The following is a 57671-nucleotide window of genomic DNA, read 5'->3' as shown; positions in this document are numbered from 1 at the left end:
ACTGGTCGGTGCCGAGCAGGTGCTGTGGCGACGGCACCAGCCACTTCTCGTACGCCGCCAGCTCGATCGGATCCTGGCCACCACCGACGGCCTTCGCGATCAACGGGCTGCACAGCGCCACCAGCACCAGCAGCACGAGGACCACCAGCCCGATGGCCAACCGTCTGCTTCCTCGAATGGTCCGCACAATCGCGGAAAGCGCTCTTCTCATCGCGACCACCTGAGTTGTCGTGGATACGGCCCGGCCTTCCAGAGCGTGGAAGAGACACGAATTCCTCCGCTCAGACAGCAGAACTGTCGGTACCGGGTGATTACATTCCTTCCATGTCCCGTTTCCGGCTGAACCCAACGCCCACACAGACCGCTTCGTTGCTGCAGCAATGCACGCATGCCCGCTACGTGTGGAACCTGGCCCTGGAGCAGTGGTTGGTTGGGAAACGCAAGCGAGTCGTAGCGCCCCGCTTCACCGAGCAATGCCGGCAACTGACTGAAGCGCGAGCTGCTTGCTCCTGGCTGCGGGCAGGATCGCAGACCGTCCAGCAACAAGCGCTGCGGGACTTCGACCAAGCCCTGAGGAACCTTTACGGAGGAACTCACCGGCAGCCGACATGGCGGAAGGCCGGACTGCATGAAGGGTTCCGCATCGTCGGAGCTCAGGCACGCCGCATCGCGAAGCTGAGCCGGAAGTGGGCCGCCGTCAATGTGCCCAAGGTTGGCTGGATCCGGTTTCGAGTCTCCAGGCCAGTCCCCGAGGCGAAGTCGTACCGCATAACTCGCGACCGCTCCGGCCGTTGGCACATCGCTTTCGCCACGATTCCCGAGGCCATCCCCGCACCAGGAACGGGTGGGATCGTCGGCATCGACCGGGGCGTGACCGTCCCGGCGGCGTTGTCCACGGGTGAACTGCTGTCGTTCTCCAAGCCGTCGCCAACTGAACAGAAACGGCTGAAGCAGTTGCAACGTCGTCTTGCCCGCTGCCGTCGTAGCTCCAACCGCCGGCAGCGGGTGAAGACGGCGATCGCGAAGCTGCACGCTCGCACCCGCGACCGACGCAAGGATTGGGTGGAGAAGATCAGCACAGACCTTGCGCGCCGGTTCGACGTCATTCGTGTCGAGCAGTTGCGCATCACCCACTTGACCAGAAGGCCACGGCCAAAGCCAGACCCGGAGCGGCCGGGAGCGTATCTGCCGAACCGAAGACGCGCGAAGGCCGCGCTCAATCGCGGCATCCTGGCCAGTGGCTGGGGTGAGCTGGTACGGCGTCTGAAGCACAAGGCACCGGGGCGGGTCGACGAAGTCAGCCCGAGGCACACGTCGCAGACATGCAGCGTTTGCGGGCACCGCGCGGCGGAGAATCGCAAGAGCCAAGCGATCTTCCGATGCGTAGCCTGCGGATACCAGCGCAACGCAGACGTGAACGCGGCAACCAACATCGCGGCCGGACGGGCCGTCAGCGCACGCCGAGAGACGCACACAACGGTCTCGCCGAAGCGTGAACCTCAACTGACTACCTCCACGTAGTAGTTGGAATCCCCGTCCCGAGCGGACGGGGAGGACGTCAATTCCAGTACTTGACCCGCGGATCGAGCAGCGGGAGCAGGAGGTCGAGGATCAGGACGGCCGTCAGCACCGAGAAGATCGCGATGTTGGTCACCCCAAGGATCGTGTTGAAGTCGAGCTGCTGGATCGCGGTGACCAGCGTCGTCCCGAGACCCGGGTAGTTGAACAGCTGCTCGACCAGCACGTTGCCGTTGAAGATGAAGCCGAGCGAGATGCCGAACGCGGTGATCTGCGGCAGGTAGCAGTTGCGCAGCGCGTACCGGGTCAGGATCCGCGAGCCCTTCAGGCCTTTGGCCTCGGCGTACACCAGGTAGTCCTCGCCGAGAATCGGGATCATCAGCATCCGGGTGGACAGGATCCAGCTGAACGTCCCGATCAGGACGATGGACAACGCCGGCAACAGCCCGTACTTGAGCACGCTGCCGAAGAACTCCGGCGTGAGCCCCGGACTGATGTTGGAGTCGTACGCCGATCTGGCCGGCAGCATTCCGAGTGAGTACGCGAAGATGTACACCAGGATCAGCGCGACGAAGAAGTACGGCACGTGCGACAGCGCGATCGACAGGTTGGTCGCGATCCGCGATCCGAGCTTGCCGCGGCGCCAGCCCGCGACCGCGCCGATCACGACGCCGAAGATCCAGGCCAGCACCGCGGAGATGCCGAGCAGACCGATTGTCCAGGGCAACGATCTGAGGATGACCGTCTGCGCCGAGGTCGGGTAGTTGATCAGCGAGGGCCCCATGTCGCCGTGCAGGACCAGCTTCTGCATGTACTTGAGGTACTGGGAGAACAGATTGCCGTCGAGACCGAACTCGTGCCGGTAGCGGGTGATGATCTCGACACTCGCCTGCTGGTTGTAGATGTAGTTCTGCTGCAGGGTCTGGATCAGTGTCTGGATCGGGTCACCCGGCATCAGCCGGAAGAAGAAGAACGCGATGGTCAGCGCTCCCCACAGCTCGACCAGGTAGAGCCCGAACCGGCGGATCGCGTACGCCGCCAGCGGATGCCGCGACAGCCAGGCCCGCACCCCCGAGGACGGTGCAATGTCCTGACCCTTGTCGACAGTTACCACCGGCGGGGCCTCCGCCGTCACGCCGGCCCTTTCTGCCCGGTGCTCTCGATCCTGCCGAGCACGAAGATGAAGTGCTGCCACCAGTTCAACGGCACCTCGTACAAGTCGTCGTCGGTCGGCCAGCCCTTCCAGAACGTGGTGTTGAAGTACTGCGGGTAGCCGGTCTGGATCACCGGCAGCAACGGCAACTCCTGGAAGTAGATCTCCAGGGCCTTCGCCAGCAGCGGCTTGGCCTCCTCCGACTCCGGGTCGAGCGCGGCGAGCTCGGCCGAGATCTTGTCGAACTCGGGGTTGCGGAACCGCATCTTGTTCTTCTGCGCCGCGTTCTTGCCGACCGGCTGCGCCTTGCTGCTCTCCCAGTCGGTGTAGATCTGCTCGGGATCGATCTCGATGCCTTCCCAGTTCGAGTCGATGTCGTACTCGCCCCGCTGGAACTTCTCGTCGTGCACGCTGCCGGCCAGGCTGCGCAGGGTGGCCGGCACACCGACCTTCGCGAGGTCGGCCTTCAGCACGTTGGCCATCGCGTACTCGGGCCCGTCGACCGGTGAGACCGTGATGATCTCGAGGTTGATCTCCTTGCCCTTGTACGAGCGCTTGCCGGCCGCGTTCTTCGGCGCGATCTCGTCCAGCAGCTGGGTCGCCTTGTCCGGGTTGTACTCGAACTTGTACTTGTTCGCCAGCTCGTCGTTCTTCCACTTGTCGTTGGTCGGATAGTCCGCCCACGGGTACTGCGCCGGCGGCACCGGCACCGGCCAGATCGACTTGCCGATCTTCTCCCGGTCCAGGCAGTAGTTGATCGCCCAGCGCATCTTCGACTCGGCCATCACGCCCCGCGACGGGTCGCAGTTCAGCCACATCACCCGTGGGTTCGGGTCGTGGAACTGCGTCGTGACGAGACTCGGATAGCCGGTGTTGCGCAGCTGCTTGGCGTGCGGCTCGTCGACCGAGCCGACGTCGAACTCGGCCCGCTCGAACGCCAGCGAGGCCTGGTCGAGCTGCTTGGACGTGCTCTGGAAGACGACGTACTGCGGCTTGACGTCGAGCTTGTCCTTGTTCCAGTAGTTCGGGTCCTTCTCCCAGACGAACATCTTCTGGTTCCGGATCGCCTGCTTCAGCTTGTACGGCCCGCTGTGCACCGGCGGGTTGTCCTTGAACTTCGTCGGATCCTGCGACTTCCAGATGTGCTCGGGCATGATCCCGACCGGCGGTCCGGCGATCGCGGAGATGAAGTTGTAGTGGAACCGGGGCGTCGGCTTGAGGAACTTGACCACCGCGGTCTGCGGGTCCGGTACCTCGATCTCCTTGACGAACTCCTTCAGTTCGCCACCACCGCCGAACAGGTCCGGGCGGTCCTTCAGCAGCATCACGGTGAACTTGAAGTCGTTCGCGCCCAGCGGCTTGCCGTCGTTCCAGTGCGCCTTGGGGTCGAACTTGAACGTCAGCTCGGTGTGGTCGTCGTTGTACTTGTACTCGGTGACCAGCCACGGGGTCAGCTTGCCGGTGGCGAAGCTCAGGTAGAACAGCGGCTCGGTGGTGAGCTCGACACCCGCACCGCCCGGCGTACCGTTCGGGATCATCCCGTTGAAGCTGTCGAAGACGGTGTACTCGACCTGACCGACGATCACCGTCTGCTCCCGCGGCACGGGGATGTTGGCCTTGCCGATCTGGACCGACTTGGTCGCGGCGGGCTTGTTGTCGGCGGGCTTGTCGGAGTACGAGCCGCCGCCACCGGAGCAGGCGGCCAGGAAGGCGGCCATCGCCGCCGCGGCACCTCCCCCGACCACGCTTCGCCGACTCAGCTGATAGCGGACGACCTCTTCGACATTTTCGAACTGGGGGCGCGGTGTTTCGTTCATGACGAAAGTCACCTCCGTTTTCATTGCGCGGACAGGGCGATCACCGACCGAGAGGTGTCACGGACTATAAGTAGCGTTGACAACGTTGGCAAGAGTTCATTGCCACGTTGGAACCTGATCATCGAATGCGCAGATCAGTGGATATACCAACCTCTGACAACGATGTTTTGCTCTGCGTGACCGGGCGCACGGTTGGTCTGGTCGTCGTCGTCACACGCCGCGTCACACGGTGACCGAGTTCGATGTCCGGTATCGGCCATCACAGCGGCCGGAAACGATTCCGAAGTGGTAGTGACTTCCAGGGGGAGACATGACGAGTACGACCGTGGACTTCGAGGCGATCAAGGACAAGCAGCGGGCCGGTTGGCAGACCGGCGACTACCCACGCGTGGGCAACACGTTGCAGATCATCGCCGAGCTCCTGGTCGAGGCCGCCGATGTGCGCGCCGGGCAACAGGTGCTCGACGTCGCGTGCGGTCAGGGCAATGTGGCGATGGCGGCAGCACGCCGTTTCGCCGAAGCGACCGGCGTGGACTACGCCGTGAACCTGCTGGAGCAGGGGCGTGAGCGGGCTGCGGCGGAGCACTTGCCGGTGACGTTCACCGAGGGGGACGCGGAGAACCTTCCGCTGCCGGACAAGTCGTTCGACCTCGTGGGCAGCACCGTGGGCGTGATGTTCGCGCCGAACCATCAGCAGGCCGCGGACGAACTGGTCCGGGTCACCAAGCCGGGCGGGAAGATCGCGCTGGCGTCCTGGACGCCGGCCGGGATGATCGGCCAGCTGTTCAAGGTCGTCTCGAAGTGGGCGCCGCCACCCGCCGGTGTCCAGCCCGCCACACTGTGGGGGGCCGAGGAGCACCTGTTCGAGTTGTTCGGCGACCGGGTCGAGTGGACGGCGCTGACCAAGCGCGAGTACGTGTTCCGCTACCACTCGCCGGAGCACTTCGCCGAGTGGTTCATGGACTTCTACGGCCCGATCACGCGCATCGCGGGCAGCCTGGACGGCGAGGACTATCGCCATTTCGCCAGCGACCTCGCCGACGTACCGCGAGCGTTCGACTACGCGGACGACGGAACCGTTGCCGCCCGCGCCGAATACCTCGAGGCGGTCGGAACCCGCCGCTAGGTTGTGCACTCGCCGGATCGGTGGAGGCGGGTGACACTGGAGACCTCACGGAGGGGGTGAGGTCTTTGGCGACGATCCGTCTGCTGGGGCCACCGGAGATCGAGCGCGACGGCGAACCGGGCCGTCAACCTCGGGGGCGCAAGGCCTGGGCGCTGCTCGGCTATCTGCTACTGGCCGAGCGGCCGCCCAGCCGGCGTCGCCTCGCCGAACTGTTCTTCGCCGACGCCGAGGATCCACTGGGTGCCTTGCGCTGGACGTTGGCAGAGCTCCGCCGGGCGATCGGCGTACCGGATCTGCTCACGGGTGATCCGGTGGTGACGGCTCTCGACGATGCCACGACGGTCGACGTACTGCTCGTCGGCGAACCGTCGACGGCACCGGAAGCCCTGCTGTCATTGGGCGGAGAGCTCTTGGAGGGCGTGGAGCTGGAGTCGTGCCCGGAGTTCGAGTCGTGGTTGCTGGTCGAGCGGCGCCGGGTGGCCGGCGCAGTCGAGGCACGGCTGCGTCAGAACGCGGTCGCTCACCTCGCGGCCGGGCAGGCTGACCAGGCGATTCCCTTTGCGGCCAGGGCTGTCGCGATCAATCCGCACGAGCAGGGCAACCATGAACTCCTGATCCGCAGCCTCGCCACGTCGGGTGATCGGGTCGCCGCACTGCGGCAGATCGCGATCTGCGAAGACCTGTTCCGGCGCGAACTAGGCATCGAGGTGTCGACGTCGCTGCAGCAGGCCGCGACGCAGTCACCCGCTCCCCTGAGCGGTCGCGCGGCCGCCGTCAGTCAGCTTCAGGCAGGACGTGCCGCGATCGTTGCCGGTGCGGTCGATGCCGGTCTGCAGTGTCTGCGTCAGGCTGCTGCGCTGGCGGTGCAGTGTCGTGACAAGACGCTGGAAGCGCGTGCGCTCGCGGCTCTCGGCGGTGCGCTTGTGCACGCGATCCGCGGTCATGACGAGGAGGGTGCGATCGTTCTGCACGAGGCACTGCTCGTGGCGGATCAGGCCGGTGAGCGATCCACGGCCGTTCTCGCGTTCCGCGAGCTCGGATTCATCGAGGTCCAGGCCGGTCGCCGGAAGACCGGTGACGAGTGGCTGGCGAAGGCCCAGGCTCTGGCCGAGTCGGATGAGGAGAACGCCGCGATCCTCGGCGTACGCGGGATGAACTCCTCCGACCGATCCGACTACCCGACCGCATTCGAGCAACTGGGCGAATCCGTCGAACTCGCCGGACGCTGCGGGGACCGGCGTCAGCAGGCGTGGTCGCTGTCGCTGGTCGGACGCGCACATTTACTGCGTGGTGAGTACGGCGAGGCCGCGGCGGCGCTGGCGGAATCCCTCGACCTGGTCCACCGGGAGCGCTGGATCGCCTTCCTGCCCTGGCCGCAAGCACTCGCCGCCGAACTCGACCTGCAGGCCGGCAAACTCGACGTCGCGGTCGAAGGGTTCGAACAGGCTTGGGCGTTGGGGTGCCAGCTCGGCGACCCTTGCTGGGAAGGGATGGCGGGTCGAGGCCTCGCAATGCTGAACACCCAGCAAGGCGACCATTCCGCGGCGACCAAGTGGCTCGACCTCGCCCTCACCCGCGCCAGCACCGAACCGGACCGCTACCAGTGGGTCCACGCCCACGTCCTCGACGCCGCGATCACCGCAGCCCTGGACCAGTCCGACCACGACCGCGCCCTCCAACTAGCCGGCCGCCTATCCACCCTGGCCGCCCGCTGCGACCTCCGCGAACTCCTGGTCCACGCCAACCTCCACCTAAGCCACCTAGGCAACCCCCAAGCAGCCCAAACCGCCCAAACCCTCAGCACCACAATCGACAACCCCGCCCTCCACCAACTTATCGCCGACCGTCAGTCGTAGGCGGCGTCGGTGAGGAGTTCGGAGGTTCGGTGGGGTTCGTTGAGTACGGCGCGGATTACGTGGCGCTGGTCCCAGCGGCCGCTGGCCCACGCTAGTGCTTTGGCCAGGCCGTCGAACGTCGCGGCGTGTGGCGCGCCGTCGCCGTCGACCCACCACGACACCTCGACCCCGTCGACGGTGAGTTCCTCGTGTTCCCACCAGGTCTGCGGGACCCCGGGGACCAGCTCACGGACGATCTCAGGCACGTCGGCCGCCGTACCCTCCCCATCGATCTTGCCCTCGGCAACTTCCTGCGCCATCGGTACGTCGAACAGGTCGCTCAAGCCGTCCGCCGCCGCACCGGACGCCACCACAAAACCACCGAGATCCTCGCGCTGCAACCACATCGGTCCGTCGACGACCACCGCCTCACCCGCGTCGATCACCTGGGTGAGCCCGTCGTCGCCAAGCACCCGTACGTGATCCGGCGCATCACCCGGGAAGAGCGACAGCGTGCCCAGCTGACGCCAGAGACGCAGGAGGGCGCTCTCGTCGACCTCGCGCTCAGGATCGGCAATCCGCTCCAGCACCAGACTGATGCCATCGGCATCGAGATCGCCGACCTCGCGAACCAGCCCAATCGCCGTCCGCACCTCAGGATCAAGCCCCGCGGTCCATTCGGGCGCCTCGTCGAGGAACGTCGCCAGCACCGGCTCCGCATCCGGATCGGCCCGCCCGGCCAGCGGCTCTCCATCCTCCAGCACCACGCGCTCGCGAATCCACCAGGCCGAGTACGACGGTACGCCGAGCGGCCGGTCGTCCGGCCCGACAACGCGCACCTGCGTCACCAGTGCTCGACGCAGGTCCGGAGACGATCCGAGCAGCTCGAGAACCCGCGGCCAAGCGTCGTCGGTGATCCAGTCCAGGTCGCGGATCGCACTCAGCTCGCCAACGGTCGCGCCGTACCGAGATCCATCCGGCGCCACGTCGTACGCCCAGTCCTCGATGCCGTCCAAGTCCTTCAATGACTCGGGCAATTGGTCGAGCGCGACGTCCGAGGCAGTCACCAGGCCGAGCGTCGCGAGTACGCCGACCGCCTCCAGCGCCGGCAGACCGTACCGGTCGAGTACGGCGCGATCGATCGGCGCGACCTCCTCGTCGTCGAGCACCTCCGCGGCCTCGGACCCGGGAATCACCAGCGCGTTCGCCGGCACCAACTCCCCGTCGGCCTCACGCAGGACAAGGTCCGAGAGCCACCACAGTCCATCGGCCTGCGACGGATCCGCAGCGACCAGACTCAACACGGCATCCGCGATCGCATCCGGATCATCGGCATCGACGGAGTGCTCGACTGCCGTCCGTACGGCGCTGTCCTCGAGCAACGATCGCGGCGCCGCGGGAAGCGCCCCGAGCCGCTCAAGCGCCGGGTCCACCGCCTCCGGGTGCACAATGCGTACGCCGTACTCCCCAAAGGCAGCGAGGACGCCGGTCGGAATCTCCGGTCCTGGCAAGAGCAGACCGCGGACCCCACGCACGAGCCGACCGTCGGCGAGCGGGACCGGAAGCGTGCCGAGGGATTCACGCAGCAGCGCATCGGTGACCATGCCACTGAGCGACGCGTAGAGAGCGCTCCACCACGCGGGAGATTCGTCGGCGGCCACTCCCCCGAGTTGATCGACAACCTCGGCCAGCTCGAGCCTCCGGACGCCGAGCGTTTCGAGGGCCAGCCTGTCCTGCAGCGTCGACCTGATCAATCCTCGGACAATCGGCGCGAGTACTGCGTTGAACGCGGCATCGGCGCCGTCCACCACGACCGCGTCCCGCGGCCGGAGCAATGTCCCGTCCTCGACGGCACGCACGATCGGGATCCCGGGCAGGACGGCGACGATCTCCCCCCGGAGTGCGCGATCAAGCGCTCCCGCCGCGAGTCCGGTCGGCACGAGGTGGAGTACGTCGTCGCCGTCCTCGACACGCGCCTGCAGCAGACCGGCGTACGCCGTCGCAGCTTCGCGGACCAGTCGATCGGTCAGCGGACCCTTGGCGACGTGCCGCCGGGTCGGGTCCAGCGGGAAGCTCGCCAGCAACAGCGCCGGCAACGACAACGGTTCGTCGGTCGGAGTAGGCGCCTGCACGACCCCAGGCAGCTCCACCTGGTCACGTGGGAGCGCCCAGAGAATCGACCAGGTCGGACGAGCGCGCTCTTCGATCGGGCGATCAGCGAGCAGTTCTTCGCGTTCGCGGTCGTCGAAGACACCGGCGGAGCGACCGACCCACCAGCGGGCCTCGGCGTCTTCCAGGACCCTGTGCCCGTCCACGGTGTCGATGTCGATCCGCTCGAGATCCGGTAGCGCGAGCAGCAGCGCGTCGCCCGCCTCCTCGAGCAGCCGGCGAACCAGCGCGGCCGCGTTCTCGTCCCGCAATGGCAGGATCACGGCGGTGTCGTAGCCCTCCGGCGGCTCACCGTCGGCTTCGAACGGCAGCCGCAACACCGGCACCTGCCCGTCGCGCCGCCGTACTTCGGTATCCAGCCCGGACGACCCGACCGCCACGATCGCCGCCGCCGTGTCCGCCTTCGAGAACCGCACGCCGCCGGTGCGCGACAGGATCACCGGCTCGTCGGTTACCGCGAGGACAGCGGAGAACCCGACCCCGAACCGCCCGACCGCGGCCTCGTCCCGCTTGGCCGAGGCGCGCAGGGTCGCGAGTGACTCGACTCCTTCGGCGGACAACGGCGTACCCGTGTTCGCCACGACCAGCGTGCTGCCACGGAGCTCGTAGAGAACGCGACCCGGCGCACCGGCCCGTGCCGCGGCGTCGGCCGCGTTCTGCGCCAGTTCGATCACCAGGCGGTCGGCGTACCCGCCGAGGACGAGATCCTCTTCGGCGTTGGCGTCCTCGCGGAACCGCACCGGCGCCGCCGACCACCCGGCCAGCACCCGCTCGCGAATCCCCGCCGTACCGAACACGTCGTCGCTCACCGGTGCAGTATGCCGGGTGCCGCTCCGGACGGGGTGGTCGGCTCGTGGTGTCGGGTCGCTATCGTGGGCAGGTGATCGATCCCGGCAGCCGGTACGTCGCCCTTGGCAGTTCCTTCGCGGCGGGACCGGGAATCGACCCGATCGTGCACCGGCCGGCGGGTCGATCGGGGAGCAACTATGCGCACCTGGTCGCCGCGGAGTTCGGCCTGGACCTCGTGGACGTGACGTACTCCGGCGCCACCACTGCGCACGTCCTCGACACACAGCAGGACGACGCGCCACCGCAACTCGACGCCGTCACGCCGGACGCCGCCCTTGTCACGATCACGGTCGGAGGCAACGATCTCGACTACGTCGGGACGTTCATCCGCGGCAGCATGCTCAACACCCTCGCGAAACCGGCCACTCTCCTCGGCCGCCGCGTCGCGAACCGAATCCGCGCCCGGGTCAGCTACCTCAAGGAGGACGCGGACTACCAGGCCATCACCGACTCGCTCACGAACGTCGTCGAGCAGGTCCGCGAGCGAGCTCCGCAGGCCCGCATCGTGCTCGTCGACTACCTGACCCTGGTCGGACCGAGCACCCGGCCGCGTCTCGACGTACCGCTGAACGAAGAGCAGCTGCCGAGCATCGCGATGATGGCCGATGGTCTCGCTGCCGCGTTCGCCAAGGCTGCCGCGGCCGGCGGCGCGGACCTGGTCGCCGTGTCGGCCGCCAGCCGCGACCACGCCATCGGCTCGCCGGAGCCGTGGACCACCGCGTTCACGCTGCGCCCGCCGGGACTGCTCGGCGGCGTCGTCCCGTATCACCCCAACGCGGCCGGCATGCGCGCCGTCGCGGAGCTCGTGATCGGCGCACTGAGGGTCTGACGCGATGGGCAGCCAGAAGGTGCGGCAGGCAACGGTCTCGGACGTCGAGCCCGCGGTCCGGACGCTGGCGCGCGCGTTCGAGGACTATCCGATGACCCGGATGGGCCTCGACCCGGACGACTATCCGGCCAGACTCGCGCAGTACCAGCGCCTGTTCCTGACCGAGATCGGCCTGGCCCAAGGACGTGTCTGGGTCACTGACGATGTCAGCGCCGTCGCGGTCTGGACGACTCCGTCGACGCCGGTCGACGTCTTCGCGCCGCATGCGGACGCGTTCCAGGCGCTCGCCGGTTCGCGGGCGCCGCTCGCCGCGGAGTACGAGCAGGCGATGGGCACCTTCCGTCCGCGGGAGCCGATCTGGTTCCTGGGACTGCTCGGTGTCGAGCCCAACCGTCAGCACCAAGGACTCGGCCGTGCGGTGGTCGCGCCCGGTCTGGCCGCGGCTGATCAGGAGCACTCACCGGCGTTCCTCGAAACCCAGGACCCGGCGAACCTGCCGTTCTACGAGTCCCTGGGCTTCGTCACCGTCGCGGAACTGCAACTCCCCCATGACGGCCCGATCCACTACGCCCTCTACCGGCCGGCGAGGTCAGGTCACTAGGGCGTGTGGACGTACGGCGTCGTCGTGGTGATGGCGAGGAAGCCGAGACGCTGAAGGATCGGGGAACTGTCGTCGGAGGCGTCGACATGGAGGTAGCGGTAGCCGAGCTCGACCGCACGGGCGGCGCGAACCGCAACCAGCGCCTTGTAGATGCCCTGGCCGCGCCAGTCGGCCAGCGTCGAGCCACCCCAGAGACCGGTGAACTCGGTGCCCTTCTTGTAGACCGCCCACGCCGCCGCCACGACTTCCCCGTCGGCTTCGGCTACGTAGATGTCGGTCAGGCCGGTCGCGTGGCGACGTTCCAGGTCGTCAGCCAGCCAGGACCAGTTCTCGTTCCAGACGGTCGACTCCATCGCGGCGATGCGCTCGAAGTCGGCGCGGGCGTTCACCAGGCCGATCGTCACTCCCTCGACGGTCGCACGGCCGCGCAGGCGTTCGGCGATGTCCGCGCTGTCGGCGACGAGAACGGTCTCCTGGTCCTCGGGCTCGAAGCCGGCCGCACGCAGCCGGTCCGGCAGATCCGCCGGGAGGTCATGGCCGCGGAGCTTCCACTCGACCGCCTGACCCTTCGCCGCGAAGAAGTCCCGCTGGCGTGCGATCAGGGCGTCCACCTCGGCGTCGTCCAGGCCCTCGAGAGTGCGGTAACTGACGAACCCCCGGCTCGGGTACTCGACGCGGACGACCGGTCCGTCCCAGCTCGTCGGTACGTCGGCGGTCTCGCTCGTCCCGCGCATCTGCTCGTCGTACACGACCAGCAGGCGCTCTGCCAGGTCAGTCTTCGCTGCATCGGTCACGGCAGGACTCTGGCACGCTTCCGCGTGATCCCGCGTCCCATTTCACCGTGAGTTCAGCGTGTCGCCACTCTCGTCACACCCCGCCACCCGAACCGCACCCAGCGGCGAGCGCTCCGACGACGGCGCTGCGTGCTCGTGCGCTCGACGCGGACGTCACTCTCCGTCGTGATCGGATCGGTCTTCTGCTCGCGTCGGTCCGCGGCGTTGTGACTCAGCGACACCATCAGGTTCAGCGGTTCCATTGTCCCGTCCTCCGGCTCCAGGCACCGCCTCCCGGCGCCTATACCCCTACGTCGGAGCCGATCGAGCGACTTTGACATCACATCCGGATCGGCAGCGCGAAAGTCGCAGGAAGACCGGAACTGTGGAGGAGATGGTCGGGTGGGCGGGTCGGCTCGGCGAGGCCGACGGAGGCAAAGAGACCGCCGATCTCGAACGTCCTGAGAGCGGCGGTGCGGAACGACCAAACCGGATGGTGATTGGGCAGGTACCACGTACGCCGGGCTCGTTGCGTGTGGAGGCCCCAGCGTGCGGTGAGGAAGTCGGTCAGCGGGTCTGAAGGGACAGGCGGGCCGATCTCAACGGTGATCGTCGACGTCGCGTGCGCACCCGGCCACCGGAGGACCGACGTGTACGTATGTTGGTCGGCGACCTTCGTGTGCGTCAGCTGCGCCCAGCGATACGGCAGGCCGAAGATCGTGCGGGCCGCCGCGACCACAGCGAGGCGGTCGGCGTCGAGGCTCAGGAAGACGACACCACGACGCCCGGACTCGTCGACGGAGTACAGCCGGATGTTCGTCTCGAGGAACGAGCCCAGCACAGGTACGGCGGGACCGTGCGGGAACCCGGTGCCGGTCATCCGGAACGGCACCAGCCCGACGTACGTGCGGCCCTCGAAGGTGTCGGGACGTGTACCCGGTGGGAAGAAGTGCGCGACCTCGGCCGGATCCAGCGCCCAGTGCAGGAACGTCAGATCCAGCCACTGCTGCCGCAGGATCCGTGGCCGCTCGAGCTCCGGAGCGTCCGGCCAGGTCGCGTCCACCCGTTCAGTCGATGGTCGGACGGACCTCGCAGGTCGGCAGGCCGTCGTTCAGTTGGCACACCAGGTACGGCGTCGAGGACTCGTCCGGGGACCGCCAGGGCATGACCGCCTCGCCGCTCAGCAACGCGTCGAGCGTCTGCAGCTCCGGGTCGCGCTGCTCGGCGTGATGGCGGTACCCGGCGGCACCGAGAGCCAGCGCGATCGCCATGCCGAGGAGGTTCACCTCGGTCGGCTGATCGGGGGCTGTCGAGTCCTCCGCCGGCTCGAGCTTGATGCCGTGATCCGGCACCTCGACGATGCGCGCGACGTACCTGCCAGCTGTCATGAGTCAGAGCGTAGCCCCACAGTGTCAGCCGCCGTGGGAGGTCCCCGGAAGGACCTCCCAACAGGTCCTACGAGGAGAAGGCGGCGTCGAAGGAGGCGGTGGGTGGGTCGAAGGCGAGGGAGCGGACGAACTGGAGGGCTTCGGCGGCGCCGACGAGGCGATCCATGCCGGCGTCCTCCCATTCGACCGAGATCGGACCGGCGTACCCGATCGTGTTCAGCATCCGGAAGCACGCCTCCCACGGGACATCGCCGTGGCCGGTCGAGACGAAGTCCCAACCGCGCCGCGGGTCGCCCCAGGCCAGGTGCGAACCCATCCGCCCGTTGCGGCCGTTGCCGACCTGGCGCTTCGCGTCCTTGCAGTCGACGTGGTAGATCCGGTCCTTGAAGTCCCAGAGGAAGCCGACCGGGTCGAGGTCCTGCCAGACGAAGTGCGACGGGTCCCAGTTCAGGCCGAACGCTTCCCGGTGGCCGATCGCCTCCAGCGTCGCGGTGGTCGACCAGTAGTCGTACGCGATCTCCGACGGATGGACTTCGTGGGCGAACCGGACGCCGACCTCGTCGAAGACGTCGAGGATCGGATTCCAGCGGTCCGCGAAGTCCGCGTACCCGGCCTCGATCATGGCCGGCGGCACCGGCGGGAACATCGCGATGGTCTTCCAGATCGACGACCCGGTGAAGCCGACGACCACGTCGACCCCGAGCGCCCGGGCCGCGCGGGCGGTCGTCTTCATCTCCTCGGCGGCGCGCTGCCGCACCCCTTCGGGATCACCGTCGCCCCAGATGTGTGCGGGCAGGATCGCCTGGTGCCGCTGGTCGATCGGGTCGTCGCAGACCGCCTGGCCGAGCAGGTGGTTGGAGATCGTCCACACCTTCAGGTTGAGCTTGTCCAGGATGTCGCGGCGATCGCGGACGTACGCCTCGTCCTCGGCAGCACGCCGTACATCGAGGTGGTCACCCCAGCAGGCGATCTCCAGCCCTTCGTAGCCCCAGGAGGACGCCAGCCGGGCGACCTCCTCGAACGGCAGGTCGGCCCACTGGCCGGTGAACAACGTGATCGGTCGAGCCATGTCCCGTGCTCCCTACCGGACACCCAGGAGGTGTTCCATCGCCAGCTGGTCCAGCTTCTCGAACCCGAGACCACGCTCGGCCAGCGTTTCCCGGTCGTACTTGTCGTTGCGGAGGTCGGCCAGGCTCTCACCTTCGGCCAGGGTGGGCTCGGACAACTCCGCCACGCGTGCGGCGGCCAGCGCCTCCACAACCTCGGGGTCGGCGCGGAACGCCTGAACCTTGTCGCGCAGGATCAGGTAGTTGCGCATACAGCCGCGCGCGGTCTCCCAGACGCCTTCCTCGTCCTCGGTCCGCGGCGGCTTGTAGTCGAAGTGGATGTATCCGTCGTAGGCCGGCTGGTTCCCGGATCCCTGCAGTACGTCGACCGTCCAGAAGGCCTCCCGCAGGTTCCCGGCACCGAACCGCAGGTCCTGGTCGAAGCGCGGACCGTGCTGCCCGTTGAGGTCGATGTGGTACAGCTTCCCGTGCCACAGCGCCTGCGCGATGCCGTGCGCGTAGTTCAGGCCGGCCATCTGCTCGTGCCCGACCTCGGGGTTGATGCCGACCAGCTCCGGGTCCGCGAGATCGTTGATGAACGCGATCGCGTGCCCGATCGACGGCAGCAGGATGTCGCCGCGCGGCTCGTTCGGCTTCGGCTCGAGCGCGAACCGGATGTTGTAGCCCTGCTCGCGCACGTACGCGCAGAGCAGGTCCATCGACTCCTTGTAGCGGTCCAGGGCCGCGCGGACGTCCTTCGAGCCGCCCGACTCCGCACCCTCGCGACCGCCCCAGAGCACATAGGTCGTCGCCCCCAGCTCGGCCGCGAGATCGACGTTGCGGAGCACCTTCGCCAGGGCGTACCGCCGGACCTGGCGATCGTTGGCGGTCAGCCCACCGTCCTTGAAGACCGGGTGACTGAACAGGTCGGTGGTCATCATCTCGACGACCATGCCGGTGTCGGCCAGGGCCTTCGTGAAACGCTCGAGGTCCTGTCCGCGGGTGGCGTCGTCGGGTACGACGTCCTGGTCGTGGAACGTGACCGCCGCGGCTCCCAGTTCCGCGAGCTTCTCGACCGCGTGGGCCGGGTCCATCGCCGGGCGGACCGCCGTACCGAACACGTCGACGCCTCGCCAGCCGACGGTCCACAGACCGAAGGAGAACTTGTCGTCCTTGGTCGGGGTGTAGCTGCTCATTCAGAAATCTCCTGCCATTGTCGGGAGGTCGAACTGGCCTCGACCGCGGCCAGCACACGCTGGACCCGCAGCCCGTCGGCGAACGACGGCGTCGGATCGGCTCCTTCGGCGATCACGGTCACCAGGTCGACGGCTTGATGGGTGAACCCGTGCTCGTAGCCGAGCAGGTGGCCGGGCGGCCACCACGCCTCGACGTACGGGTGGGTGGACTCGGTGGCGAGGATGCGGCGGAAGCCGGCGGTCCTCGCGTCCTCGGTCGCGTCGTAGAAGTGCAGGAGGTTCATGTCCTCGAAGTCGAACGCGAGGCTGCCGTCACTGCCGTTGATCTCGATCCGGATCGCGTTCTTCCGGCCGGTCGCGAACCGGGTCGCCTCGAACACGCCGAGCGCACCGGAACCGAACTTCGCCAGGAAGACCGCGGCGTCGTCGACCGTGACCGGTCCGCGCTCGGTGCCCGCCGTACCGGCCAGGCCCGAGTGCTCGGCCGCGACGGGACGCTCCTTGACGAACGTCTCGAGCTGACCGCTCACCTCGGCGATGTTGTCGCCGGTGATGTACTGCGTCAGGTCGATGATGTGCGCTCCGATGTCGCCGAGCGCGCCCGAGCCGGCCTTCTCCTTGTCCAGCCGCCACGACAGCGGCGCCTCCGGATCGGCGATCCAGTCCTGCAGGTACTGCGCCCGGACGTGCCGGATCGTCCCGAGCTTGCCCTCGGCAACGAGCTGGCGGGCCAGCCCGATCGCCGGCACCCGGCGATAGGTGAACCCGACCATCGACCTGATCCCCTTGGCCTTGGCCGCTTCCGCCGCGGCCGTCATCGCCTCGGCCTCCTCGACCGTGTTGGCCAGCGGCTTCTCGCACAGGACGTGCTTGCCGGCCTCCAGAGCGGCGATCGCGATCTCGGCGTGGCTGTCCCCCGGCGTACACACGTCGATCAGCTGGATGTCGTCGCGGCCGAGCAGCTTGCGCCAGTCGGTCTCGGTCTCCTTCCAGCCGAGCTTCGTCGCGGCCGCCTGGACGGCGTCGGGGTTGCGGCCACAGAGCACGTTCATCGCCGGGTCCAGCGGCAGGTCGAAGAAGCGCGGTGCGCTCCGCCAGGCCTGCGAGTGAGCCGCACCCATGAACGCGTAGCCGATCAGGCCGATGCCCAGGTTCGTCATAACTCTCCTCGTCAGCTCTCGAATGCGGTCGGCATGTATTGGTCCACGTTGTCCTTGGTGACGACCGGCGCGTACAGCTGCACGGTGCGCGGCACCTCGACCTCCACCAGGTCGCCGAGGGCCTTCTTCTGCACCAGCAGCCGGGCCAGCCGGACGCCGTCGGCGCCCTGCGTGGACGGGTAGATGACGGTGGCCTTCAGCAACGAGTTGCCGGACTTGATGTCCCGCATCACGTTCGCCGAGCCGGCCCCGCCGACGACGAAGAACTCCTTGCGGCCGGAGTTCTTGATCGCGGCCATCACGCCGACACCCTGGTCGTCGTCGTGGTTCCAGATCGCGTCGATCTTCGGCGCCGCCTGCAGCAGGTTGGCCGCGGCCTTCTCACCGGACTCGACGGTGAACTCGGCGGCGACCCGGTTGCTCACCTTCAGGCCGCAGTCGGCCAGCGCTTCCTTGAAGCCCTTGCTGCGGTCCTGGGTCAGCGGCAGCGAGTCGATGCCGGCGATCTCCGCGACCACGGCGTCCTTCTTGTCCTTCAGCTGCTGGCAGATGTACGTGCCGGCCGAGACACCCATGCCGTGGTTGTCGCCGAGGATCGTGGTCCGGGCCGCGAACGGGCTGTCGAACTCACGGTCCACGTTCACCACCGTGATGCCGGCCTCCATCGCCTTGGTCGCCACCGGGGTGAGCGCCGCGCCGTCGAACGGCAGCAGCACGATCGCGTCGACCTTCTGGTTGATGAAGGTCTCGACCTGGCTGATCTGCAGGTTCACGTCGTTCGTGCCCTCGGCAACGATCAGCTCGACGTCGGAGTACTTCTTCGCCTCCGCCTGGGTCGCCTTGGTGATAGCGCCCATCCAGCCGTGGTCGGCGGCCGGCGCGGAGAACCCGATCCGCACCTTCTGGCCGGGCTCGTCGTTCTTCCCAGCCGCGACCGCCTGGGGTGCCGGCGCGTTGTCGCTCTCCTCGGCCTTCGGGGTGTTGCTCGTACAGGCGGCCAGGGCGAGCACACCCAGGCCCGCGATGGCGGCGGTGGCGAATGTTCGTGTTCGTGCGGACATCGTTGTCCCCTCCTTGTGGCGGTGGTTCATTGGCTGGTTGCCCGGGCGGCGAGTCGCTGCTGGAGGAGGACGGCGATCACGATGATCGCCCCCTTGGCGACCGACTGGGCGGAGATGCTCAGGTTGTTCAGCGTGAAGACGTTGTTGAGGGTGGTGAAGATCAGGACACCGAAGACGGTGCCGACGATCGTGCCGCGGCCGCCGGACAGCAGCGTGCCGCCGATCACCACGGCCGCGATCGCGTCCAGCTCGTACAACTGGCCGTGGGTCGAACTGCCGGTCGTCGTCCGGGCCATCAGCATCACCGCGGCGATCCCGCAGCACAGCCCGGCCAGGACGTAGAGGGCGACGGTATGGCGCTGCACCTTGATGCCGGCCAACCGGGCGGCCTCGGAGTTGCCGCCGACGGCGAAGGTGCGGCGGCCGAACGTGGTCCGGTTCAGCAGCACCCAGCCGGCCGCGGCGACCAGCAGGAAGATCCACACCAGCACCGGTACGCCGAGCAGCGATCCGCCGAAGAAGTCGACGAACGAGTTCACCGTGATGATCTGGGTCTTCCGGTCCGAGATGATCTCGGCCAGACCGCGAGCCGCGGCCAGCATCGCCAGCGTCGCGATGAACGGCACCACCTTGCCGTAGGCAATGAGCAGGCCGTTCACCAGACCACACGCGGCACCGACGACGAGCGCCGTGGTGACCATGAAGATCCAGTGCAGGTCCGACGCCAGTTGCTGAGTGGCCAACGTGGTCGCCCAGACCGAGGCGAGCGCGACCATCGCGCCGACGGACAGGTCGATCCCGCCGCCGGTGATGACGAACGTCATGCCGATGCTGACAACGCCGATCACGGCCGCGAGCCGCAGGATCGTCAACACGTTGGCGCCGGTGGCGAAGGTGTGCCCCGCCGTGATCACGCCGACGATGCAGAGCAGAACCAGCGCCACCACCAGACCGAGGTTGCGTCCCACGCCACTGTGCATCAGCCCGGTCGAGCGTTGCGCGGCAGGCGGTGTGACGGTCGCCTGAGTGGATGCGGTCTGCTCAGGGGGTCGTGCGCCATCCTCAACAGTCATGGGGTGCCTCACTCATCACACGGCACTTCCTTCCATCACCAGGTCCAGGACCTGATGCTCGTCGATGTCTTGCGCAGGCCCGATGTGGACAGCACGCCCCTCCCGCAGTACGACGACCCGGTCGGCCAGACCGAGCACTTCCTCGACCTCGCTGGAGACCAGCACGATCGCGACCCCATTGGCGGACAGATTGCGGATCAACGCGTAGATCTCGGACCGCGCACCGACGTCGACGCCCCGCGTCGGCTCGTCGAGCAGCAGCACGCGGCACTCCCGCAGCAACCAGCGGGCCAGCACGACCTTCTGCTGGTTGCCTCCGGACAGGTTGCGCACGGGATACTCCACCCCGGCCGGACGGACATCCAGCGCTGTGGTGAGCTGCGCAGCGGCCTCCCGCTCGGCCCGGCCGTTCAGGAATCCCCCGCTGGCGAACCGCCCCATGCTCGACACCGTGATGTTCTTGAACACGGCCTCGTCCAGGAGCAGAGCCTGACTCTTGCGTTCCTCCGGCGCCAGCCCGACGCCGGCCTTGACCGCGGCCTGCACCCGACCCGGCCGCAGTGGTACGCCGTCGACCCGCACCGATCCGGTCGCGGCCCGGCGAGCGCCGTACACGGTCTCGAGGACTTCGGACCGGCCCGAACCGACGAGCCCGGCCAGCCCGACGATCTCGCCCGCCCGCACGGTGAACCCGATGCCGGCGAACTCGCCCGGCCGAGTCAGGTCCTCCACCTCCAGCACGACGGGCGCTGTACTGAGAATCTCCCGGCGGGGCGGGAAGACGTACTCGATCGAACGGCCGGTCATCAGCCGGATGAGTTCCTTGGTCGGCGTCGCGCGGGCGTCGAGGCCGGTGGCGACCGTCGCGCCGTCCTTGAGCACGGTGACCCGGTCGCCGATCTGACGGATCTCCTCGAGCCGGTGCGAGATGTAGACGACCGCTACGCCGCGCGCGGTCAGGCCGCGGATGACGCGGAACAGATTGGCGACCTCTTCGGGATCGAGCACCGCGGACGGCTCGTCCATGACGATCAGATGCGCCTCCCGTGACAGTGCGCGGGCCATGCTGACCACCTGCTGGCCGGCGGCGGGCAGCGAACCGACGGATCGGTGCGCCGGGATCTCGCCGTGTCCCAGGCCCTGCAGGATCTCGCGTGCCCGAGCCGTCGCCTCGTGCCGGCGGCTGAAGCCGAAGCGCGACGGCTCGTGGCCGAGGAAGATGTTCTCGGCCACGGACAGCTCGGGAACCAGGTCCAGCTCCTGGTAGATGGCCGCGATACCGCGCTGGATCGCGGCGGTCGGGCTGTTCAGCTGGACCTGCTCACCGTTGATCGAGATCGCCCCGGCGTCGGGCTGATGAGCGCCGGTCAGCACCCGGATCAGCGTGGACTTGCCGGCGCCGTTCTGGCCGAGCAGGCAGTGCACCTCACCGGCCCGGACGTCCAGGTCGACGCCGTCGAGCGCCCGTACGCCGGGGAACTCCTTGACGATTCCGGTCATCATGAGCAGGTCGTTCATTGCGCCACCCCCGAGTCCACGCGGCCGATCACGGTCGGATCGACCAGGACCTGCTCCAGCGAGATCTGCGCCCCGCCGCGGACCGCCGCGGCGAACCCGAGGTCCGACCGGACCACCTGGCAGCCGCCGCCGTCCGGCGCGATCACGCGGTCGCGGATCGCCTTCTCCAGTGGTTCCTTCAGCCACGGCCCGAGGACGGCGAAGTAGCCGCCGAGCACGAGCACGTCCGGGTTCAGGATGTTCACCAGGATCGCTCCCCCAATCCCCAGCCAGGTACCGACTTCGTTCAGCGCGGTCAGTGTCCGCGCGTCTCCCGCTTCGGCCCGCCGGGTGATCCCGGCCAGCCGTTGCTCCACGTCCAGGGACGGATCCCGGACCGGGTCGTCCCTATCCGTTGCCTTGTGCAACAGCGCGCTCAGGCTGACGACCGTCTCCCAGCAGCCGGTCCGGCCGCAGCCGCAGGTCCGGCCGGGCGGCGCGACCGGCATGTGGCCGACCTCGCCGCTATAGCCTCGCCCGCCGCGGAGCAGATGCCCGTTCGACACCATCCCGCCGCCGACACCGACCGCGCCGGTCAGCAGCACGAGATCCTGCACCGGCGTGTTCTTGCGTAGTTCCGAGTACGCCGCCAGCGCCGCCAGGTTCGCTTCGTTGTCGACGTGCAGCGGATACGACGGTTCGCCGAGCCGCGACCGCATCTCCTGGATCACCTGGATCTCGCCCCAGCCCAGGTTCGGCGCGAGCTTGAGGTCTCCAGTGTCGCCCTGGACCAGCCCTGGTACGGCGACCGTCACGCCGGCGAGTTGTCCGGCGCGCGCCTGCACGGCCGTCACTGCTTCGCGGACCAGGTCGGCCACCTTGTCGAGCGTCGTACTGGGGTCGAGGTGGGCGACATCGAGCGGGTCGCGGCGTTCGATGACCGTGTCGCCGGCCAGGTCGAGGGCGGAGATGGCGATGTAGTCGACGTTGATCTCAGCGCCGATGCCGCACACACCGCTGCCGTCCAACTCGACCAGTTGGCCGGGCCGACCGAGGGCACGGGTGGAGTCGGCCGGGCCTTCGCGGAGCAGGCCGCGCTCGACCAGTTCGGCGACCAGGCTGCTGACGGTGGCCTTGTTCAGGCCGGTGTCGGCCGCGATCCGGGCTCGCGACTTCGGGCCGGACTCGCGGACGTGGCGCAGGACCACGGAGAGGTTGTTGCGGCGCAGCGAGACGTGGTCAGCGGCAACGGCCCGGTCGCCCGGGCGGCGGCCATCGGTCAGCGTCATCAGACCACCCCTCCCGCAGACTTTGTCTGTTGAGGCAACAAACTAAGTTTCAGCGGTGGGGCCGTCAAGGCCTTGTCACGATCGCTTTCTTGCAAGAGCCTGTTCGAGATTTCCTCCGCCCCGACAGGAGTCCGCCCCCATGAAGCTCTCCCGCCGTACTTTCCTTGCCTCGACTGCCGCCACCGCTCTGGCTGGGGCAGTCCCTCAGGTCGCATCCGCCGCCAGTCCACCCGGTGACGTCGTCGGCAAGGTGACCGTCGGCTACCAGGGCTGGTTCGCCTGCGGTGGCGACGGCGCACCGATCAACGGGTGGTGGCACTGGAGCAGCAACTGGGGCCAACCGCCGTCGCCCACCAACACCGCGATCGTGAGCTGGCCGGACGTCCGCGACTACAGCTCGACGTACCAGACGGCGTACCCGAATCTCGGCAACGGGCAGGGCGCCCGGCTGTTCTCGTCGTACGACCAGCAGACCGTGAACACACACTTCCAGTGGATGCAGCAGAACGGCTGCGACACCGCCGCCCTGCAGCGGTTCAACCCGACCGGTGGCGAAGGACCGACCCGCGACGCGATGGCCGTGAAGGTCCGCCAGGCCGCCGAGCAGTACGGCCGCAAGTTCTACATCATGTACGACGCCACCGGCTGGACGAACATGCAGTCGGAGATGAAGGCGGACTGGACGGCGAAGATGAGTGCGTACACGTCGTCACCGGCGTACGCGCGGCAGAACGGCAAGCCGGTCGTGTGCATCTGGGGCTTCGGTTTCGACGAGGCGAACAAGGCGTGGCCGGCGTCGGTCTGCCTCGACGTCGTCAACTGGTTCAAGGGCCAGGGGTGCTACGTGATCGGCGGCGTACCGACGCACTGGCTGCCCGGCAACGAGGACTCGCGGCCCGGCTATCTCGACGTGTACCACGCGTTCAACATGTTGTCGCCGTGGATGGTCGGGCGGATCAGCGACATCGCCGGCGCGGATCACTACTACAACAACGTGAACCAGCAGGACCAGGCCGACTGCAACGCCCACGGCATCGACTACCAGCCGTGCGTCATCCCGGGCGACCTGCAGTCCGGGCACCGGCGGCACGGTGACCTGATGTGGCGCCAGTTCTACAACCTCACCCGCGTCGGGGTGCAGGGGCTCTACATCTCGATGTTCGACGAGTACAACGAGGGCAACCAGATCGCGAAGACCGCGGAGAGCGGTGCCTGGGTTCCGGCCGGCTCCGGGATCCGCGCCCTCGACGAGGACGGTACGGCGTGTACGTCGGACTACTACCTGCGGTTGACCAACGACGGCGGCCGGATGTTCCAGGGCCAGGCGCCCGTGACGGCAACCCGGCCCACGCAGCCGTGGCCCGCTTAAAACAGCTCCATGCTGTCGGCGGCGGCTGTGATGACGGGGTTGTCGAGGTAGAGCCGGCAGGCGATGGCGTGTCCGGCGCAGGTCAGCAGCGACGGGCCGGCCGCGTCCACGACGCGATAGGCCACTGGGTGCTGGCAGCGCTCGACCGCGCCCTCGTTCTGCCGGTGGCAGCCGAGGATGTGGCAGGTGACGGTGTCGCCGACGTTCATCAACGTCAGGCCGTGCTCGGGGCAGACGCCCCAGCCGACGCCGCAGGCCTGCGCTTCGTTCGCTGCCAGGCGGACGAGGCTGCCGGCGGTCGCCTCGAGCTCGCCCGCGATCGTGCGGAACGTGCTGGCGGCCTGGTCGAGCTCACGCCGGAACCGGCGCAACTCGACGGACTCAGGCATGCCACGGGTGGCGGCCTGCAGGTTCTCGGACAGGGCCATCGCCGCGACCGCGATCTCGTCGACGCGGACCGGAGTGTTGAACTCGCCCAGCGGCGTACCGTTCACGCGCGTGCTCGGCCGCTGGGACCAATGCACCTGCTCGGGACCGTTCTCTGGACCGCCCTCCGGGCCCTTCTGAGGGCCGGCCTGAGGACCAGCCTCGGGTCCGCTCGCGGGCTTGGCTGGTCGAGCACCGGCGTCGCGTGCGGGAGTATTCTCCGCCGCCTTGCCGCGGCCCCGCTTCTTGTGGTCGCGATGCTCCGCGGGAGCTCTGTGCTCGTCGGCCCCTTCGTCCGCCGGCAAGTGGCCGAGTGGAGCCTGCGGCTGCGGGCCGTGACCATTGGTCCCGTTAGCCGCCGCCGTCCCGTTGACCGGTAGCCGGCTGTCCTGTGCTGTCCGCCCGTTCATACAGCCTCACTCTTCAAGTGCCTGGCCATCGCCATGCCCGCCCCCTGATGTGCCTCCGGGGGCCGATCGTGCCATGTCCCCGGCGCTTGATACCAGAGGAAATCACCGAGCGTCACCCACTGCTCCCCCTCCCTTGCACAACGCAACGATCCACCCCAGATTCCGGTATGTTTCCCCACCCGGAGTCCGGATACTCACACGCTGCGTATTCCTCGACACCGCTTTAACATTTCGGCACCGACGGTCATAGCTACCCGGCACGCTGTGACGGACCGCCTGGTTACCGCGGAGTTCAATCGTGCGGTTGAGTTTCGCCTTGCTGCACAAGGCGTTCGCGAAGAAACTCGACCGTCCGGGCCCGCGCCCGGTACGCCGAGTTGGGTGGGTCGGTCCGCACCTCGTGGGTCACGACCGCGTGCGCCGAGGACTTGAAGCCATCCGGATTGCCCGGGCCGGAGTCGAGCTCGATCACCTCGAACGCGTCACCGAGCTCCGCGCGGAGTGTGGCGAAGCGCTCCGGCGGCGCCGCCCGGTCCTTGCTGAACCGCAGACCCAGCACGCAGAGTCCGTCGTTCCGCGTCCGTTCCTTGACGATCTCGAACTCCCGCCGGGACAGGCCCGGATCCTGCCGCATCGTGCGCGTCACCGGGAACGGCACCGACGGCTGACTGAGAACCGGCGCCACCACCGACTCCTCGACGGCCGCGGCCAGGGCGAACCCTCCGGTGAAGCACATCCCGATCACGCCGACCCCACGGCCCGGCGTCCGGGTGGCCAGGTCGGCGGCGACAGCCCGCAGGTACTTCGTGATCGGCCGTTCCGCGTCCCTCGCGAAGGCCCGGAACTCCTTGGACACACACAGGCGCGCGACCGTCCGGAGGGTGTAACCCATGCTCGGGTCGCGTCCCGGCGTACCGAACGGCGACGGGATGACGACGGTGAACCCCGCGTCGACCAAGTGCTCGCCGAAGGCCTGGACCTCGGGAGTGAGTCCCGGGATCTCGGGGATCAGTACGACTCCTGGACCGGACCCGTTCTCGAAGCAGTCGTAGGTCAGTCCGGCGCCGGTGAACGGTCCTCGCCGCCAGCCGGACAGATCGGAGCTCGATGCCGCCATCACGCCTCCTCGAAGTCGTCCCCAAAGCCTAGAGTGCACAACCAGCAACAACCCGTCGCCCTGCACGCGCTGCCGGCCGCTCGCGGGACGATCGGCCGGGCTGTGCTGCTGCGTTGGATCACGAGAGTGGTGCTGGCCGCGCTGGAGGTCAGGGGGCGTAGTGCTGGACGGCGCCGCCCTTCGAGAGGTCCACCAGGGTGTGGGCCAGGTCCCGAGCTTCGGCGATGACGTCGTCGAGGTCGAGGGTGGTGAGTCGGCGGTCGCGTACGACGACCTGGCCGGCGACTAGGACGGTGACGACGTCGGAGGCTCTCATGGAGTAGACGAGGGCTGCTCGAGGGTCGTGGAGTGGTTGGCAATGCGGGCCGGAGAGGTCGAGCAACGCAATGTCGGCTTGGCGGCCCGGTTCGAGGGCACCGATCGTGTCGGTGAGTCCGGCCGCCGTGGCGCCACCCCGGGTAGCGAGGCGGAGGGTGTCGGAGACCGTCATCCACTCGGCGTCTTGTTCGCGTTGCTTCTGGGTGAGGGCGACCATGCGCAACGACTCCCAGACGTCGAGCGTGTTGTGGACCGCTGCTCCATCGGTCCCGACGCCGACCGGTACGCCGATCGACTGCAGGCTTCGGATCGGTGTCACCGAACCCATCGCGAGCTTCAGATAGACCTTCGGGCAACTGGCAACGGCGATGCGATCGGCCTGGCGCTCGAGAATCGCCAGGTCGGACTCCCGGATGCCGCAACCGTGCGCGATCAAAGCGCCGGCCTCCAGCACACCGGTGCGGTCGAGCACCTGCATCGGCGTGACACCGAGACGCTCCACGGACGAACGGGTCTGCTCTTCGGTCTCGGCCGCGTGCAGGTGGATCCGGAGCCCTTCGGCTCGCGCGACTTCCGCAGTACGACGAAGATCCTGGTCCGTCACCGTGTACGTCGCGTGTGGGCCGAGGCTGGCGGTGATGCGAGGGTCGAGGGTGCTGAGGTCGCGGGTGGTGGCGATGGCGGCGTCGATGGCTTCCGGGCCGGTCGAGGAGAAGTACGTCGGAGCGAGGTCGGCGCGGATGCCGGACTCGAGCGCGGCCTGGGCGATCTGGTCGGCATGGAAGTAGTGGTCGACGAACGTGGTCACGCCGGCCAGCAGCATCTCCGCACACGCGAGCCGCGCACCGACGCGCACCCGCTGCGGGGTCAGGTTGACCTCCATCGGCCAGATCCGCTGGTTGAACCAGTCATCGATCGACACGTCCTCGGCGGCGCCCCGCATCATCACCATCGGACTGTGCGTATGCGAGTTCACCAACCCCGGCACAGCCAGCAACCCAGTCCCGTCAATCACCTCCACCTCCCCCAGCCCACCCCCGCTTCCGCCGCCCTCCCCCAGCGAACCGCCGCCTCCGCCGCCGTCCCCCAGCGAACCGGTCTCCCGCGAATCGCCGGCCTCTTCCAACCCGACTTCGGGGTCGGCTCCGGTCGGAGCGACAGCAGTGATCCGGTCGTCGTGGATGTGCAGATCCTGAAACTCGTCGACCCGGCACTCCCCGACCTCAGGCACCACCAGCACCGACACATTCCGAATCACCAGTCGAGCCATCGGTCCTCCAGCAGCCGGTCACAACCCATGCGCGCTGCTACGAAGTCTTGTCCATCCACCAGGCCAAGCACAGCAATCGATGGGAACAGCGCGATCCAGCGCGTGTTGCCGCGACGTACGTTCGCTCAGGCCCCCGCGAGCTTGAGCAGGCGACCAGCTCAGCGTCACGCCACCACGATGGACGTGGCACGACGGCGCTCACTACCACCGGTTCGTGATGGACCTGCGGGAGACCTCACGCGCAGGACCCGCGCAGGATCCCCACGTGCAGGACCGACGCTCGCCCTGGGCGGTGACACTCCGGAGGTCGGCGCCGCCAGCGCACCCCGATCTACTCCCGCGCCCCTCGCGGAGTCGATGCTCGCCGCCCACGGCGCGGCACCGGCCCACCACGCTGAGACGCCTGGCACTGAGATCGGCTGCCGACCCCTTGCTGGCGGCCCGGTACGGCCGCATGCTCGGACTGACGCTAGTCGCGCCACGGGCCGGCTTTTGGTGCGTGCAGCACCTCCGACCCACCCGTGGCCGCGACCGTGGGAGGGAGGCGGCATGGACGAGTCACGAGCTCTTCGGCGCGCGGCATGGGCGGGGGCTGCTTCGGTCGTACTGCTCGTCGTCGCGGTGGCGCTGGGCTACCTGGTCGGCGTCGACGACGCAGGCATGTCGGACGCGGCCATCCTCGAAAGGCTCAACGACGACACGCGGCAGGCCGCCGCCGGCATCGGACTGCCCGTGCTCGCTGCGGGGGTCGCGCTGCTGCTCTGGTTCGCCACCGGTCTGCGGCGCGTGCTGGACCGACTGTCCGGCGGCGACCCGCTCGCGCACGCGATCGTGCCGGCCGCGGCGCTGTTCAGCGGGCTGATGATCACGGGTGTCTCACTCGATGTGGGGAGCGCGTTCGCGGCATGGTCGGACGAGTTCACCGCCGACCCGAACACCGTCCGCGCGCTTGGCATGGGAGGACAGGTCCTCGCGCTAACCGGCCTGATCGGCGGCGGCGTCATGGTCGCCGTCACCACGCGAATCGCCCAGCAGGCGCGTGCCCTACCGACGTGGGCAACCTGGACGTCCTACGCGGTCGCCGTACTGTGCCTATCCGGCTTCTGGAGCGGAGGCCTAGCCTCCGTAGCCTTCGCCCTATGGCTCATCGCCGCCGCCATCGCCCTACTACGCACAGCCCGCCAAACACCCCCATCCCAGCACGCACCCACACAGGACACCCCAGCGCCAGCCAGACCGGCACACGACGAACCAGCACAAGGCGCACCGGCACAGAACGCGTCGGCGCAGGGGGTCGCGGCGGAGGGCGCAGCAGCTCCGGAGGCGACCCGCACGCCCCCGACTGCCACCAGCGGCTGACAGGCGCCCACAGCCCGGCCGGTCTGCACAACCCTTAGGCACGGGGTGCGCAGGGACGGGGTGCACCGGTACTCCTTGCACCGCAGGACGCACCAGCACAGGGCGGCGTCCCGTCCCCGACCGCCACCAGCGGCTGACGGCCCCAGCCGACGGTCGCCCATAGCGGCTGGTCTCCACAACCCTGACGGACACTGCGCAGGGACAGGGTGCGCAGGGACAGGGTGCAGGGATGCTCCTCGTGGACCTGGGCTCAGCCCGCGGAACGGTCCGGCATGGGAGCGTCTGCCGACGGCGGAAGGGGCGCATTCACCCACGCCAGGGACACCGTCCACAACGTAGGCCAGGTCTCAGATCCATCTGAAAGATCTGAGATTAAGGGAACCTATGTTCGAATCACGGGGTATGGTGGACGGTATGACTGCTGGGCTTCAAGGGTCGTTGCTGGATGCGTTCGAGGATCCTGCGCTCGGTTCGCTGGCGGGGGTCGGGCGGACGGAGCTGGGGCTTGGGGCGTGGATCGATGTGTTGCCGCGGTGGTTGACCGGGGCCGATCAGGTGTACGAGCGGTTGGCGCGGGATGTGCCGTGGCAGGCGGAGCGGCGGCAGATGTACGACCGGGTGGTCGACGTACCGCGACTGTTGTGCTTCTACGGGGAGAACGAGGAGCTTCCGGTGCCGATCCTGGATGAGGCTCGGGATCTGCTGAGTGAGCACTATGCGGACGAGTTGGGTGAGCCGTTCCGGACGGCGGGGTTGTGCTTCTACCGGGACGGGCGGGACAGCGTTGCCTGGCATGGGGACCGGATCGGGCGCGGGAATCACGAGGACACGATGGTGGCGATCCTGTCGGTCGGCGAGCCGCGTGTGCTCGCGCTGCGGCCGCGGCCCGGGGCGACCAGTGGGCCAGTCAGTTCGACGGTGCGTTATCCGCTCGGGCATGGGGACCTCATCGTGATGGGCGGTTCATGTCAACGCACCTGGGAACACGCAATCCCCAAGGCGTCCGGGCGAGTGGGCCCCCGAATCAGCATCCAATTCCGGCCCCGAGGCGTGCGCTGACCATTCGCGCTGCTGGACACGCGGCGACCTGTCGGTCTGCGCGGCGCGTGCCGCAGTTGGTCGGGCTGGGTGACCGGTTGGAGACATGCGCTCACCCGTCGGGGCGGCGAGTCTGCGGTGACCCGTCGGTCTGCACGGTGCGTGCCGTGGCTGGTCGGGCGGTGGTGACCGGTTGGGGCGGGGGCGTGCAGTGACGGTCGTCTGCGGCTGTGGATGGGGTGTGGGGTGGTCAGACGACCGTGGGGTGGGGTGCGGAGTGGTTGCTGTTGCTGTGGCTGTGGCTGTGGCTGTGGCTGTGGCTGTGGCTGGGTGTGGGGTGGTCAGGCTGCGGCTTTGGTTTGGAGTTGGGGTTGGTAGACGTGGTCGGCTGAGGCTACGTAGAAGCCGAGGAGGCGGACTTCGGCGGCTTGGCAGATGCGGGTGGCGGCTTCGGCCCACTCGATGTCGACTTCCGGCTGGAACGGTGGTCCTGGGCGGCCTAGGGCCAGGATGAGACCGGTGCCTGGGGCTGTTCGGACTGCGGGCAGGATCGGGTCGAGGGCGGACGAGCAGGCGTCGGTAGTTGCGGCGCGGTGGTGGTGTGGGGCGCCAGCCTGGTGGTGCGGGGTGTTGGGAGTGCCAGCGTCGTGGTGGTGTGCGGCGCCGGCGGTTTCGGTGTGGTGGTGGTTGGCGGTTTGTGGTGGGGCGGGGGGCTCTGATGGGGGTTCGGGGTGGGCGAAGTCTTTGGGGAGGTTGAGGGTTAGGGCTGCTCGGTAGTGGTTGTCGGGGTCGCAGAGGAGGACTGTGAAGGTGCCGCGGCGGCGGTCGCCGAGGGTGACCATGAGGTCGACGACATCGGCTGCGCGGGCGGGATCGGAGAGAGGCTGGTTGGTCCAGGTGGGTGGGAGGTTGTGGAAGCTCATACCTAGAAGGTGCCGTCGTTCTGACGGCCGTGGAGAGTTGTCCACAGAGGAATTTCTCGACTCACAAATGGCCCATCGCGGGAGGGTTGAAGTGGATCTGCCTGCTGGGCCGCTGTGCTTCTAGGCTCGAAATAGACCGAGCCGAGGGAGACTCCGATGAGCGTCACGACAGACCGCATCCGTAGCGGGCGCGCCAGCGTCCGCTACGGGCGCGGGAGCCTTCGGAGCGGGAACGGCGGGCTGCGCGGTGGGGGTGGTGGGATTTTGCCGTCGGTGGGGGCGGGTGGGGGGCTTGCGTTGGCGCAGTTGGCTAACTCGGTGGGGGATGGGGCCTTCGTTGTTACATCGGCGCTGTTCTTTACCCGGGTGGTCGGGCTGTCGACCGGTGAGGTCGGGCTCGGGCTCACGGTGGCTTGGTTGGTGGGGTTTCTCACCGGGGTCCCGCTTGGCAACCTTGCCGACCGTCGGGGGCCACGTGGGACGGCCGTCCTGCTCGCGCTGACGACCGCGACCTCGGTCGCTTCGTTCCTCTTCGTTCGCAGCTTCGCGCTGTTTCTGGTGGCCGCGATCGTCTACGCGTGCAGCCAGACCGGTCTGACGGCCGCCCGGCAAGCACTCCTGGCTGGTTTGGTCTCACCGGCCGAGCGCACCCGCATACGGGCCCTCCTGCAGTCCACGGTCAACGCCGGCCTCGCAGTTGGTGCCGCACTCGGCGGTCTCGCGCTCCGCTTCGACACGTCAACGGCGTACCTGACTGTCTTCGCGCTGGATGCACTCAGCTTCCTGATCGCGGCCCGACTGCTTCACCGCGTGCCGTCAGTGGCGGTCAGACTGCGCGTGAAGGGTGAGCCGCGCCTCGCCGTACTGCACGATCGTCCGTACGCCGTCCTCGCGCTGCTGAACTCGATCATGCTGCTGTTCATGCCGCTGCTCAGCCTGGTGGCACCGCTGTGGATCGTCTCGCACACCGACGCACCGGACTGGGTGGTCGCCTCGCTGCTGATCGTCAACACGCTCGGAGTCACGTTCTTCCAGGTGCGGATCGCCCGCAGCGTGCGGGACCTGCGCACCGCCACGCGTTCGGTCCGGTACGCCGGAGTCGCGATGTTGGCCGCCTGCGCCGTGTTCGCCATCTCCGCCGCCAAGATGAGCGCCTGGACCGCAGCCGTCGTACTGGTCGTCGCCGCTGCACTGCTGACGCTCGGCGAGATGAAGCTGGCGTCCGGCGCATGGGAAATCAGCTTCGGTCTGGCGCCCGCCGACAAGCAGGGGCAGTACCAAGGCTTCTTCGGCACCGGCCCTGCGATTGCCCGGATGCTCGGTCCGGCACTGCTGACAGCCGTGGTCCTCGGGTGGGGCCCAATCGGCTGGATCGCTGTCGGAGCACTGTTCCTAGGGACCAGTTGCGCAACTGGTCCCGCCGTACGATGGGCCGCACGGACGAGGACCGTCAGCGAGACGGACCAGCCGTTGCCGGTAGAGGAGAACGCCGCCTGATGGACATCCCCGGACTGGTCGAGATCACGACGTACGACGAGCTGCGCAGCGTGGTCCCCGAGGCACCGAAGGCCGCCCGGAACAAGACTCGCAAGGAGCTCCACGAGCTCGACCGGCAATGGCTGTCGGTCTCGCCGTTCTGCCTGATCGCCACGTCCGCGGCCGACGGCAGCTGCGACGTCTCGCCGAAGGGCGACCCGGCCGGGTTCACCAAGATCTTCGACGACAGTACGATCGCCATCCCCGAGCGCGCGGGCAACCGGCGGGTCGACGGCTTCACCAACATCCTCGCCAACCCGCACGTCGGCCTGGTCTACTTCATCCCCGGCCGCGGTGACACGCTCCGGATCAACGGCCGGGCCCGGATCGTCCGCGAGGCTCCGTTCTTCGACGAGATGATCGTGAAGGGCAACCGGCCGCAGCTCGCGCTGCTGGTGGAGATCGAAGAGGTCTTCCACCACTGCTCGAAGGCGTTCCTGCGCTCGCAGCTGTGGAAGCCCGAGACCTGGGACCCGGACGCGATGACGAGCCGGGCCAAGATCTCGAAGGCGCTGGAGAAGAAGGACATCGACCTGGCCGAGCTGGAGGAGTACTACGGCAAGGCGTACGAGGAGAAGATCTACCAAGTCAAGTACTGACTCCGGATACTCTCCGCGGAGCAGACCGAAGTACTCCGTGGCGACGATGACACCTGACCGCGCGGCCCCGTACGGTTTCGTACTGTGAGCACGACTGACCTGACCACCGACACCGCACCCACCGCCATGGCCCGGGTACGACGTATCGCGCTGCCGCTGGTGCTCTCGTTGATCGGAGTGGTCGGCTCGCTCGGCGCGTCCCGGGGCGAGCCGGAACGCCGGGCCGCCGACTGGTTCATGGTCGTCCTGGTGCTGATCGGGACGGTGTCGCTGTACTGGCTGCAGAGCCGGCCGATCCCGGTGCTGTGGGCAACGGTCGGCTCGACGCTCGTCTACATGCTGATGCAGTACGCCTACGGCCCGGTGATCTTCGCCTTCGTGATCACCGTCTTCAGCGTGATCCGGCGCGGCTACCGGCTGGCGGGCTGGACCGGCCTCATCACCTTGTACGTCGGACATCTCCTCGGCAGATTGGTGCTCGGGATCAACGAGGACGGTGTGTACCAGGTCCTCCTCGTCGCCACATGCTTCGTCGTACTCGGCTTCATTGCCGAGCTCTTCCGTGCACACCGTGACCGCGTCATGGCTGCGGCCAGGACCAGGCGCGAGGCTGAACTACGCAAGGCCGGTGAGGAACGGCTGCGGATCGCACAGGAGCTGCACGACGTGGTGGCGCACCACATCTCGCTGATCAACGTGCAGGCCTCGACCGCCCTGCATCTGGTCGACCGGCAGCCCGAACAGGCCGGACCGGCGCTCTCCGCGATCAAGGACGCCAGCAAGGAGGCCCTGGTGGAGCTGCGCTCGATCGTCGGCATCCTGCGGCAGTCCGACGAGACCGCACCACGCCAGCCGGTCGCAGGACTCGAGCGGCTCGAGCATCTGATCAGCCGGACGTCGATGGCCGGCCTCGAGGTGCACACCGTCGTCCACGGCGACCCGCATCAGCTCCCGACCGGACTGGACCGGGCCGCGTTCCGCATCATCCAGGAGTCGCTCACCAACATCGTCCGGCACGCCAAGGCGAGCGAGGCGACCGTCCGCATCCAGTACGGCGAACAGTCGCTCGTACTGCAGGTCGACGACGACGGTCGGTCCCTCATCGGCCCGCCGAAGGAAGGCAACGGCATCATCGGCATGCGTGAGCGAGCCACCGCCCTCGGCGGGACGCTCACGGCCACCCGCACCCCGACGGGCGGCCTGCGCATCATCGCCAACCTGCCGCTGTAGCCGCCTACTCCGGCAGGCGGACGTGTGACGGGTTGAGGTCCGCCACCTGCGAGACGCCCAGCAGCGCCATCGTGCGGCGGACCTCCTTCGTCAGGATCTCCGCAGCACGAGCCACACCGCGCTGGCCGCCGGCCATCAGGCCGTACAGGTACGCACGGCCGACGAGACACGCGTCCGCACCCAGAGCGATCGCCGCGACGATGTCAGCGCCGGACATGATGCCGGTGTCGAGGTAGACCTCGGCGTCGCTGCCCACTGCCTTGCGGACGTCCGGGAGGATGCGCAGCGGTGTCGGTGCCCGGTCGAGCTGGCGGCCGCCGTGGTTGGACAGCACGATCGCGTCCGCGCCGGCGTCGACCACCCGGCGGGCGTCGTCGACGGTCTGGATGCCCTTGACGATCAGCGGGCCGTCCCAGATCGAGCGCAACCAGTTGAGGTCGTCGATGGTCATCGTCGGGTCGAACAGCTTGTCCAGCAGCTCGGCGACCGTGCCGTCCCAGGTGGACAGCGACGCGAACGTCAACGGCCGCGTGGTCAGCAGGTTGGCCCACCACGCCGGGTGCAGCGACGCGTCCAGCACAGTCTTGGCCGTCAGTTGTGGCGGGATGGTGAATCCGTTGCGTACGTCGCGCAGCCGAGCACCGGCGACCGGTACGTCGACTGTCAGCATCAAGGCTTCGTACCCCGCGGCAGCCGATCGCTTCACCAGGTCCTCACCGGCGTCGCGGTCCTTCCACACGTACAGCTGGAACCACTTCCGCGCGTCCGGCGCGGCCGCGGCGACGTCTTCGATCGAGGTCGTGCCCATGGTCGACAGCGCGTACGGAATGCCGATCTCCTCGGCGACCTTGACGACCGCGCTCTCGCCCTCGTGGTTCATCATCCGGGTGAACCCGGTCGGCGCGAACGCGAACGGCAGCTCGGAGCGTCCGCCCAGGATCGACGTCCCGAGGTCGATGTCGGACACGTCCCGCAGGATCGACGGCTGCAGTTCCATCTCCGCGAACAGCCGGCGCGCGCGGCGCAGGCTGATCTCCGCCTCGGCCGCACCGTCGGTGTAGTCGAACACCGACCGCGGCGTCCGCCGCCTGGCGATCGTTCGCAGGTCCGCGATGGTGAGCGCCTTCTCCAGCCGGCGGTCGGTCGCGTTCACCGTGATCGGCTTCGGCCGCAGCAGCGGCTTCAGCTCGGACCATTTGGGCAGCTGTCGATCGGTCATCAGAACTCCGGAACGGCCGGTTCGGCGGACGACCAGGCGCACCTGATCGTGTGGTCGGACCACAGCATAGCGTGTGGTCCGACCACACAGGTAGAGTCGCCCACAACCGAGGCGGGGGTTGTCGCGTGAAGAACTACGAACTGGTCCTGCACCGGGTCGAGGCCGACCTGGCCGCCGGGCGGTTGCGGATCGGCGGGCGGCTGCCCGGTGAGCGGACGCTGGCCGAGCAGCTCGGCATCAGCCGGCCGTCGGTGCGCGAGGCCGTCCGCGTGCTCGAGGCGATGGGCGTGGTGCGGACCGCGACCGGATCCGGTCCGGAGGCCGGCGCGGTGATCGTCGCGGAGCCGGTGTCGCCGCTGACCGCCGTACTGCGGTTGCACCTGGCAACCAATCACCTGCCGATGAGCGACGTCGTACAGACCCGGATCCTGCTGGAGTCGTGGTCCGCGCGGGAGGCCGCCGGGCGTGCGCCGGGGCTGGACGCGGCCGAGTTGAAGGTCGCCGATGACTTGCTGGACCGGATGGACGCCGATGGGTTGTCGCCGGAGGAGTTCCATCTGCTGGACGCGGAGTTCCACGTTGCGCTCTCCGGGCTCGCGGGGAACGTGTTGATCGCCGCGGTGATGGCGTCGTTGCGGTCCGCGATCCATGGGTACGTGCTGGCCGCCGTACCCAATCTGCCGGACTGGGAGGCGATGGCCGTCACGCTGCGGGGCGAGCATCGGGCGATCGTCGCGGCGATCCGGGCGGGTGAGCCGGAGAGCGCGGCCGAGTTGGTGACCGCGCATATCCGAGGCTTCTATCAGGCTGCCCAGTTGCAGACTCCTTAGCAGCGTTCCTGCGCTGTCAGGGTGGTGCGACGCAGGCCGAGGATGACGGCCGCGCCGACGACAAGGTGGAGTGAGGCGAGACCGAGCTTCGCGCCGACGCCGATGCCGTTCACGAGCGGGCTACCGAGCGACAAGACGCACGCGATCACTGCGACGACTGTCCAGACGTTCCGGGCGTTGAAGGTACGGCGTTCCAGGATCGCGAGCAGACCCCAGGCCGCGAAGGCCATCGCGGCCGAGGCGAAGAAGACCTGGCCGGCGCCGATGTGCATCAGGGTTCCCTGCTGGGCGTCCAGAGTGATGCCGGCGAGTGGAGCCAGGATCGCCCACAGCGCCAGTGCGGCGGCGGCTGTCACTCCGACGACGAGAAGCCGGCTGCGGCCGGGAACGCGGGTCGGCCTGGGCTCGGCGACGGACTCCGGTGCGGTGGGATAAGGCGTGGTTGCCATGGTGGTGCCTCCGTGGTTGGTGGTGGGTTCACGGTGGCTGAGTGCGGCGGGTGCCGGCATCGGCCGCGGGGCTCGGGCGGGGTGGTCCGAAGTCTGGAAGGGATCGACTTTGGTCGGTGGTGAGGAACCGGAGCCCGCCCTAGGGTCAACGGCATGGAGGTTTGTGCGCCGGTGAGGCGGAATCGTTGGGCGTTCCTGGTCGGCGTGGCCATCGTCGGTGTCCTGTCGGCCGCGAGCGTCTACGGCCGGGTCGCCAGCACCGACGACACGCAGTGGCTGCCGCTCGACATCATCGTCGGGATCGTCTCGACCGGACTCCTCCTGTTGCTACCCCGCCGGCCCCTGTCCACCGCGGTCGGCCTGGCCGTGCTCGCAACCCTCTCCCCTGCCGCCACACCCCCGTCGACCGTCGGCACGCTGACCGTTGCCCAACGGTTCCCGCTGCGTACGGCGGCCCTCGTCGCCCTGGCCGGGACTGCCGGCCACCTCGTCCAGGGCCTCTGGCGTCCGAACGGCAACATCACCTACCTGTGGTTCACCATCCTCGACGTCGCCGTCCACGCCGCGCTGCTCGGCTGGGGGCAGTGGAACCAAGCCCACCGGCAACTCGTCGACTCCCTGCGTGAGCGCGCCGACCGCGCCGAGGCCGAGCAAGGTCGCCGGGTCGCCGAGGCGCGCACTCTCGAGCGGACCCAGATGGCGCGCGAGATGCACGACGTTCTCGCCCACCGGTTGTCCCTGCTCGCGACGTACGCCGGTGCACTCGAGTACCGGCCGGACTCGTCACCGGAGAAGCTCGCCAAGGCCGCCGGAGTCATCCGCACCGGCGTCCACCAGGCACTCGACGAACTGCGGGAGGTGATCAGCGTTCTGCGTGACACCGAGATCGACGAGTTGCCCGGCGGGCGGCCGCAGCCGACGTTCGGCGATCTCCCCGCACTGGTGGCCGAGTCCCGCGAGGCGGGTACGACGGTCTCGTACGACGATCATGTCGCCGACGCCACGACGTTGCCTCCGGCAACCGGACGGACGGCGTACCGGGTCGTGCAGGAAGGGCTCACGAACGCGCGCAAGCACGCGGCCGGGCATCCGGTCTGGCTGAGCGTGGCCGGCGGGCCGGGCGACGGCCTGCGGATCGAGCTGATCAACCCGGCGTCGAACGGAACGCCGCTCACCCCGGGCAGCGGGACCGGCCTGGTCGGCCTGACCGAGCGGGTCCACCTGGCGGGCGGCACGCTCGACCACGGAAAGGCGCCCGGCGGCGGGTTCCGGCTCGAAGCCTCGCTACCGTGGCCTGCATGACCGGGAACGAGAACGCGACCATCCGCGTGCTGGTGGTGGACGACGACGCGCTCGTCCGGGCCAGCCTGGAGATGATGCTCGACGGGACGAACGGGATCGCGGTGGTCGGTCAGGCGGCCGACGGCGACGAGGTCCCGGCCGCGGTGGACGCACACTTCCCGGACATCGTGCTGATGGATCTGCGGATGCCCCGGGTGGACGGCATCGTCGCGACCCGCCGGCTCCGGGCCCGGACCAATCCCCCGGAGGTCGTCGTACTCACGACGTTCGACACCGACGAGAACGTGCTGCACGCGCTCCGCGCCGGGGCGAGCGGGTTCCTGCTGAAGGACACGCCGCCGGCGCAGATCGTCGACGCCGTACGACGGGTGGCCGCGGGCGACCCGATCCTGTCGCCGGCGATCACCCGGCGGCTGATGGACCGCGCCGCCACGCAGGCGGACGCGCACACGACGGCGCAGCATGCGCTCGAGCGGCTGTCACCGCGCGAGTACGACGTGATGCTCGCCGTCGCGCAGGGGAAGGCGAACGCGCAGATCGCCACCGAGCTGTACATGAGTCTGGCGACGGTGAAGGCGCACATCTCGCACATCCTGACCAAGCTGGAGCTCGGCAACCGGACCCAGATCGCCCTCCTCGCGCACGACGCCGGACTCGCCTGACGCAGCGGCTTGGCCTGACCCATGCTCTAGCGTGAGCGCATGATCAGGGTGCTGCTGGCGGATGACCAGGCGTTGGTGCGGGCCGGGTTCCGGTCGTTGCTGAACGCCGAGGACGACATCACGGTGATCGGTGAGGTGTCCGACGGCGCCGAGGCGTTCGCGGTCGCGCAGGCGGAGAAGCCGGACGTCGTGTTGATGGACATCCGCATGCCCGGCACCGACGGGCTGGAGGCGACCCGGCTGATCGGGGCCGACGAGGCGCTGGCCGACGTCCATGTGGTGATCCTGACGACGTTCGACCTGGACGAGTACGTCTTCGAGGCGCTGCGGGTCGGGGCCAGCGGGTTCCTGGTCAAGGACACCGAGCCGGTCGAGCTGCTGCAGGCGGTCCGGGTGGTGGCGCGCGGCGATGCGCTCCTCTCCCCCGGCGTGACCCGGCGGCTGGTCGCCGAGTTCGCGACGCGGAGCCGGCAGCCGCACGCCAGCAAGGAGCTCGACGTCCTGACCGAACGCGAGAAGGAGATCGTCGCCCTGGTCGGCGAAGGCCTGTCCAACGACGAGATCGCCGAGCGCCTCGTGCTCAGCCCCGCGACCGCCAAGACCCACGTCAGCCGCGCGATGATCAAACTCGGCGTCCGCGACCGCGCCCAGCTCGTCGTCGTCGCCTACCAGACCGGCCTGGTCCGCCCGGGGTGGCTCGGCTGACCCCGGAGTACTCCGGCTGCGGTAGGAGCGGTCACTCCCTCCGGCCGACGCGGCACCAGGCGCTCGACCGGCAGTCTCGTTGCCATGAACGAGACAGCTGCTCCGCTGGTCGAGGTGACCGGGTTGACGAAGAGGTACGGCGACACCTTGGCGGTCGACGGTGTCGATCTGACGGTGCTGCCCGGCGAGGTCTACGGGTTCCTCGGGCCGAACGGCGCCGGGAAGACGACGACGTTGCGGATCCTGACCGGGCTGATCGCACCGACGAGCGGCAGTGTCCGCGTCCTCGGTGGCTCCCCGGGCCAGGCCGACGTACTCGGGCGGACCGGGTCGATGATCGAGTCGCCGGCGTTCTACCCGTACCTGTCCGGCCTGGACAACCTGCGGCTGCTCGCGGAGTACGCCGAGGTGCCGCGGGAACGCATCGACGAGGTGCTGGACCTGGTCGATCTCGCCGATCGGGCCAAGGACCGGTTCTCGACGTACTCCCTGGGGATGAAGCAACGGCTCGGGGTCGCGGCCGCGCTGCTGAAGGACCCCGAACTGGTGATCCTGGATGAGCCGACCAACGGGCTCGATCCGGCCGGGATGCGGGACATGCGCCGGCTGATCCGGGAGCTCGGCTCCGAGGGACGGACCGTGCTGCTGTCCAGCCACCTGCTCGGCGAGGTGCAGCAGATCTGTGACCGGGTCGGCATCATCAACTCCGGCCGGATGGTTGCCGAGCACAACGTCGAGGACCTGCGCGGCGAGCAGGAACTGGTCGTCCGGGCCGCACCGCGGGAGACCGCGCAGTCGGTCCTCACCGAGTTCCTCGGCGCCGGCACGGTCCACCTGTACGACGACACGCTGCGGGTCAAGGTGGCCCCGGACCGGGCCGCCGAGGTGAACCGGGTCCTGGTCGAGGCCGGCATCGCGGTGTCGGAGTTGCACAGCACGGAACGGGCTCTGGAGGACATCTTCTTCGAGCTCACCACCAGCGAGGAGAGGGCTGATGTTGGGTAGTTACCGAGCGGAGTTGCTGAAGCTCCGCAAGCGATCAGCGGTGTGGGTGCTGTTCGGCGCCGGGCTGGTGCTGAGCCTGATCTTCGGCTATCTGTTGCCATACCTCGGCTACACCACCGGCGACGACAACCCGGGGACCGACGGCGTACCGCGGGCCCAGGTCCTCGAGGGCATGCTGCCGAGCCACGTGCTGGACAACACGATCGGCGGCTATCCGATCTTCGCCGGTGCGCTGGCCCTGGTGCTCGGCGCGATCGTGATCGGCGGCGAGTACACCTGGGGCACGCTGAAGACGATCCTGACCCAGCGGCCCGGTCGCGCTTCCGTACTGACCGCACAGTTCCTTGCCCTCGGCACCATGATCGTGGTCTGGGTGCTCGGCATCTTCGTCGCCTCCGCGCTGTGCAGTATCGGGATCGCCGCGGCCGAGGACGGCTCGATGAGCTGGCCGGGACCGCTCGACCTGCTGCGTGGGCTCGCCGGCGGCTGGCTGGTGCTGATGATGTGGTGCCTGGCCGGTGCGGTCCTGGCCGTTGCCTTCCGCAACGTCGCGCTGCCGATCGGGCTGGGCGTCGTGTGGATCCTGGGGATCGAGACCCTGCTGGCCGGCGTCGTGAGCAGCCTGCTGCCGGACCTCGACGTGGTGACCAACGCATTGCCGGGCACCAACGCCGGCTCGCTGGTGTTCGCCGTCACCGGCATCACCGCGGCCGATGCACCTCCCGGAGTGCGGGACGCGGTCAGCGGCGGCCGTGCCCTCCTGACCCTGCTCGTCTACTGCGCGCTCTTCGCCGGACTGGCCGCCTGGACGACCCGGCGGCGGGACATCACCTGATCCCGGCGTGGACGAGCGCGAGCTCGCAGAACATCGCGTTCGCCCAGGAGAACCACTCGCGGGTGAAGTTGGCCGGATCCTCGACGTGGAACGACTCGTGCATCTGGCCGGTACCACCCGTGGTGTCGCGGAGGAGCTCCAGCAACCGCTGGCGCTCCTCCGCCGACGTACTCGTCAAACCCTGCACCGCAAGGGCGATCGGCCACACCTGGTCCGGCGGCGTATGCGGGCTGCCGATGCCGGCGGCGTACGTTCCGCTGTAGTAGAAAGGATTCTCGGCGCTCAGCAGCAGCCGGCGAGTGGCGACGTACGCCGGATCGTCCGCGGCGGCGTACCCGCTGAGGGGCATCGACAGCAGGCTCGGCATGTTGGCGTCGTCCATCAGCAGGGTCGCACCGGCGCCGTCCACCTCGTACGCGTAGATCCGGCCGTACTCCGGGTGGTCGACCATGCCGTGCTGAGCGATGCCGTCGTCGATGTCGGCCTTGAGTTCCTTGGCTCGCGCGGCCAGCGACTCGTCCGCGAACACCTCGGCCGCCATCTCCTGCAGGTAGCCGAGCACTACGGACGCGAACATGTTGCCAGGCACGTTGAACCCGAGCTCGGTGGAATCGTCACTCGGCCGGAACGCACTCCACGACATCCCCGTCGGGCGGGTCAGCCGGCCGCGCCCCGCACGGGCCAGAGTGTCCGTCGGCAGCATGTCCGGTTCGTCCCGCTGGAACCGGTACGGCGACCTCGCCTCGTGATCCTGCTCCACGGTCCACAGGTCGATGATCGCGTCGGCCGCGGCCCGCAGGCGCTCGTCGATCACGTCCGCGCGGCCGGTGATCCGCCACAGCCGGTACGCCAGGTCGAGCGGGAAGCACAGTGAGTCGATCTCGTACTTGCGTTCCCACACCCACGGCGTCATCACGGTCTCGTCGTCGGGATGTCCTGCACCGTTCGGCTCCCGATTGAACGCGTTCGCGTACGGGTCCAGGACGACGTACTCGAGCTGGCGGTGCACGACGCCGATCAGTACGTCCTGCAGTGCGGGATCGTCCTTGCACAGCAGCAGGTACGGCCGGAGCTGGGCGGCGGAGTCGCGCAGCCACATCGCCGGGATGTCGCCGGTCAGCACGAACGTGGTGCCGTCGGGCAGCCGCTCGGCCACCGCGGGCAGGTTCTCGGCCATCGACCGCCGGAACATCTCCGCGATCACCTCGTCGCCGGTCGCCCGGTGGACCGCCTCGGTGGCGCGGGACAGAACCTCGGGATCGATCATCGACACATCACCTTTCACCAACGAGTTCACGTTCGGGCAGCAGCACCGAGGGATTGGGCGAGAACGTCTGGTCGAGCACCAGGCTGGCCGCGCCGATCGCGCCGACGTCGACGCCGAGCGCCGTACCGGAGACCTCGAACGGGTGCACCGAGCGGACCAGGAACCGTTCCTCGAGGGCGACGCGGACCGCGTCGCCGAGCAGTGGCGCGAGCTGCTCCCAGTGCGGGCCGCCGAACACCACGCGCTCGAGGTCGAGCAGGTTCGCGATGTCCTCGACCACTTTGGCGATCCGCTGGGCCAGCACCGCGACGATCTCCCGCGCGAGTCCCGGCCCGTCTCCGGCCTCCGAGCAGAGCCGGGCGAAGGCGGCGTCGACCGCGCCGCGATCGTCCAGATCGATGCCCTGAGCAAGTACTCCGGCCTGCATCGCCTGCTGGACCAGGTAGCGCGGCTGGCTGGTCTCGCCGACGCAGCCGCGGCGTCCGCAGTAGCAGACCGGGCCGTCCGGGTCGACGATCACGTGACCGATCTCGCCGACATTGCTGGACGACCCGCGGACCACCTCGTCGCCGATCACGAGCCCGGCGCCGACGCCAGTACCGAGGTAGAAGAAGACGAAGCTGCCATCTCCGCCGGCCCACTTCTCGGCCGAAGCCGCCGCCGTCACGTCCTTGTCCAGGAGCACGGGCAACCCGATCCGCTCGCGCAACTCGTCCCGTAGCGGGACCAGATGCCAGGCGGACAGGTTCGGCGGGTCCACGACTACGCCGCGTTCGACGTCGATCGGTCCGGGTGCGGCGATCCCGACACCGGTGACGCGATCGCGTGGTGCCCCGGCCTCGGTGATCACGTCCTCGATCGTGGCCGCGATCCTGTCGATCAGGACCTCCGGGTCGTCCGTGGACGGCGTACCAACGCTGCGACGCGTGATCACTTCACCGGTGAGGTCGAGTACGACGACAGTCACGACCGCAGGGTCGAGGTGAACGCCGACGGCGTACTGGCCGGCGGGTTCTAGCTCGAGCAGGGTGCGTGGCTTGCCCAGGCCGGTGCTCTTCTGCCGACCGGCTTCGCGGAGCAGTCCCGCTTCGAGCAGTCGGCGCGTGATGTTGGAGATCGCCTGGCCGGACAGGCCGGTGACCTCGGCAAGCTCCACCCGGCTCAGCCGGGCACTGCGGCGGATCGCGTCGAGGACCACCGCGTCGTTGAAACCGCCGACGCGATCGAGGTTCGTGCCCCGGCGAACGCTCACAACTCCCCCATCAGCCGGAAACCGGGTCCGCACCCCACGGACGTGACCAGTCGTAGTGGACGGTCCCGCTCCCCGTGCGCCACGCGCTCGGTGTGGTGTTCACGAGCCAGTCCACCGGCTCGATCCCGGACGCGTCTCCACCACTGAGCGCCAACCGTATACCGTCACTCAACGCCCGGTCCGTCTGCTCCGTCCGGGCCGCCGGATCGACCGACACGAACAGCGCCGTGCCCGACCGGGCGACCAGCTCCAGGAAGCGCTGATTCAGCTCCCAGGGCGTCTCCGGCGTACACGGGACGCAGTCCGCGTCGACGGTGAAGAACCGGTTGTGCTGCGGCAGGCGGAACGCGAGTGTGTTCACGCCCATCTTCCGCGTCCGCTCCCAGTCCCGGCCGGACGTGTCGTCACCGGTGCGCTGTACGTCGACCAGTCCCGCCGCGAGATGCCCGACGGTGTTGCATCCGATCAGTACGACGTCGTCGGCCGCGGACCGGATCGCGCGGTAGAGCGCCAGCACGATCTCGGCCGTCGTCCGCGCCGGATCGTGGAGCTGCCAACCGCTGTCCGTCAGCCGCGACCCCATCGCCGGCCCGAACCGGCCGAAGACGTCGTACGTGCTGAAGTCGTGCTTCACCAGCTCGAAACCCCAGCCTTTGAACCGCTGCAGATCCGCGCGGACGAGGTCCAGGACCTCGGGGTACGACGGGTCGAGCGCGCGGCCGTTGCCGGGTCCGGAGCGACCCAACGGACCGGCCTCGCGGACCAGGAGCGGACGGAACCACAGGCCTGGCCGGGCACCGAGCTCCTTGATCGCGGCCGCAGTACCGGCCAGGTCGTCGAAGACACCGGGCTTGCCGAGGTCCCACGGACCGCCGGACGCGATACCGCCCGGGTACCAGCCGTCGTCGACAACGCTGAACGGCTTGACCGGGTGACCGTCGGCCAGTTCGACGATCGTGGCGGCGTCCTTGAGCACCGCCTTCTCGTCGAAGTTCTGGCCGTACGCGTAGTACCAGTTGTTGGCCCCGACTACCGGCGCGGGCTCAGGTCGCGCCGGTAGCCGGGAGCTCATGGTGGCGACCGCTGCTTCCAGGGTCTGCCACGGGGTGCCGGCGTCGTCGAAACTGCGGACGATCGCGGCGGTCAGGGTCCGGCCGTTCAGCTGGGTCGGACCGCCACCGTTGCGAAGGTCTAGCCACAGAGTGAACCCATCCGCGTCGACCGTCCACGCGCAGAACGCATTCGGCTGGACGTCCACGCCTGCGCCGGCCGTGCTCCCGGTCCGCGGATCGTGGGCGAGGAAGTGCCACGGGAGCAGTCGCTCGGGCTGCAGATGACGCCACTGCAGGTCGCCGTACGAGCGTTCCCAGGCGTCGCCGAGCACCAGCGCCTCGGCCGGCAACGCTTCGGCCCAGCGGAGGGCGACTCGCGAGACGGCTGCGGCGGTCACCTCGACGGCGCCGTCGGACCACTCCACGTCGACTCCGGCGGCCGACCAGGCCGTGCCGTTCCGGACCGTTGTGATCAGGGCGTCCGCAGAACCGACCTGGACGAAGACCGCGCTCGGTTCTCTCACCCAACCCCCTCGAACGAATTTCCCCACAGACTTTAGATAGTCGCCTGATTAATCGTCAAGACGGGTGATCGCGTCCACCAGACGGTCCACATCGGACTGATCCGTGTACGGCGCGAGGCCGACACGGACCCCTCCCGCCGGGCCCAGACCGAGGTGGCGGGCGGGTTCGTAGGCGTAGAACGAGCCGGCCGGGGCGTTGACGCCGGCCGCCGCCAGTCGCGCGGCCACCGTCGACGGTTCCCAGCCGTCCACGGTGAACAGCAGGGTCGGCGTACGGCGGGAGGCGTGGCCGTGGAGTGTGATTCCGGGGATGGCGGCCAGCCGGGATTCGAGGCCCTCCCGGAGGCTGTCCTCGTACTCCTCGACCACCCGCAACGAGTCCAGCAGACGCTCGCGTCGGGTGCTCCCGGTCCCACCGAGACCGGCGAGGAAGTCGACCGCCGCGGTCGTCCCGGCCAGGAGTTCGTACGGCAGCGTCCCGAACTCGAAGCGCTCGGGTACGACGTCCGCGGACGGCAGCAACTTGTCCGGATGCAGTGTCTCGAGCAACTCGGGCGCAGCCGTCAGCACGCCGAGATGCGGCCCGAAGAACTTGTACGGCGAGCAGGCGTAGAAATCGGCGTACGTCGCATCGACCGGCGCATGTGCGGTCAGGTGGACACCGTCGACGTAGATCAGTGCACCGGCCTGATGGACCTGGTCGGCGATGCGGGCGACATCAGGGCGGGTGCCAAGCAGGTTGGACGCGCCGGTGGCGGCGACCAGGCGAGTGCGGTCTGTCAGCAGCGGCGCGATGTCGTCCAGTTCGGACGTCGCAGTGTCGAAGCCGAGCCAGCGGACGGTCGCGCCGACGGCCTCGGCGGCCTGCACCCACGGGCGGACGTTCGCGTCGTGGTCGAGGCGCGAGACGATCACCTCGTCGCCAGGTCCCCACGACTTGGCGAGGGTGCGGGAGAAGTCGTACGTCAACTGAGTCATGCTGCGGCCGAAGACGATGCCGCGCGGATCGGTGCCCAGCAGGTCGGCCGTCGCCTCGCGGGCGGCGACGACGATCTCGTCGGCCCGTCGCTCGGCCGCGGTGAGGTGACCACGATTCGCCATCGCCGCGACCATCGTGGCCGCGACGGCGTCCGCGACCACGCGCGGCGTCTGCGAGCCGCCCGGACCGTCGAAATGTGCGGCGCCCTCGTCGAGCGCGGGGAACTGCTTGCGGACCGAGATCACGTCGAAGGCACCCATGGCCGTCATCCTCCCCCGCCGGGCAAGACCTCAGTCACCGGGTGGCCATTTCCCACCATCACTGCCCGATGCCGGGCAGATATATACGAACTGTCGATCAGGTAGTGCAGGATGTCAGGAGTGAGCACCGAGACGACTACTGACCAGGCACCGCTGCAGGCCTGGCTCCCGACGATGCTGGTCCTCGCGGCCATCTGGGGTTGCAGCTTCCTGTTCATCTCAGTCGGCGTCCGGGAGCTACCGCCGCTCTACCTGGCGCTCGGACGGGTGATCGCGGGCTCTCTCGTCCTGGTCACGATCCTCGCGGTGAAGCGCGAGTCGCTGCCCCGCGAGCCGCGGTTGTGGCTGCACTCGTTCGTGGTCGGCGCGATCGGCTCCGCGATCCCCTGGACCCTGTTCGGGTACGGCGAGCAGCGCATCCCCTCGCTGCTGGCGGGGATCTGGAACGGGATCACTCCGCTGATCGTGCTGCCGATCGCGGTGCTGCTCTTCCGGACCGAGACGTTCTCGCTGCAGAAGGTGTCCGGCCTGATCATCGGGTTCGCCGGCATGCTCGTCGTACTCGGCGCCTGGAATGTCGAAGGCGGCGCGGATCTGACCGGGCAGGCGCTGTGCATGCTCGCGGCGGTGTTCTACGGACTGGCGATCCCGTACCAGAAGCGGTTCATCGCCGGGACCACACTGTCCGGTACGGCGCTGTCCGCCAGCTTGTTGCTCTGCGCAACGGTCCAGCTCGCGATCGTGGCGCCGATCGTCACCCGGCAGGCGCCGCCGGCGCCGTGGTCGCTGTCGATCGAGGTGGTGCTGAGTGTGGTGGCGCTGGGTGCGCTCGGCAGCGGACTCGCATTCGTGCTCAGCCTGCGCAACATCCGGCTGATCGGGGCCAGCCGGTCGTCGATGGTGACGTATCTGATGCCGGTGTTCTCGATCCTGGTCGGCGTGATCGTGCTGCACGAGCACATCGCCTGGTACCAGCCGGTCGGCGGCCTCGTCGTACTGCTCGGCGTCGCGGTGTCGCAGGGGCTGCTGGCGTCGCTGCGGCGCAAGCCCGCGGTCGTGGCGCCGGCGACCACCGGTTAGTGGCGGCGGAGGTTCGGCACTGCCGCGATCACGACGGCGGCGAGGGCGAGCACGGTGCCGGCGACGACCGGGGACGTGACCGCCTTGTCGGCGGCCGGGAGGAACAGGTCGATGAACAGGCTCGCGATCAACTGACCGGCGATGGTGCCGAGGCCGAGCACGAACACGCCGACCACCCGGACCACGGCCGCCGCGGCGCTGATGAAGATCACGCCGCAGGTGCCGCCGAGGTACAGCCACGGCTCGCTCGGCAGGTGGTGCGGCAAGCCCTCGAACCCGAGATCGACGAGGAACACCAGCAGCAAGGCGGCGAACCCGACCAGGAAGTTGACCACGCCGGCCGCGATCGCGCCGTACGCATCCGGTGAAGCGGTCCGGGCGACGCGACCGTTGATCGCCTGCTGGACCGCGGCGCCGAGCCCGGCCAGTGCGGGCAGGATCGCGAGCAGCAGGCCGTCGGGGTGACCGAGTTGATCCGAGACCGCCAGTACTACGGCGACCAGCGCGACCAACGCGCCGACGACGCGGACGGTGGTGAACGGCTGAGGGCCGGCCGGGCCGAAGCCGAGCCGGTCCACGACGAGGCTGCTGATCGCCTGGCCCGCGACGCCGGCCACGGTGAAGACGGCGACGCCGATCACCGAGACCGTGATCGATTGGGTGGCGACCAGGAACGCACCCGACAGGCCGCCGAGGCATTGCCACCAGCGCAGGCCGCCGTACCCGCGCATCGGCATACGGATCGCTCGCCAGACGTTACCGAGCGAGTGGCGGATCTGCGGCACGAGCGCGGCGCCGGTGAGCAGGACGGCGAGTCCGGTGACGAACGAGATGAGGGCGGCGGCAATACCGTCGGCGAGGACGTCGCCGAGTTCACCGTTCAGCCGGGACTGGACCGCGACCAGCATGCCGATACCGAAAGCGGCGGTCAGCCCGATCAGGTGGTGCTGTCGGGTGGAGCGCGGCGCTGGGGCGATCGTTGTCACCCCTCTATCATGACCGTCGCGCGTCTTGCACCTGACAGCAGGTCCAGGTGATGGTCCCCTTACGTCCGGCGGATGAGCGCGAGGTACATCGCGTCCGTGCCGTGCAGGTGCGGCCAGAGCTGGACGTCGGGGCCGTCGCCGAGATCGGGTACGCCGGGGAACAGCGGGCGGGCGTCCTCGAGTTCGGCGTCGTCGCGCTTGGCGAGTACGGCGTCCACTACCGCTCGGGTCTCGTCCGGATGCGGGGAGCAGGTGACGTACGCGACCACGCCGCCCGGGCGGGCCGAGGTGATGGCTGAGTCGAGCAGGTCCTCTTGGAGTGGGCGCAGTTCGGCGACGTCTTCCGGCGTACGGCGCCAGCGGGCCTCGGGTCTGCGGCGGAGTGCGCCTAGGCCGCTGCAGGGGACGTCGGCGAGCACGCGGTCGAACGATCCGGCCGGCCAGGTCGGTTTGGTGCCGTCACCGATGAGGACCTTGTGCTCCCCCGGGATCGCACGCAGGTTGGAGCGGACCAGTTCGGCGCGGTGCTTGAGCGGCTCTACTGCGGTCAGCTGACCGTCCCGCTGGTTCACGAGCGCTGCCAGCAACGCCGACTTCCCGCCGGGTCCCGCACACAGATCCAGCCAGGCACCGTCCGCGCCTTCGATGGACGCGTTGGCCAACGCGGTCGCCACCAACTGCGAGCCCTCGTCCTGTACGCCGGCCCGTCCGGTCGCGACGGCATCGATCCGGCCGGGATCACCGCCGCCCTCCAGCACGGCGGCGTACGGCGACCACCGGCCCGCAGTCGCACCCGCCGCCACCAACTCGTCCACGTCCGACACCCCAGGCCGAGCCACCAGCGTCACCCGAGGCGGCTCGTTGTCCGCATCCAGCAGCTCCTCCAACCCGTCGTCACCCAGTGCCTGGGCGAAGGCCTCGATGACCCAGCGAGGATGGGCCTTGGCGATCGCGAGGTGGCCGAGGCGGTCCTGCTCGGCGGGTGGGGGGACGGTGTCGATCCATTGGGTGAGGGTGCGTTGGCTGATCTTGCGGAGGACAGCATTGACCAGGCCGCTGCGTTTCTGGCCGATCTCGGCTCGGGTGAGCGTGACCATCTCCGAGACCGCGGCGTACGAGTCGACGCGCATCCGGAGGAGTTGGTGGGTGCCGAGGCGGAGGAGGTCGAGCAGCTCGGGGTCGAGATCGGCGAGGGGACGCGACACGCTGCGGGCGAGGAAGGCGTCGTACGTGCCCTGCCAACGCAGCGTGCCGTGGACGAGTTCGGTGCAGAACGCCGCGTCACGACCGCTGAGACGCTGCTCGCGGAGTGCCTTGTTGAGCGCGAGGTTGGCGTAACCGCCTTCGGCCGTGACCTGCCGGATGACCTGGTACGCGACCCCACGTACCCGATCCGGCCGACGCTGCGGCGCGCGGTTTCGGGGCGACCGGTCGCTCACGCGGAGGGTCCCAAGCGGTCCTCGTCGGTCAGACGGACACCTCGGGCCCAGTCGGCCGCGGCCATCGGCTTCTTGCCCTGGGGCTGCACCGTCACCAACTCGACCGCCTTGCTCCCAGTGCCGACCGTGACGCTCGACTTGGTCGCGCGCAACTCCCCCGGCTTCAGCTCCTCGTCGGTGAGCCGGACCGCGAGCACCTTCAACCTCTCACCACGGAACATCGTCCACGCGCCCGGCGCCGGGTTGCACCCGCGCACCAGCCGATCCACACGCTGCGCCGGCGCGGCCAGATCCAGCTCCGCGTCCTCGACGGTGATCTTCGGCGCGAGCGTCACCCCGTCGCTCGGCTGCTCCCGCGCCTCGAGTACTCCGGCCTCGATCCCGTCGAGTGTGTCGACCAGGAGCTTCGCGCCCGACTCGGCCAGCCGGGTCAGCAGGTCGCCCGAGGTGTCGTGCGGACCGATCGGCTCGGTGAGTACGCCGTACACCGGACCGGCGTCGAGCGCCTTCACGATGCGGAACGTGCTCGCGCCGGTGACGTCGTCGCCAGCGATAATCGAGTGCTGCACCGGCGCCGCACCACGCCACGCGGGCAGCACCGAGAAGTGCAGGTTGATCCAGCCTTGCGGCGGGATGTCGAGGGCCGTCTGCGGCAGCAGACCGCCGTACGCGACCACCGGGCAGCAGTCCGGAGCGATCTCGGTCAGCCGGGCCAGGAAGTCCGGGTCGCGCGGCTTGACCGGCTTGAGGATCTCGATGCCTCCGAGCTCCTCGACGTACTGCGCCACCGGGGAAGCGACCAGCTTGCGGCCACGGCCGGCGGGCGCGTCCGGACGGGTCACGACGCCGACGAGTTCGTGGCGGCTGGCAACGATCGCCTTCAGCGCGGCGACAGCAGGTTCCGGCGTACCGGCGAAGACGAGTCTCACAGACCGAATCCGTTCGTCGGGTGGGGCGAGATTCTGACCTGCGGCGGGCCGCTCAGACCGGACCATTCGGCCTCGCGGATCGCCTTCATCGCCTGCTTGCGGGTGACCGTGTCGAGCCGGTCGAGGAACAGGATGCCGTCCAGGTGATCGGTTTCGTGCTGGATCGCCCGCGACAGCATGTCGGAGCCCTCGATCACGACCGGGTCGCCGTACATGTTGAAGCCCTTGGCGATCACGGACAGGGCGCGGCGGCAGTCGAAGGTCAGTCCGGGGATCGACAGGCAGCCCTCCGGGCCGAACTGCTCGTCCGCGGACAGCGTCAGCTCCGGGTTGACCAGGTGCCCGAGTTCGCCCTCGACGTGGTACGTGAACACCCGCAGGCCGACGCCGATCTGAGGCGCGGCCAGGCCGGAGCCCGGCGCGTCCTGCATGGTGTCGGTGAGGTTCGCCACCAGACGGCGCAGCTCGGCGTCGAAGTCGACGACCGGCTCGGCCTTGGTGGTCAGGACGGGGTCGCCGAACAGGCGGATGGGTTGGACCGACACAGACTCTCCACAGCGTTCCACGGACCGGGACCGAGCAAGTCTAGTTGGCGCGGCGAGTGGATTCAGGTGGCAGGGGGCTCTCCACATTGTTGCCACAAGCACGTACTGTGGTCCCAGGCGTACCCTCAGTCACTGTCGTCACACGCCCAACGGGAGACCCAATGCCCACAGCAGCACGGGGGGCAACTCTGATCCTCCTGGGTGCACTGCTTGCACAGGCACCCCTCACCGCCGCCGCCTACGAACCGCGCGACCCGGAGACTTCCGGACCGCCCCGCACCATGGTCCCCTCCGCGGAGCCCACGGTTACCCCGACTACCGCGTCACCCAGCGCATCGCCTACTGAGCCGGTTGCTGAGCCTGCGGCTGCGCGGTCGTGGAGTGATGTGGTGAAGCAGGTGACGGAGACGTCGCCGAACAACCTCCAACTGAAGGCGGCGGATGCTTCCGCGCAGGCGTCGTCGATCATGCGTTGCTTCAATCTGGAGGAGGAGAACTACTGCCTCGGGCTGGGGTTCGTCGACCAGGTGCCGACCGGTGCTCAGTTGCAGGAGGTGATGAGCCCGCCGACCGTTCGCGCGGATGGCGAGGTCGGCGTCGAGCAGGACATCCCGACCGGGGATCTCACCCCGGCCGCCTTCGTGGCGGAACGCGCGGCGATGCCGACGAGCGCCCGAGTCACCACCGAACTGGACGAAATGCAAGCCGCCTGGGACGGCCGGGCCAAGGCCCGGGAGTTGCGGCTCCTAGCTGAAGCTCCGGATGCACCAGAAGCGTCACCCACGCCAACACCTACTCCTACTGCTACTGCTACTCCGACGGTGGCGCCGACGCAGAGAGTGCCTACTCAGGGGACTCCCGGGCCGGTTACTCCGTCGGTGGTGCCGGTGACGGCGCCGGGTTCGGCGTACATCATGAAGGGGTTTCAGACCTCGCAGGAGAAGGGGTACTGGTGTGGGCCGGCGACGTTCCAGTCGATCGACTGGGCCGACGACAACCAGAAGGACACCCAGGCGTCCTGGGCCAAGGACCTCGGCGCGACCACGTCCGGTACGGCGATCTCCGCGATGGTCAAGCAGACCAACCTGAAGACGGCCTGGCCGAAGTCCGCCGGCACGTACATCGTGCAGAACGTCTCCGGCTGGAACTCGAAGACATTCATGACCGTGCACGAGAAGCATCTCGGCGTCTACAAGGCACCCGTCATCGAGCACGTCCAACTGCTGAAGCGGTACTTCCCGTACCTCGCCTTCAACCACAGCGGCCACTACCAGGTCGGCCGCGGCTACGACCGGGCCAAGAACACGATCGCGATCTTCGAGGTCTTCAACGAACGCCGGTTCAACAGCCGCGGCAACGTCACCGACGGCCCGAAGAACATCCCGGCGTCCGCCCTGTTCAACGCCACCCTGGCCAACTCTTTCAAGAACATCGGACTCTGACCGGATGTGCCGTACCACCGTTGCCGTAGGCACCGTTCTCGTCCTGCTGCTGGCCGGCTGCTCCTCCTCGAAGGACGAATCGAGCCCCTCACCATCCAGCACACCGAGCCGGACACCCACCGGAACGCCGGGCCCGCCGACCGACTCCGGTACGGCGGTCCCGGCCTGGACGAAGGTGATGCGGCAACCGGTGGACGGCCTGCACCTGGTCACCCAACAGCGCAAGTACGTCGTCACCCGCGCCAGCGACGAGGCCGGGATCACCACCGTGACCGACCGCAGCAGCAAGAAGGTCGTGATCAGGCACACCCCGGCCGCGGGCTTCGTCGCGCAGTCGCCGGTGGTGATCGACGACCACTGGGCTTTGATCGAGGACATCCGGTCCGACGGTCCGGCGCCGGAGATCACGGTGTTGCGCTATGACCTGACCACCGGCCGCTCGGCCGAACTGTCCCAGCTCCCCAAGGTCTCCGAACCCGAGATCGGCGCGTACGACGGTACGTTCGCCTACAGCTCGACCGACGCGCGCAACCGATCCTGCCTGATCGTCGCCGACCTCGCGACGCTGAAGGGTCGGACCGTCACCTGCGTCGCCGATCCCGGGTACGTCGCGGATCCGGTGGTGTCGGCGGACTCGGTGACGTTCAGCGAGATCACCGCACCCGAGACCGCCCGCCGCTGCAAGCGCCTCCTGACCGCGCCGCTGTCCGGCGGCCCGGCCCAGCCGGTGCCGGCAGCAACCAAGTGCATCCAGTGGAGCGGCGCATCGGTGCGCGGGGCAACGGTGTGGTCGGAGGTCGGCGCTACCGACCCGGACCAGTACCAGAGCAAGGCGTACGTCCGGGAGGCTGCCGACTCCGCCGCGCGTCCACTCGGCACTGTGGTCACCGACACCATCCTTGCCTGCGGCAACTGGATCCTCTGGGAGACCCGGACCGTCACGGGTGGCGACGACGTCTACCAGATCAACCGCTGGCGCCCCGGCCTCGGCACGCCGCAGCGCATGTACGCCGGCAAGGCCGGGACCGCACTCACACCGATGACCTGCCAGGACAACACGGTGTACGTCGAGGCCGCCGACCTGTCCGGCAGTCCGACGTACACCGAGGCGATCTCAGCAGCCCTCGTCTAGTGCAGGGCCTAGCGCCGCGCGTGGCGGATGCGCAGCTTTCCGAATCCCATCGACCCGGAGATCCGGATCGTCGGTCCTGCCGCACCAGTCCGCCGCGGCGGTTGGTACTGCGAGTCCTTCCATCCCGTGCGGAGGCCTTCAATGTCGACGATCGCGTCGCGCGGCACGGTGATCTTGGCCCCGCCGGTGCCGAGTTGCAGCTCGATGTCCACGACCCGGTGCTTGATGATCGCGCGGGACAGATCCAGCTGCACTCGTCCGAGCCCCGAGTGGACCTTCAGCGTCCTGGGCACCAGCCATTCGCCGCGCCGCCGGATCCGCCCGGCGACTGCGGAGATCGTGGACGTGGTGCCGGCATCCGGCGCCGGCAGCCCGGACAGAGCCGCATCGATGTCGTGCTGGGTCGTGGCGGTGAGCACCTGGTGGAGGCGCTGATCCATGTCCTCGTACGAGATCAGCTCAGCCGTGAAGGCCTCCTGCACACGCTCGACGGCCGTGTCGCGGTCGTCGGACCTGATCAACGATGAGCGGTCGTCGTTCGGTACAGAGGTCACCGTCTCACTGTAATGCGATCCCCCGGGCACGGAGCTGGTCGCGGAGGTCGGCGGCGCCGGTGAACTGCTCCGCGTCGAGGCCGACCGCGCGAGCGCCGTCGACGTTGTGCTGCATGTCGTCGGTGTAGAACGTGCGCGCGGCGTCCAGGTGGAAGCGCTCGAGCAGGATCCGGTAGATCTTCTCGTCCGGCTTCACCGTCTGCTCGACCCCGGACACGATCTCGCCGTCGAAGCGGGTGAGGATCGGGAACGCCTCCTTGGCGACCTCCCACTTCTCCGCCGAGAAGTTGGTCAGCGCGTACGTCGGGATGCCGAGCGCACGGAGCTCGGTGATGACCGCGGCGGTGTCCTCGAAGACGCCCTTCACCATCGTCAGCCAGCCGGTGTCGTAGGCCTCGATCAGGTCGGCGTGCTGCGGGTGCAGGCTCGTCAGCTCCGCCACCGCCTCGGACCAGGGCCGGCCCGCGTCCTGCTGGTGGTTCCACGCCGGGGAGGTGACCTCGGACAGGAACCGCGTCCGCTCCTGCTCGTCGGGGATCAGGTCGGCGTACAGATAGTCCGGGCTCCAGTCCAGCAACACTCCGCCGATGTCGAACACCACGGCGTCGATCGTCCGCTCAGTCATGCCCGCAACCCTACGAGATCGGATCGGCGGCTGGGCTGCTGAATGCGGTCCAGCATGGCGGGACGCTCGGCGTCCCGGGGCTGGGCACGGTGTTTCTGCATCACCCGGCGACGGCGCACCGAGCCTTCTGGATCGCGACCGCGGCCATCGCCGCGACCCTGGTCACGGCTCACCTCATGCGGTCGCCGCGTTCGCGGCAGCCCGCGCATGCAGCGCCGGCGCCAGCGAGTACTGCCCGATGAAGATCACCACACCGAGTACTGCGCAGCCCAGCCAGGTGACGGTCGGGCCGAAGTGCTCGAGGGCATTGGTCCCGGTCAGCGGGCCGACCACCGTGCCGACGCCGAAGGCCATCCCGGCCAGACCCATGTAGCGGCCCCGCAGGTCGATCGGAGCGAGGTCGGCGAACACGGCACCGATGACAGCCGCGAACCCGATCTCGCCGATCGTCCAGACCACGACCGACACCCCGTAGCCCCACCAGGTGTGGACGACGGCACCGATCCCGAACCCGAGACCGACCACGAGCATCGACACCGCGAGCAGTTTCGGCCGGTCGATCTTCACCAGCCACTTACCGAGGAACGGCTGGATCAGCACGATCACCACGCCGTTCAGCGCGATCACCAACCCGTACGTCGAGGACGGCAGACCGTCGTCGGCCATGGCGAGCGGGAGCGTCGAGTAGCCCTGCATGTAGATGGTCGCGTAGCCGATCTGGAGCAGGATCATCAACAAGAACACGGTGTCGCGCAGAACCACCGGGAGCAGCGGCCGGTGCGGTACGCCGGCCTCCGGTGCCGGCCGGCTCTCCGGCACCATCGCCCAGATCACCAGACCGGCGATCACCGACGTACCGGCGTTCAGCCAGAACAGCAGGCCGTAGCCGACCGAGGCCAGCACGCCCGCGCTCACGGTGGACACCGAGAAGCCGAGGTTGATCGCCCAGAACAGCAGGCCGTACGCCCGGACGCGTTCGCCCGGCTCGAGCAGGTCGGCCACGGTCGCCTGAACAGCCGGTCGGAACAGGTCGCCGAGCAGGCCGACCAGGAAGGCGGTCACCCAGATCATCGCCATCGATCGGGCCGAGCCGAGCAGGATCAGGGCGGCGCCGGTGCCGAAGAAGCAGATCAGCATGGTCAGGCGGCGCCCGACCCGGTCGGCCAGCCACCCTCCGCTGAGCTGGGCGGCGACACTGCCGGCACCGACCGCGGCGGCCACGGCACCCGCCGTACCGGCCGACAGGTGGCGGTCGTGGGTCAGGTAGAGGACGAGGAACGGCTGCACAAAGCTGCCCAGCCGGTTGACGAGCTGGCAGACCCAGAGCGCCCAGAACGCCCTCGGCAGGGCGGCGGGCGCAGGGGATTCGACGGCGACAGCACTCATGGTGACAACTCTCCCGGTGAGCTCGGGCGGTGTCGAACATTAGGCACAGGACTAATCGAGGGGTAGCCTGCCCAGGTGATCACGATCAGCCTGAACGCCGGTGATGTCGGCCGGATCCGGTTCGCGCTCTCACCGGTATGGGAGGCGGTGACCAGTGTTCGGGCGCTGAGCAACAACACCGCCCGCAGCGTGCACGGCCCCTGGCTGCAGAAGGTCCGGCCGATCATCGAGGGTCCGGATCTGACGTTGCTGAGGGCACTCATTCCGCCGGTCGGTTACATCCCCGACTTCATCACGCCGGCGCCGCCGCGCCGGTCGACCAGCCTGGAGTCGGGACTGGATGCGATCGCCGCCACACCGCACCACTTGGTGGTCGACGAGATCGGCCGCCTGCACGCGGACAACCCACATCCCCTGCTGCCGGACCTGATCGCCCACCCGGCCAAGGCGCTGGAGCTGATCACTTCGTCGCTGGAGTCGTACTGGCGGCGGGCGATCGAGCCCGACTGGCGGCGGATGCGCTCGCTGCTCCAGGAGGATCTGGCCTTCCGGCTGGACCAGCTGGCCAGTGGCGGGCTGGAGCGGCTGTTCCGGAGTCTGCATCCGTCCGTTGGCTTCACCGGCGACCGGATCGAGATCGATCGGCCGTTCTGCTGCCACGGCGAGCCGATGACCGGGCAGGGTGTGCTGCTGGTGCCGTGCGTGTTCAACTGGCCGGCCGCGCTGGCGGTGACCGCGGCGCCGCACGTGCCGACGATCACGTACCCGCCGCGCGGACTCGGGCGGCTGTGGGAGGACCGCCAGGAGACGGCCGACTCGCCGCTCGCTGACCTGGTCGGGCGGACCCGGGCCGCGATCGTGAGTCACCTGGATCTGCCGATGTCGACGACGCATCTGGCCCATCAACTCGGGGTGTCCGCGCCGACGTTGAGCGTGCACCTCAGCATCCTGCGGAACGCCGGCGTGGTCGATTCGCGCCGCGACGGCCGGACCGTGCTCTACTACCGCACCTCCCTCGGCAGCCAACTCCTCACCGCCGCCACTCCCCTGGCTTCGACCGCCTGACCGGAGCGGATCCCCGCCACTCACCAAGGACTCCGGCGCACCCATGTCCCGGCTTACTCGGACCGGCGTCCGCGCTGTCCAGCGAGGTTGGTGAGTGGCGCAGGTCCACCGACGGCCTAGCCGAAGCTCGGTGGGTCCACCTGGATCCGGACGGAGCCGGGGTTCTTCTTGG

Annotated in this window: 54 protein-coding genes (2 of these 54 cut by a window edge); 21 read left to right on the top strand and 33 right to left on the bottom strand. The window is 68.6% G+C overall.

The window, feature by feature from the left end; translation table 11 throughout:
• On the bottom strand, positions 1-160 hold the start of the coding sequence (locus E0H75_RS19155; RefSeq protein WP_238163137.1) for an ABC transporter permease. It extends 668 nt beyond the left edge of the window; only the first 160 of its 828 coding nucleotides appear in the window; the start codon lies at positions 158-160; its stop codon lies off the left edge, out of view.
• Between the two features lie 164 nt (positions 161-324).
• Between E0H75_RS19155 and E0H75_RS19150 the strand changes: the two genes are divergently transcribed.
• Positions 325-1521 carry an RNA-guided endonuclease InsQ/TnpB family protein gene (locus E0H75_RS19150; RefSeq protein ID WP_131514938.1) on the top strand — a complete coding sequence of 399 codons (1197 nt, stop codon included), beginning with the start codon at positions 325-327 and terminating at the stop codon, positions 1519-1521.
• Between the two features lie 37 nt (positions 1522-1558).
• On the opposite strand, the gene E0H75_RS19145 is transcribed toward E0H75_RS19150, so the two are convergent.
• Both E0H75_RS19145 and E0H75_RS19140 read right to left on the bottom strand, forming a co-directional pair.
• Positions 1559-2632, bottom strand: coding sequence for an ABC transporter permease (locus tag E0H75_RS19145; RefSeq protein ID WP_238163136.1), 1074 nt, complete (start codon positions 2630-2632; stop codon positions 1559-1561).
• Between the two features lie 17 nt (positions 2633-2649).
• Complete coding sequence (locus tag E0H75_RS19140) at positions 2650-4488, bottom strand: ABC transporter substrate-binding protein (RefSeq protein ID WP_131514936.1); 1839 nt, start codon at positions 4486-4488, stop codon at positions 2650-2652.
• Between the two features lie 310 nt (positions 4489-4798).
• Here E0H75_RS19140 and E0H75_RS19135 point away from each other — a divergent pair, with 310 nt between their 5' ends.
• Together E0H75_RS19135 and E0H75_RS19130 are read left to right on the top strand one after the other, a co-directional pair.
• On the top strand, positions 4799-5614 hold the full coding sequence (locus tag E0H75_RS19135) for a class I SAM-dependent methyltransferase (protein WP_131514935.1): 816 nt from the start codon (positions 4799-4801) through the stop codon (positions 5612-5614).
• A 65-nt stretch (positions 5615-5679) separates the two neighbouring features.
• On the top strand, positions 5680-7470 hold the full coding sequence (locus E0H75_RS19130) for an AfsR/SARP family transcriptional regulator (RefSeq protein ID WP_165553846.1): 1791 nt from the start codon (positions 5680-5682) through the stop codon (positions 7468-7470).
• Here the strand turns inward: E0H75_RS19130 and E0H75_RS19125 are convergent.
• Positions 7461-10427, bottom strand: a complete 2967-nt coding sequence (locus E0H75_RS19125) for a sacsin N-terminal ATP-binding-like domain-containing protein (protein ID WP_131514933.1) — start codon at positions 10425-10427, stop codon at positions 7461-7463. The two genes, E0H75_RS19130 and E0H75_RS19125, sit on opposite strands and share 10 nt — an antisense overlap.
• A gap of 71 nt (positions 10428-10498) precedes the next feature.
• Here E0H75_RS19125 and E0H75_RS19120 point away from each other — a divergent pair, with 71 nt between their 5' ends.
• Together E0H75_RS19120 and E0H75_RS19115 are read left to right on the top strand one after the other, a co-directional pair.
• Positions 10499-11296: an SGNH/GDSL hydrolase family protein gene (locus E0H75_RS19120; RefSeq protein WP_202873053.1), complete on the top strand. Its 798-nt coding sequence runs from the start codon at positions 10499-10501 to the stop codon at positions 11294-11296.
• Between the two features lie 4 nt (positions 11297-11300).
• Complete coding sequence (locus tag E0H75_RS19115) at positions 11301-11897, top strand: GNAT family N-acetyltransferase (protein WP_131514932.1); 597 nt, start codon at positions 11301-11303, stop codon at positions 11895-11897.
• Here the strand turns inward: E0H75_RS19115 and E0H75_RS19110 are convergent.
• From E0H75_RS19110 to E0H75_RS19060, 11 genes are all read right to left on the bottom strand, one after another.
• Entirely contained in the window at positions 11894-12691 is a 798-nt protein-coding gene (locus tag E0H75_RS19110; protein WP_238163135.1) for a GNAT family N-acetyltransferase, read from the bottom strand. The two genes, E0H75_RS19115 and E0H75_RS19110, sit on opposite strands and share 4 nt — an antisense overlap.
• A gap of 53 nt (positions 12692-12744) precedes the next feature.
• A complete protein-coding gene (locus E0H75_RS19105; protein ID WP_131514931.1) occupies positions 12745-12933 on the bottom strand; it encodes a hypothetical protein in 189 nt (62 codons plus the stop codon).
• A gap of 77 nt (positions 12934-13010) precedes the next feature.
• Entirely contained in the window at positions 13011-13733 is a 723-nt protein-coding gene (locus tag E0H75_RS19100) for a YqjF family protein (RefSeq protein ID WP_202873052.1), read from the bottom strand.
• Positions 13734-13737: 4 nt separating this feature from the next.
• Complete coding sequence (locus tag E0H75_RS19095) at positions 13738-14058, bottom strand: hypothetical protein (RefSeq protein WP_131514930.1); 321 nt, start codon at positions 14056-14058, stop codon at positions 13738-13740.
• A 67-nt stretch (positions 14059-14125) separates the two neighbouring features.
• Positions 14126-15127, bottom strand: coding sequence for a sugar phosphate isomerase/epimerase family protein (locus E0H75_RS19090; protein ID WP_131514929.1), 1002 nt, complete (start codon positions 15125-15127; stop codon positions 14126-14128).
• A 12-nt stretch (positions 15128-15139) separates the two neighbouring features.
• Positions 15140-16300, bottom strand: coding sequence for a xylose isomerase (xylA, locus tag E0H75_RS19085; protein WP_131514928.1), 1161 nt, complete (start codon positions 16298-16300; stop codon positions 15140-15142).
• Positions 16297-17460 (bottom strand): Gfo/Idh/MocA family protein, encoded by a 1164-nt coding sequence (locus E0H75_RS19080; RefSeq protein ID WP_131514927.1) that lies wholly within the window; start codon positions 17458-17460, stop codon positions 16297-16299. The genes xylA and E0H75_RS19080 overlap by 4 nt, the downstream gene beginning before the upstream one ends.
• A gap of 11 nt (positions 17461-17471) precedes the next feature.
• Entirely contained in the window at positions 17472-18521 is a 1050-nt protein-coding gene (locus E0H75_RS19075; protein WP_131514926.1) for a substrate-binding domain-containing protein, read from the bottom strand.
• Positions 18522-18547: 26 nt separating this feature from the next.
• Complete coding sequence (locus E0H75_RS19070) at positions 18548-19594, bottom strand: ABC transporter permease (RefSeq protein ID WP_238163134.1); 1047 nt, start codon at positions 19592-19594, stop codon at positions 18548-18550.
• Between the two features lie 15 nt (positions 19595-19609).
• Positions 19610-21112 (bottom strand): sugar ABC transporter ATP-binding protein, encoded by a 1503-nt coding sequence (locus E0H75_RS19065; RefSeq protein WP_202873051.1) that lies wholly within the window; start codon positions 21110-21112, stop codon positions 19610-19612.
• Complete coding sequence (locus E0H75_RS19060; protein WP_131514925.1) at positions 21109-22380, bottom strand: ROK family transcriptional regulator; 1272 nt, start codon at positions 22378-22380, stop codon at positions 21109-21111. Before E0H75_RS19060 ends, E0H75_RS19065 begins: the two co-directional genes overlap by 4 nt.
• Positions 22381-22519: 139 nt before the next feature.
• Between E0H75_RS19060 and E0H75_RS19055 the strand changes: the two genes are divergently transcribed.
• Positions 22520-23749, top strand: coding sequence for a glycoside hydrolase family 99 protein (locus E0H75_RS19055; RefSeq protein ID WP_238163133.1), 1230 nt, complete (start codon positions 22520-22522; stop codon positions 23747-23749).
• Here E0H75_RS19055 and E0H75_RS19050 read toward each other — a convergent pair.
• From E0H75_RS19050 to E0H75_RS19040, 3 genes are all read right to left on the bottom strand, one after another.
• On the bottom strand, positions 23746-24585 hold the full coding sequence (locus E0H75_RS19050; protein ID WP_131514924.1) for a hypothetical protein: 840 nt from the start codon (positions 24583-24585) through the stop codon (positions 23746-23748). The genes E0H75_RS19055 and E0H75_RS19050 overlap by 4 nt on opposite strands.
• A gap of 292 nt (positions 24586-24877) precedes the next feature.
• Complete coding sequence (locus E0H75_RS19045; protein WP_131514923.1) at positions 24878-25702, bottom strand: dienelactone hydrolase family protein; 825 nt, start codon at positions 25700-25702, stop codon at positions 24878-24880.
• Between the two features lie 148 nt (positions 25703-25850).
• Complete coding sequence (locus E0H75_RS19040) at positions 25851-27290, bottom strand: amidohydrolase (RefSeq protein WP_131514922.1); 1440 nt, start codon at positions 27288-27290, stop codon at positions 25851-25853.
• 549 nt (positions 27291-27839) lie between these two features.
• Here E0H75_RS19040 and E0H75_RS19035 point away from each other — a divergent pair.
• Together E0H75_RS19035 and E0H75_RS19030 are read left to right on the top strand one after the other, a co-directional pair.
• Positions 27840-28649, top strand: coding sequence for a hypothetical protein (locus E0H75_RS19035; protein ID WP_131514921.1), 810 nt, complete (start codon positions 27840-27842; stop codon positions 28647-28649).
• A gap of 414 nt (positions 28650-29063) precedes the next feature.
• The gene (locus E0H75_RS19030) at positions 29064-29708 is read left to right on the top strand and encodes an alpha-ketoglutarate-dependent dioxygenase AlkB (protein ID WP_131514920.1); all 645 of its coding nucleotides are present in this window, start codon (positions 29064-29066) and stop codon (positions 29706-29708) included.
• A gap of 320 nt (positions 29709-30028) precedes the next feature.
• Here the strand turns inward: E0H75_RS19030 and E0H75_RS43125 are convergent, their stop codons facing one another.
• Entirely contained in the window at positions 30029-30610 is a 582-nt protein-coding gene (locus E0H75_RS43125; RefSeq protein ID WP_165553844.1) for a hypothetical protein, read from the bottom strand.
• A 273-nt stretch (positions 30611-30883) separates the two neighbouring features.
• On the opposite strand from E0H75_RS43125, the gene E0H75_RS19025 reads away from it, so the two are divergent.
• The 3 genes from E0H75_RS19025 to E0H75_RS19015 all read left to right on the top strand — a co-directional run bounded on the left by E0H75_RS19025 (position 30884) and on the right by E0H75_RS19015 (position 33975).
• The gene (locus E0H75_RS19025) at positions 30884-32107 is read left to right on the top strand and encodes an MFS transporter (RefSeq protein WP_272948916.1); all 1224 of its coding nucleotides are present in this window, start codon (positions 30884-30886) and stop codon (positions 32105-32107) included.
• On the top strand, positions 32107-32745 hold the full coding sequence (locus tag E0H75_RS19020; protein ID WP_131514918.1) for a pyridoxamine 5'-phosphate oxidase family protein: 639 nt from the start codon (positions 32107-32109) through the stop codon (positions 32743-32745). Before E0H75_RS19025 ends, E0H75_RS19020 begins: the two co-directional genes overlap by 1 nt.
• Before the next feature lie 84 nt (positions 32746-32829).
• On the top strand, positions 32830-33975 hold the full coding sequence (locus tag E0H75_RS19015) for a sensor histidine kinase (RefSeq protein ID WP_238163131.1): 1146 nt from the start codon (positions 32830-32832) through the stop codon (positions 33973-33975).
• Between the two features lie 4 nt (positions 33976-33979).
• Here E0H75_RS19015 and E0H75_RS19010 read toward each other — a convergent pair whose 3' ends face one another.
• Positions 33980-35194, bottom strand: a complete 1215-nt coding sequence (locus E0H75_RS19010) for an alpha-hydroxy acid oxidase (RefSeq protein ID WP_131353695.1) — start codon at positions 35192-35194, stop codon at positions 33980-33982.
• Positions 35195-35319: 125 nt separating this feature from the next.
• Here E0H75_RS19010 and E0H75_RS19005 point away from each other — a divergent pair, with 125 nt between their 5' ends.
• Entirely contained in the window at positions 35320-36024 is a 705-nt protein-coding gene (locus tag E0H75_RS19005; protein WP_202873050.1) for a FadR/GntR family transcriptional regulator, read from the top strand.
• Here the strand turns inward: E0H75_RS19005 and E0H75_RS19000 are convergent.
• On the bottom strand, positions 36021-36473 hold the full coding sequence (locus E0H75_RS19000; RefSeq protein ID WP_131514916.1) for a DUF6069 family protein: 453 nt from the start codon (positions 36471-36473) through the stop codon (positions 36021-36023). The genes E0H75_RS19005 and E0H75_RS19000 overlap by 4 nt on opposite strands.
• Before the next feature lie 171 nt (positions 36474-36644).
• Here E0H75_RS19000 and E0H75_RS18995 point away from each other — a divergent pair, with 171 nt between their 5' ends.
• From E0H75_RS18995 to E0H75_RS18975, 5 genes are all read left to right on the top strand, one after another.
• A complete protein-coding gene (locus E0H75_RS18995; RefSeq protein WP_238163130.1) occupies positions 36645-37775 on the top strand; it encodes a sensor histidine kinase in 1131 nt (376 codons plus the stop codon).
• Positions 37772-38437: a response regulator gene (locus E0H75_RS18990; protein ID WP_131514914.1), complete on the top strand. Its 666-nt coding sequence runs from the start codon at positions 37772-37774 to the stop codon at positions 38435-38437. Before E0H75_RS18995 ends, E0H75_RS18990 begins: the two co-directional genes overlap by 4 nt.
• A gap of 39 nt (positions 38438-38476) precedes the next feature.
• Positions 38477-39142, top strand: a complete 666-nt coding sequence (locus tag E0H75_RS18985; RefSeq protein WP_131514913.1) for a response regulator — start codon at positions 38477-38479, stop codon at positions 39140-39142.
• An 84-nt stretch (positions 39143-39226) separates the two neighbouring features.
• Positions 39227-40147 carry an ABC transporter ATP-binding protein gene (locus E0H75_RS18980; RefSeq protein WP_131514912.1) on the top strand — a complete coding sequence of 307 codons (921 nt, stop codon included), beginning with the start codon at positions 39227-39229 and terminating at the stop codon, positions 40145-40147.
• Positions 40137-40982 (top strand): ABC transporter permease, encoded by an 846-nt coding sequence (locus E0H75_RS18975; RefSeq protein ID WP_131514911.1) that lies wholly within the window; start codon positions 40137-40139, stop codon positions 40980-40982. Before E0H75_RS18980 ends, E0H75_RS18975 begins: the two co-directional genes overlap by 11 nt.
• Here the strand turns inward: E0H75_RS18975 and E0H75_RS18970 are convergent.
• The 4 genes from E0H75_RS18970 to E0H75_RS18955 are packed head-to-tail and all read right to left on the bottom strand — an operon-like array spanning position 40975 to position 46316.
• The gene (locus E0H75_RS18970; RefSeq protein ID WP_131514910.1) at positions 40975-42249 is read right to left on the bottom strand and encodes a glycoside hydrolase family 125 protein; all 1275 of its coding nucleotides are present in this window, start codon (positions 42247-42249) and stop codon (positions 40975-40977) included. The two genes, E0H75_RS18975 and E0H75_RS18970, sit on opposite strands and share 8 nt — an antisense overlap.
• 7 nt (positions 42250-42256) lie before the next feature.
• Positions 42257-43501, bottom strand: a complete 1245-nt coding sequence (locus E0H75_RS18965; RefSeq protein ID WP_131514909.1) for an ROK family transcriptional regulator — start codon at positions 43499-43501, stop codon at positions 42257-42259.
• Between the two features lie 10 nt (positions 43502-43511).
• Positions 43512-45077, bottom strand: coding sequence for an alpha-amylase family protein (locus E0H75_RS18960; protein ID WP_238163129.1), 1566 nt, complete (start codon positions 45075-45077; stop codon positions 43512-43514).
• Positions 45078-45125: 48 nt separating this feature from the next.
• Positions 45126-46316, bottom strand: a complete 1191-nt coding sequence (locus tag E0H75_RS18955; protein ID WP_131514908.1) for a cysteine desulfurase-like protein — start codon at positions 46314-46316, stop codon at positions 45126-45128.
• Positions 46317-46436: 120 nt separating this feature from the next.
• Here E0H75_RS18955 and E0H75_RS18950 point away from each other — a divergent pair, with 120 nt between their 5' ends.
• Entirely contained in the window at positions 46437-47396 is a 960-nt protein-coding gene (locus tag E0H75_RS18950) for a DMT family transporter (RefSeq protein WP_202873049.1), read from the top strand.
• Here E0H75_RS18950 and E0H75_RS18945 read toward each other — a convergent pair.
• The 4 genes from E0H75_RS18945 to def are packed head-to-tail and all read right to left on the bottom strand — an operon-like array spanning position 47393 to position 51295.
• Positions 47393-48382, bottom strand: coding sequence for a DMT family transporter (locus E0H75_RS18945; RefSeq protein WP_238163128.1), 990 nt, complete (start codon positions 48380-48382; stop codon positions 47393-47395). The genes E0H75_RS18950 and E0H75_RS18945 overlap by 4 nt on opposite strands.
• Positions 48383-48441: 59 nt before the next feature.
• Positions 48442-49821, bottom strand: coding sequence for an RsmB/NOP family class I SAM-dependent RNA methyltransferase (locus E0H75_RS18940; RefSeq protein ID WP_131514905.1), 1380 nt, complete (start codon positions 49819-49821; stop codon positions 48442-48444).
• Positions 49818-50750 (bottom strand): methionyl-tRNA formyltransferase, encoded by a 933-nt coding sequence (gene fmt, locus E0H75_RS18935; protein ID WP_131514904.1) that lies wholly within the window; start codon positions 50748-50750, stop codon positions 49818-49820. Before fmt ends, E0H75_RS18940 begins: the two co-directional genes overlap by 4 nt.
• Complete coding sequence (gene def / locus E0H75_RS18930; protein ID WP_131514903.1) at positions 50747-51295, bottom strand: peptide deformylase; 549 nt, start codon at positions 51293-51295, stop codon at positions 50747-50749. The genes fmt and def overlap by 4 nt, the downstream gene beginning before the upstream one ends.
• A gap of 389 nt (positions 51296-51684) precedes the next feature.
• Between def and E0H75_RS18925 the strand changes: the two genes are divergently transcribed.
• Positions 51685-52737 carry a C39 family peptidase gene (locus E0H75_RS18925; RefSeq protein ID WP_238163127.1) on the top strand — a complete coding sequence of 351 codons (1053 nt, stop codon included), beginning with the start codon at positions 51685-51687 and terminating at the stop codon, positions 52735-52737.
• A gap of 4 nt (positions 52738-52741) precedes the next feature.
• Positions 52742-53869, top strand: coding sequence for a hypothetical protein (locus E0H75_RS18920; RefSeq protein ID WP_238163126.1), 1128 nt, complete (start codon positions 52742-52744; stop codon positions 53867-53869).
• An 8-nt stretch (positions 53870-53877) separates the two neighbouring features.
• On the opposite strand, the gene E0H75_RS18915 is transcribed toward E0H75_RS18920, so the two are convergent.
• The 3 genes from E0H75_RS18915 to E0H75_RS18905 form a co-directional block, all read right to left on the bottom strand.
• A complete protein-coding gene (locus E0H75_RS18915; protein WP_131514901.1) occupies positions 53878-54423 on the bottom strand; it encodes a DUF1707 SHOCT-like domain-containing protein in 546 nt (181 codons plus the stop codon).
• A gap of 4 nt (positions 54424-54427) precedes the next feature.
• Entirely contained in the window at positions 54428-55048 is a 621-nt protein-coding gene (locus E0H75_RS18910; protein WP_131514900.1) for an HAD family hydrolase, read from the bottom strand.
• Positions 55049-55222: 174 nt separating this feature from the next.
• The gene (locus E0H75_RS18905; protein ID WP_131514899.1) at positions 55223-56434 is read right to left on the bottom strand and encodes an MDR family MFS transporter; all 1212 of its coding nucleotides are present in this window, start codon (positions 56432-56434) and stop codon (positions 55223-55225) included.
• Positions 56435-56509: 75 nt separating this feature from the next.
• On the opposite strand from E0H75_RS18905, the gene E0H75_RS18900 reads away from it, so the two are divergent.
• On the top strand, positions 56510-57499 hold the full coding sequence (locus E0H75_RS18900) for an ArsR/SmtB family transcription factor (protein ID WP_131514898.1): 990 nt from the start codon (positions 56510-56512) through the stop codon (positions 57497-57499).
• Positions 57500-57615: 116 nt separating this feature from the next.
• Here E0H75_RS18900 and E0H75_RS18895 read toward each other — a convergent pair whose 3' ends face one another.
• Positions 57616-57671: the 3' end of a primosomal protein N' gene (locus E0H75_RS18895; protein WP_131514897.1), read on the bottom strand. 1978 nt of this gene lie beyond the right edge of the window; only the last 56 of its 2034 coding nucleotides appear in the window; its start codon lies off the right edge, out of view; its stop codon occupies positions 57616-57618.

This window comes from Kribbella capetownensis (assembly GCF_004331485.1).
GTDB classification, from domain to species: Bacteria; Actinomycetota; Actinomycetes; order Propionibacteriales; family Kribbellaceae; genus Kribbella; species Kribbella capetownensis.
The sequence above is the reverse complement of the archived record's forward strand: the minus strand, read 5'-3'. Positions and strand labels throughout refer to the sequence as shown.

Excerpts from the sequence above, each read along its gene's own strand:
- E0H75_RS19150 (WP_131514938.1), top strand. The coding sequence starts at position 325 with ATGTCCCGTTTCCGGCTGAACCCAACGCCCACACAGACCGCTTCGTTG.
- E0H75_RS19140 (WP_131514936.1), bottom strand. The coding sequence starts at position 4,488 with ATGAACGAAACACCGCGCCCCCAGTTCGAAAATGTCGAAGAGGTCGTC.
- E0H75_RS19135 (WP_131514935.1), top strand. The coding sequence starts at position 4,799 with ATGACGAGTACGACCGTGGACTTCGAGGCGATCAAGGACAAGCAGCGG.
- E0H75_RS19115 (WP_131514932.1), top strand. The coding sequence starts at position 11,301 with ATGGGCAGCCAGAAGGTGCGGCAGGCAACGGTCTCGGACGTCGAGCCC.
- E0H75_RS19105 (WP_131514931.1), bottom strand. The coding sequence starts at position 12,933 with ATGGAACCGCTGAACCTGATGGTGTCGCTGAGTCACAACGCCGCGGAC.
- E0H75_RS19095 (WP_131514930.1), bottom strand. The coding sequence starts at position 14,058 with ATGACAGCTGGCAGGTACGTCGCGCGCATCGTCGAGGTGCCGGATCAC.
- E0H75_RS19090 (WP_131514929.1), bottom strand. The coding sequence starts at position 15,127 with ATGGCTCGACCGATCACGTTGTTCACCGGCCAGTGGGCCGACCTGCCG.
- xylA (WP_131514928.1), bottom strand. The coding sequence starts at position 16,300 with ATGAGCAGCTACACCCCGACCAAGGACGACAAGTTCTCCTTCGGTCTG.
- E0H75_RS19080 (WP_131514927.1), bottom strand. The coding sequence starts at position 17,460 with ATGACGAACCTGGGCATCGGCCTGATCGGCTACGCGTTCATGGGTGCG.
- E0H75_RS19075 (WP_131514926.1), bottom strand. The coding sequence starts at position 18,521 with ATGTCCGCACGAACACGAACATTCGCCACCGCCGCCATCGCGGGCCTG.
- E0H75_RS19070 (WP_238163134.1), bottom strand. The coding sequence starts at position 19,594 with ATGACTGTTGAGGATGGCGCACGACCCCCTGAGCAGACCGCATCCACT.
- E0H75_RS19065 (WP_202873051.1), bottom strand. The coding sequence starts at position 21,112 with ATGAACGACCTGCTCATGATGACCGGAATCGTCAAGGAGTTCCCCGGC.
- E0H75_RS19060 (WP_131514925.1), bottom strand. The coding sequence starts at position 22,380 with ATGACGCTGACCGATGGCCGCCGCCCGGGCGACCGGGCCGTTGCCGCT.
- E0H75_RS19055 (WP_238163133.1), top strand. The coding sequence starts at position 22,520 with ATGAAGCTCTCCCGCCGTACTTTCCTTGCCTCGACTGCCGCCACCGCT.
- E0H75_RS19050 (WP_131514924.1), bottom strand. The coding sequence starts at position 24,585 with ATGAACGGGCGGACAGCACAGGACAGCCGGCTACCGGTCAACGGGACG.
- E0H75_RS19045 (WP_131514923.1), bottom strand. The coding sequence starts at position 25,702 with ATGGCGGCATCGAGCTCCGATCTGTCCGGCTGGCGGCGAGGACCGTTC.
- E0H75_RS19040 (WP_131514922.1), bottom strand. The coding sequence starts at position 27,290 with ATGGCTCGACTGGTGATTCGGAATGTGTCGGTGCTGGTGGTGCCTGAG.
- E0H75_RS19035 (WP_131514921.1), top strand. The coding sequence starts at position 27,840 with ATGGACGAGTCACGAGCTCTTCGGCGCGCGGCATGGGCGGGGGCTGCT.
- E0H75_RS19030 (WP_131514920.1), top strand. The coding sequence starts at position 29,064 with ATGACTGCTGGGCTTCAAGGGTCGTTGCTGGATGCGTTCGAGGATCCT.
- E0H75_RS43125 (WP_165553844.1), bottom strand. The coding sequence starts at position 30,610 with ATGAGCTTCCACAACCTCCCACCCACCTGGACCAACCAGCCTCTCTCC.
- E0H75_RS19020 (WP_131514918.1), top strand. The coding sequence starts at position 32,107 with ATGGACATCCCCGGACTGGTCGAGATCACGACGTACGACGAGCTGCGC.
- E0H75_RS19010 (WP_131353695.1), bottom strand. The coding sequence starts at position 35,194 with ATGACCGATCGACAGCTGCCCAAATGGTCCGAGCTGAAGCCGCTGCTG.
- E0H75_RS19000 (WP_131514916.1), bottom strand. The coding sequence starts at position 36,473 with ATGGCAACCACGCCTTATCCCACCGCACCGGAGTCCGTCGCCGAGCCC.
- E0H75_RS18990 (WP_131514914.1), top strand. The coding sequence starts at position 37,772 with ATGACCGGGAACGAGAACGCGACCATCCGCGTGCTGGTGGTGGACGAC.
- E0H75_RS18985 (WP_131514913.1), top strand. The coding sequence starts at position 38,477 with ATGATCAGGGTGCTGCTGGCGGATGACCAGGCGTTGGTGCGGGCCGGG.
- E0H75_RS18980 (WP_131514912.1), top strand. The coding sequence starts at position 39,227 with ATGAACGAGACAGCTGCTCCGCTGGTCGAGGTGACCGGGTTGACGAAG.
- E0H75_RS18975 (WP_131514911.1), top strand. The coding sequence starts at position 40,137 with ATGTTGGGTAGTTACCGAGCGGAGTTGCTGAAGCTCCGCAAGCGATCA.
- E0H75_RS18970 (WP_131514910.1), bottom strand. The coding sequence starts at position 42,249 with ATGATCGATCCCGAGGTTCTGTCCCGCGCCACCGAGGCGGTCCACCGG.
- E0H75_RS18955 (WP_131514908.1), bottom strand. The coding sequence starts at position 46,316 with ATGGGTGCCTTCGACGTGATCTCGGTCCGCAAGCAGTTCCCCGCGCTC.
- E0H75_RS18920 (WP_238163126.1), top strand. The coding sequence starts at position 52,742 with ATGTGCCGTACCACCGTTGCCGTAGGCACCGTTCTCGTCCTGCTGCTG.
- E0H75_RS18910 (WP_131514900.1), bottom strand. The coding sequence starts at position 55,048 with ATGACTGAGCGGACGATCGACGCCGTGGTGTTCGACATCGGCGGAGTG.
- E0H75_RS18905 (WP_131514899.1), bottom strand. The coding sequence starts at position 56,434 with ATGAGTGCTGTCGCCGTCGAATCCCCTGCGCCCGCCGCCCTGCCGAGG.